Origin of the sequence: Streptomyces sp. NPDC058464, assembly GCF_042721035.1 — a bacterium.
Taxonomy (GTDB): domain Bacteria; phylum Actinomycetota; class Actinomycetes; order Streptomycetales; family Streptomycetaceae; genus Streptomyces.
This window is the reverse complement of record NZ_JBHXMA010000006.1, coordinates 56,018-110,851: the sequence shown is the minus strand read 5'-3', so window position 1 is coordinate 110,851 and position 54,834 is coordinate 56,018. Positions and strand designations below refer to the sequence as shown.

General features: G+C 71.0%; 51 protein-coding genes and 7 tRNA genes (2 of these 58 only partly in view). 18 read left to right on the top strand and 40 right to left on the bottom strand.

The window, feature by feature from the left end; genetic code table 11:
- Positions 1–1,413, top strand: partial view of a hypothetical protein gene (locus tag ACFWPQ_RS10875; protein ID WP_384032100.1) — the 3' portion only. The gene continues 231 nt to the left of window position 1, outside the view; 1,413 of the gene's 1,644 nt are visible here — the last part of the coding sequence; its start codon lies off the left edge, out of view; the stop codon is at positions 1,411–1,413.
- A 114-nt stretch (positions 1,414–1,527) separates the two neighbouring features.
- Here the strand turns inward: ACFWPQ_RS10875 and ACFWPQ_RS10870 are convergent, their stop codons facing one another.
- A complete protein-coding gene (locus ACFWPQ_RS10870; RefSeq protein WP_361291160.1) occupies positions 1,528–2,079 on the bottom strand; it encodes an HIT domain-containing protein in 552 nt (183 codons plus the stop codon).
- 79 nt (positions 2,080–2,158) lie between these two features.
- On the opposite strand from ACFWPQ_RS10870, the gene ACFWPQ_RS10865 reads away from it, so the two are divergent.
- The gene (locus tag ACFWPQ_RS10865) at positions 2,159–2,818 is read left to right on the top strand and encodes a potassium channel family protein (protein WP_384032098.1); all 660 of its coding nucleotides are present in this window, start codon (positions 2,159–2,161) and stop codon (positions 2,816–2,818) included.
- A gap of 26 nt (positions 2,819–2,844) precedes the next feature.
- Here the strand turns inward: ACFWPQ_RS10865 and thrS are convergent, their stop codons facing one another.
- From thrS to ACFWPQ_RS10850, 3 genes are all read right to left on the bottom strand, one after another.
- Positions 2,845–4,821 carry a threonine--tRNA ligase gene (gene thrS / locus ACFWPQ_RS10860; RefSeq protein WP_384032096.1) on the bottom strand — a complete coding sequence of 659 codons (1,977 nt, stop codon included), beginning with the start codon at positions 4,819–4,821 and terminating at the stop codon, positions 2,845–2,847.
- Between the two features lie 111 nt (positions 4,822–4,932).
- Positions 4,933–6,168: a hypothetical protein gene (locus ACFWPQ_RS10855; protein WP_384032095.1), complete on the bottom strand. Its 1,236-nt coding sequence runs from the start codon at positions 6,166–6,168 to the stop codon at positions 4,933–4,935.
- Positions 6,165–6,731: a DUF4365 domain-containing protein gene (locus tag ACFWPQ_RS10850; protein ID WP_093505297.1), complete on the bottom strand. Its 567-nt coding sequence runs from the start codon at positions 6,729–6,731 to the stop codon at positions 6,165–6,167. The genes ACFWPQ_RS10855 and ACFWPQ_RS10850 overlap by 4 nt, the downstream gene beginning before the upstream one ends.
- 169 nt (positions 6,732–6,900) lie before the next feature.
- On the opposite strand from ACFWPQ_RS10850, the gene ACFWPQ_RS10845 reads away from it, so the two are divergent.
- Positions 6,901–7,626: a 3'-5' exonuclease gene (locus ACFWPQ_RS10845; RefSeq protein ID WP_089103210.1), complete on the top strand. Its 726-nt coding sequence runs from the start codon at positions 6,901–6,903 to the stop codon at positions 7,624–7,626.
- A gap of 76 nt (positions 7,627–7,702) precedes the next feature.
- Here the strand turns inward: ACFWPQ_RS10845 and ACFWPQ_RS10840 are convergent.
- From ACFWPQ_RS10840 to ACFWPQ_RS10800, 9 genes are all read right to left on the bottom strand, one after another.
- Positions 7,703–7,777 (bottom strand) — tRNA-Val (locus ACFWPQ_RS10840).
- A gap of 39 nt (positions 7,778–7,816) precedes the next feature.
- Positions 7,817–8,263, bottom strand: coding sequence for an SRPBCC family protein (locus ACFWPQ_RS10835; RefSeq protein ID WP_384032092.1), 447 nt, complete (start codon positions 8,261–8,263; stop codon positions 7,817–7,819).
- Positions 8,264–8,383: 120 nt separating this feature from the next.
- Positions 8,384–11,122: a Tat pathway signal sequence domain protein gene (locus ACFWPQ_RS10830; RefSeq protein WP_384032090.1), complete on the bottom strand. Its 2,739-nt coding sequence runs from the start codon at positions 11,120–11,122 to the stop codon at positions 8,384–8,386.
- Positions 11,123–11,262: 140 nt separating this feature from the next.
- The gene (locus ACFWPQ_RS10825) at positions 11,263–11,850 is read right to left on the bottom strand and encodes a hypothetical protein (RefSeq protein ID WP_384032088.1); all 588 of its coding nucleotides are present in this window, start codon (positions 11,848–11,850) and stop codon (positions 11,263–11,265) included.
- A 7-nt stretch (positions 11,851–11,857) separates the two neighbouring features.
- Positions 11,858–12,730, bottom strand: coding sequence for a carbohydrate ABC transporter permease (locus ACFWPQ_RS10820; RefSeq protein WP_384032087.1), 873 nt, complete (start codon positions 12,728–12,730; stop codon positions 11,858–11,860).
- Positions 12,727–13,701: a carbohydrate ABC transporter permease gene (locus tag ACFWPQ_RS10815; RefSeq protein ID WP_384032085.1), complete on the bottom strand. Its 975-nt coding sequence runs from the start codon at positions 13,699–13,701 to the stop codon at positions 12,727–12,729. Before ACFWPQ_RS10815 ends, ACFWPQ_RS10820 begins: the two co-directional genes overlap by 4 nt.
- Entirely contained in the window at positions 13,701–14,987 is a 1,287-nt protein-coding gene (locus ACFWPQ_RS10810) for an extracellular solute-binding protein (RefSeq protein ID WP_384032083.1), read from the bottom strand. The genes ACFWPQ_RS10815 and ACFWPQ_RS10810 overlap by 1 nt, the downstream gene beginning before the upstream one ends.
- Positions 14,988–15,779: 792 nt before the next feature.
- Positions 15,780–15,851: transfer RNA gene (locus ACFWPQ_RS10805), tRNA-Val, on the bottom strand.
- 69 nt (positions 15,852–15,920) lie between these two features.
- Positions 15,921–16,385 carry a TIGR02611 family protein gene (locus ACFWPQ_RS10800; protein ID WP_384032081.1) on the bottom strand — a complete coding sequence of 155 codons (465 nt, stop codon included), beginning with the start codon at positions 16,383–16,385 and terminating at the stop codon, positions 15,921–15,923.
- 191 nt (positions 16,386–16,576) lie between these two features.
- Here ACFWPQ_RS10800 and ACFWPQ_RS10795 point away from each other — a divergent pair, with 191 nt between their 5' ends.
- Together ACFWPQ_RS10795 and ACFWPQ_RS10790 are read left to right on the top strand one after the other, a co-directional pair.
- Complete coding sequence (locus ACFWPQ_RS10795; protein ID WP_004002642.1) at positions 16,577–16,990, top strand: SsgA family sporulation/cell division regulator; 414 nt, start codon at positions 16,577–16,579, stop codon at positions 16,988–16,990.
- Between the two features lie 270 nt (positions 16,991–17,260).
- Complete coding sequence (locus ACFWPQ_RS10790) at positions 17,261–17,821, top strand: CGNR zinc finger domain-containing protein (protein WP_361291193.1); 561 nt, start codon at positions 17,261–17,263, stop codon at positions 17,819–17,821.
- A gap of 145 nt (positions 17,822–17,966) precedes the next feature.
- On the opposite strand, the gene ACFWPQ_RS10785 is transcribed toward ACFWPQ_RS10790, so the two are convergent.
- Together ACFWPQ_RS10785 and ACFWPQ_RS10780 are read right to left on the bottom strand one after the other, a co-directional pair.
- Positions 17,967–18,119 carry a hypothetical protein gene (locus ACFWPQ_RS10785; protein ID WP_234531635.1) on the bottom strand — a complete coding sequence of 51 codons (153 nt, stop codon included), beginning with the start codon at positions 18,117–18,119 and terminating at the stop codon, positions 17,967–17,969.
- 257 nt (positions 18,120–18,376) lie between these two features.
- A complete protein-coding gene (locus ACFWPQ_RS10780) occupies positions 18,377–18,832 on the bottom strand; it encodes a hypothetical protein (protein WP_384032079.1) in 456 nt (151 codons plus the stop codon).
- Between the two features lie 254 nt (positions 18,833–19,086).
- Here ACFWPQ_RS10780 and ACFWPQ_RS10775 point away from each other — a divergent pair, with 254 nt between their 5' ends.
- Positions 19,087–19,605 carry a DsbA family protein gene (locus tag ACFWPQ_RS10775; protein ID WP_384032078.1) on the top strand — a complete coding sequence of 173 codons (519 nt, stop codon included), beginning with the start codon at positions 19,087–19,089 and terminating at the stop codon, positions 19,603–19,605.
- 35 nt (positions 19,606–19,640) lie between these two features.
- Here the strand turns inward: ACFWPQ_RS10775 and ACFWPQ_RS10770 are convergent, their stop codons facing one another.
- The 3 genes from ACFWPQ_RS10770 to ACFWPQ_RS10760 all read right to left on the bottom strand — a co-directional run bounded on the left by ACFWPQ_RS10770 (position 19,641) and on the right by ACFWPQ_RS10760 (position 22,481).
- Positions 19,641–20,465 carry a GNAT family N-acetyltransferase gene (locus tag ACFWPQ_RS10770; protein ID WP_384032077.1) on the bottom strand — a complete coding sequence of 275 codons (825 nt, stop codon included), beginning with the start codon at positions 20,463–20,465 and terminating at the stop codon, positions 19,641–19,643.
- A gap of 116 nt (positions 20,466–20,581) precedes the next feature.
- Complete coding sequence (locus ACFWPQ_RS10765; protein ID WP_384032076.1) at positions 20,582–21,403, bottom strand: aminotransferase class IV; 822 nt, start codon at positions 21,401–21,403, stop codon at positions 20,582–20,584.
- Positions 21,404–21,413: 10 nt separating this feature from the next.
- Entirely contained in the window at positions 21,414–22,481 is a 1,068-nt protein-coding gene (locus ACFWPQ_RS10760) for a chorismate-binding protein (RefSeq protein ID WP_384032075.1), read from the bottom strand.
- A gap of 178 nt (positions 22,482–22,659) precedes the next feature.
- On the opposite strand from ACFWPQ_RS10760, the gene ACFWPQ_RS10755 reads away from it, so the two are divergent.
- The 5 genes from ACFWPQ_RS10755 (at position 22,660) to ACFWPQ_RS10735 (ending at position 23,129) form a co-directional block, all read left to right on the top strand.
- Positions 22,660–22,732, top strand: a tRNA-Gly gene (locus tag ACFWPQ_RS10755).
- A 38-nt stretch (positions 22,733–22,770) separates the two neighbouring features.
- Positions 22,771–22,844 (top strand) — tRNA-Cys (locus tag ACFWPQ_RS10750).
- A gap of 1 nt (position 22,845) precedes the next feature.
- Positions 22,846–22,917, top strand: a tRNA-Val gene (locus ACFWPQ_RS10745).
- 34 nt (positions 22,918–22,951) lie between these two features.
- Positions 22,952–23,023, top strand: a tRNA-Val gene (locus ACFWPQ_RS10740).
- A gap of 34 nt (positions 23,024–23,057) precedes the next feature.
- Positions 23,058–23,129, top strand: a tRNA-Val gene (locus tag ACFWPQ_RS10735).
- A 50-nt stretch (positions 23,130–23,179) separates the two neighbouring features.
- On the opposite strand, the gene ACFWPQ_RS10730 is transcribed toward ACFWPQ_RS10735, so the two are convergent.
- From ACFWPQ_RS10730 to ACFWPQ_RS10715, 4 genes are all read right to left on the bottom strand, one after another.
- Positions 23,180–23,488: a zf-TFIIB domain-containing protein gene (locus ACFWPQ_RS10730; RefSeq protein WP_361291212.1), complete on the bottom strand. Its 309-nt coding sequence runs from the start codon at positions 23,486–23,488 to the stop codon at positions 23,180–23,182.
- 155 nt (positions 23,489–23,643) lie between these two features.
- Positions 23,644–24,567, bottom strand: coding sequence for a phosphotransferase family protein (locus ACFWPQ_RS10725; RefSeq protein WP_384032074.1), 924 nt, complete (start codon positions 24,565–24,567; stop codon positions 23,644–23,646).
- A gap of 361 nt (positions 24,568–24,928) precedes the next feature.
- Positions 24,929–25,105 (bottom strand): hypothetical protein, encoded by a 177-nt coding sequence (locus tag ACFWPQ_RS10720; protein ID WP_123978469.1) that lies wholly within the window; start codon positions 25,103–25,105, stop codon positions 24,929–24,931.
- A gap of 209 nt (positions 25,106–25,314) precedes the next feature.
- Positions 25,315–25,590 (bottom strand): hypothetical protein, encoded by a 276-nt coding sequence (locus ACFWPQ_RS10715; protein ID WP_189264682.1) that lies wholly within the window; start codon positions 25,588–25,590, stop codon positions 25,315–25,317.
- Between the two features lie 196 nt (positions 25,591–25,786).
- On the opposite strand from ACFWPQ_RS10715, the gene ACFWPQ_RS10710 reads away from it, so the two are divergent.
- Positions 25,787–27,115, top strand: coding sequence for a protein kinase (locus tag ACFWPQ_RS10710; protein ID WP_384032071.1), 1,329 nt, complete (start codon positions 25,787–25,789; stop codon positions 27,113–27,115).
- A 26-nt stretch (positions 27,116–27,141) separates the two neighbouring features.
- Here ACFWPQ_RS10710 and ACFWPQ_RS10705 read toward each other — a convergent pair whose 3' ends face one another.
- From ACFWPQ_RS10705 to ACFWPQ_RS10665, 9 genes are all read right to left on the bottom strand, one after another.
- Positions 27,142–27,960, bottom strand: a complete 819-nt coding sequence (locus tag ACFWPQ_RS10705) for an RNA methyltransferase (RefSeq protein ID WP_093505269.1) — start codon at positions 27,958–27,960, stop codon at positions 27,142–27,144.
- A 92-nt stretch (positions 27,961–28,052) separates the two neighbouring features.
- Complete coding sequence (gene cobA, locus ACFWPQ_RS10700; RefSeq protein ID WP_384032069.1) at positions 28,053–29,285, bottom strand: uroporphyrinogen-III C-methyltransferase; 1,233 nt, start codon at positions 29,283–29,285, stop codon at positions 28,053–28,055.
- Between the two features lie 449 nt (positions 29,286–29,734).
- Entirely contained in the window at positions 29,735–33,526 is a 3,792-nt protein-coding gene (gene cobT, locus ACFWPQ_RS10695; protein ID WP_384032067.1) for a nicotinate-nucleotide--dimethylbenzimidazole phosphoribosyltransferase, read from the bottom strand.
- 344 nt (positions 33,527–33,870) lie between these two features.
- Positions 33,871–35,097, bottom strand: a complete 1,227-nt coding sequence (gene cbiE / locus ACFWPQ_RS10690) for a precorrin-6y C5,15-methyltransferase (decarboxylating) subunit CbiE (protein ID WP_384032065.1) — start codon at positions 35,095–35,097, stop codon at positions 33,871–33,873.
- Between the two features lie 114 nt (positions 35,098–35,211).
- Positions 35,212–35,841: a GNAT family N-acetyltransferase gene (locus ACFWPQ_RS10685; RefSeq protein WP_384032063.1), complete on the bottom strand. Its 630-nt coding sequence runs from the start codon at positions 35,839–35,841 to the stop codon at positions 35,212–35,214.
- Positions 35,842–36,065: 224 nt separating this feature from the next.
- Positions 36,066–36,902, bottom strand: coding sequence for a MetQ/NlpA family ABC transporter substrate-binding protein (locus tag ACFWPQ_RS10680; protein ID WP_384032061.1), 837 nt, complete (start codon positions 36,900–36,902; stop codon positions 36,066–36,068).
- Positions 36,903–36,979: 77 nt separating this feature from the next.
- Entirely contained in the window at positions 36,980–37,705 is a 726-nt protein-coding gene (locus tag ACFWPQ_RS10675; protein ID WP_384032059.1) for a methionine ABC transporter permease, read from the bottom strand.
- Positions 37,702–38,736: a methionine ABC transporter ATP-binding protein gene (locus ACFWPQ_RS10670; protein ID WP_384032057.1), complete on the bottom strand. Its 1,035-nt coding sequence runs from the start codon at positions 38,734–38,736 to the stop codon at positions 37,702–37,704. Before ACFWPQ_RS10670 ends, ACFWPQ_RS10675 begins: the two co-directional genes overlap by 4 nt.
- 377 nt (positions 38,737–39,113) lie before the next feature.
- Positions 39,114–39,770 (bottom strand): HAD family hydrolase, encoded by a 657-nt coding sequence (locus tag ACFWPQ_RS10665; protein ID WP_384032055.1) that lies wholly within the window; start codon positions 39,768–39,770, stop codon positions 39,114–39,116.
- 69 nt (positions 39,771–39,839) lie between these two features.
- Here ACFWPQ_RS10665 and ACFWPQ_RS10660 point away from each other — a divergent pair, with 69 nt between their 5' ends.
- Together ACFWPQ_RS10660 and ACFWPQ_RS10655 are read left to right on the top strand one after the other, a co-directional pair.
- Positions 39,840–40,199 (top strand): hypothetical protein, encoded by a 360-nt coding sequence (locus tag ACFWPQ_RS10660; protein ID WP_189264692.1) that lies wholly within the window; start codon positions 39,840–39,842, stop codon positions 40,197–40,199.
- A gap of 1 nt (position 40,200) precedes the next feature.
- Complete coding sequence (locus ACFWPQ_RS10655; RefSeq protein WP_384032053.1) at positions 40,201–40,620, top strand: hypothetical protein; 420 nt, start codon at positions 40,201–40,203, stop codon at positions 40,618–40,620.
- Positions 40,621–40,709: 89 nt separating this feature from the next.
- Here the strand turns inward: ACFWPQ_RS10655 and ACFWPQ_RS10650 are convergent, their stop codons facing one another.
- The 3 genes from ACFWPQ_RS10650 to ACFWPQ_RS10640 all read right to left on the bottom strand — a co-directional run bounded on the left by ACFWPQ_RS10650 (position 40,710) and on the right by ACFWPQ_RS10640 (position 43,011).
- Positions 40,710–41,207 carry a GNAT family N-acetyltransferase gene (locus tag ACFWPQ_RS10650; RefSeq protein ID WP_361291245.1) on the bottom strand — a complete coding sequence of 166 codons (498 nt, stop codon included), beginning with the start codon at positions 41,205–41,207 and terminating at the stop codon, positions 40,710–40,712.
- Positions 41,208–41,251: 44 nt separating this feature from the next.
- Entirely contained in the window at positions 41,252–41,758 is a 507-nt protein-coding gene (locus tag ACFWPQ_RS10645; RefSeq protein ID WP_384032051.1) for a sigma-70 family RNA polymerase sigma factor, read from the bottom strand.
- Between the two features lie 74 nt (positions 41,759–41,832).
- Positions 41,833–43,011: a glycerophosphodiester phosphodiesterase gene (locus tag ACFWPQ_RS10640; protein WP_384032049.1), complete on the bottom strand. Its 1,179-nt coding sequence runs from the start codon at positions 43,009–43,011 to the stop codon at positions 41,833–41,835.
- 324 nt (positions 43,012–43,335) lie between these two features.
- On the opposite strand from ACFWPQ_RS10640, the gene ACFWPQ_RS10635 reads away from it, so the two are divergent.
- A complete protein-coding gene (locus ACFWPQ_RS10635) occupies positions 43,336–44,007 on the top strand; it encodes a lysophospholipid acyltransferase family protein (protein WP_384032047.1) in 672 nt (223 codons plus the stop codon).
- Between the two features lie 196 nt (positions 44,008–44,203).
- Entirely contained in the window at positions 44,204–45,874 is a 1,671-nt protein-coding gene (locus tag ACFWPQ_RS10630) for a multicopper oxidase family protein (protein ID WP_384032045.1), read from the top strand.
- A gap of 98 nt (positions 45,875–45,972) precedes the next feature.
- Here ACFWPQ_RS10630 and ACFWPQ_RS10625 read toward each other — a convergent pair whose 3' ends face one another.
- The 3 genes from ACFWPQ_RS10625 to ACFWPQ_RS10615 all read right to left on the bottom strand — a co-directional run bounded on the left by ACFWPQ_RS10625 (position 45,973) and on the right by ACFWPQ_RS10615 (position 49,100).
- Positions 45,973–47,499 (bottom strand): MFS transporter, encoded by a 1,527-nt coding sequence (locus ACFWPQ_RS10625; protein WP_384032043.1) that lies wholly within the window; start codon positions 47,497–47,499, stop codon positions 45,973–45,975.
- Positions 47,496–48,047 carry a TetR/AcrR family transcriptional regulator gene (locus ACFWPQ_RS10620; protein ID WP_384032041.1) on the bottom strand — a complete coding sequence of 184 codons (552 nt, stop codon included), beginning with the start codon at positions 48,045–48,047 and terminating at the stop codon, positions 47,496–47,498. The genes ACFWPQ_RS10625 and ACFWPQ_RS10620 overlap by 4 nt, the downstream gene beginning before the upstream one ends.
- Before the next feature lie 81 nt (positions 48,048–48,128).
- Positions 48,129–49,100, bottom strand: a complete 972-nt coding sequence (locus tag ACFWPQ_RS10615; RefSeq protein WP_384032039.1) for an aldo/keto reductase — start codon at positions 49,098–49,100, stop codon at positions 48,129–48,131.
- 180 nt (positions 49,101–49,280) lie between these two features.
- Here ACFWPQ_RS10615 and ACFWPQ_RS10610 point away from each other — a divergent pair, with 180 nt between their 5' ends.
- On the top strand, positions 49,281–50,036 hold the full coding sequence (locus ACFWPQ_RS10610) for an HAD family hydrolase (RefSeq protein WP_384032037.1): 756 nt from the start codon (positions 49,281–49,283) through the stop codon (positions 50,034–50,036).
- Positions 50,037–50,051: 15 nt separating this feature from the next.
- On the opposite strand, the gene ACFWPQ_RS10605 is transcribed toward ACFWPQ_RS10610, so the two are convergent.
- From ACFWPQ_RS10605 to ACFWPQ_RS10595, 3 genes are all read right to left on the bottom strand, one after another.
- Positions 50,052–51,488 (bottom strand): hypothetical protein, encoded by a 1,437-nt coding sequence (locus ACFWPQ_RS10605; RefSeq protein WP_384032035.1) that lies wholly within the window; start codon positions 51,486–51,488, stop codon positions 50,052–50,054.
- A gap of 389 nt (positions 51,489–51,877) precedes the next feature.
- Positions 51,878–53,308 (bottom strand): argininosuccinate lyase, encoded by a 1,431-nt coding sequence (argH, locus tag ACFWPQ_RS10600; protein ID WP_384032033.1) that lies wholly within the window; start codon positions 53,306–53,308, stop codon positions 51,878–51,880.
- A gap of 98 nt (positions 53,309–53,406) precedes the next feature.
- A complete protein-coding gene (locus ACFWPQ_RS10595) occupies positions 53,407–54,603 on the bottom strand; it encodes an argininosuccinate synthase (protein WP_384032031.1) in 1,197 nt (398 codons plus the stop codon).
- Positions 54,604–54,792: 189 nt separating this feature from the next.
- Here ACFWPQ_RS10595 and ACFWPQ_RS10590 point away from each other — a divergent pair, with 189 nt between their 5' ends.
- A protein-coding gene (locus ACFWPQ_RS10590; protein ID WP_384032029.1) for a hypothetical protein crosses the window boundary here: on the top strand, positions 54,793–54,834 show its 5' end (the start). Its footprint extends 828 nt past the window's final position; the window shows 42 of its 870 coding nt (coding positions 1–42); its start codon is at positions 54,793–54,795; its stop codon lies beyond the right edge, outside the window.

The following is a 54,834-nucleotide window of genomic DNA, read 5'->3' as shown; positions in this document are numbered from 1 at the left end:
GGCGTCGGCCGCAAGCCGCTCATCCAGTCCTTCGGCAGCGAACCGCAGATGGTCGTCGAGCACTGCCTCGCGGCCAACCGCATCCGCAAGGAACGCGACCAGCGGCTGACCGCCCTCATGTTCCTGTGCGGCGTGCTGTTCCTGCCGGGACTGCTGCTCTGGCTGCTGGTCTTCCAGCTCCGGGCGACCATGCTGAAGACCGACAACAAGCGGGTCTCCGGGCTCGGCAGCGCACTGCTGGCCGCCGTCGGCGTCGTCGCGGTGGTCTTCCTGATCCGGATGCCGCTCACCGGCTTCTGGGGCTGGTACGCGCGCGGCTGCATCGTGCTCCCCGTCGCCGGCTGGTACCTGGCCAAGCGGCTCTGCGAGCGCACCGCGAAGGACCTGCGCGAGGCCTGGGACGGCCTGCTGTCCGGCGGCAGCGTGGGCGCGAAGGTCCCCGAGGCGGTGCCGACCAGCCCCGACCAGGCCGCGGCCGAGCAGCTGCGCCAGTCCCTGGCCCGGCTCAGCGCCGAGCAGCAGTCCAACTCGGTCTTCTACGCCGGCCCCAAGGGCATACTCGGCATGGGCACCCGCTGGGGCTCCTGGCACCTCGCGGAGGAGCTGGTCCCGCTCGATCCGGTCAAGGGCGTCCACGAGTTCCGTGCGTGGACGGTCGTCCGGGAGATCGAGAAGGAGCTGAGCGTGCTGCACCGGCAGCACCTGAAGACCGGCGGCTTCCCGGAACCGCAGGTCAAGCACTGGATCGTCACCCATGTCGGAGAGGGCGCCAAGGCGGTGTCCAGGCCCGAGGGGACCGACTACAAGGTGGGGCCCGCCGACGTCGAGCGGATCTGCAACAGCAACCACTTCGACAAGGGCGAACGGCACTACCTGGGCGTCCAGTGGCCGTACCTGTGGGACGGCGGCCTGATCATCACGATGATGACCACCGTGACCGTGCTGAAGGAGACCCTGCGGATCGAGGTCACCGGACACGCCCTCGGCCCGGTCAACGGCTTCTTCAGCGGCAAGCCCGAGGCGCCCACCAAGACGGTCGCCAAGACCGTCCGGTTCTGGGAGACCCGGACCATCAAGCTGCCCCTGGTCACCCCGGACGAGGTGGTCCGGCTGTCCGCGCGGGCGCTGATCAGCTGGTATCCGCCGCTGCTGAAGTGGCTCGGCGGTTCCATAGGCCTGCCCGAGCCGTTCGGCCTCCGGCACGCGTGGGCCGACCAGCCCTGGAAGCACCGCTTCATGGCCGACGACGCGCTGCGCGCGGCGACACCGGTGCTCCGGGCGGTGCACCGGGCCGCGTTCACCGTGCTCAAGGAGCACGACGTCAACATGGACAAGTTCAACGCGCGGGCGGGAGCGCTGAGCGGGTCGGTCCAGGAGGCGTCACCGAAGAAGGCCGACACCTACGACGCGTGAGCCTCCGGCGGTTCGGCCGAAGCAGCGGGTGCGGGCACCGGCCCCCGGGGGCTGCCGCCCGCAGACCCCCGCTTCGGCCTGGACGGCCTCGTCCTCAAGCTCCGGACGGGCTGCTCAATGTGCCGTCGGCCAGGCCTCGGCCAGCATCTTGCGCGTGTCCGCCAGCAGCTGCGGGAGCACCCGGGTGTGGCCGACCACCGGCATGAAGTTCGTGTCGCCGCCCCAGCGCGGGACGATGTGCTGGTGCAGGTGGGCCGCGATGCCGGCGCCCGCCACCGAGCCCTGGTTCATGCCGATGTTGAAGCCGTGCGCGCCGGACGCCGTGCGCAGCGCGGTCATCGCCTGCTTGGTCAGCTCGGCCAGCTCGACCGTCTCCGGGCCGGTCAGGTCCGTGTAGTCGGCGACATGGCGGTACGGGACCGTCATCAGGTGGCCGCCGTTGTACGGGTAGAGGTTGAGCACCGCGTAGACGTGCTCGCCGCGCCGGACGATCAGCCCGTCCTCGTCGGACTTGGCCGGGATCGAGCAGAAGGGACAGCCGTCGTCGGCCCCCGGACCGGTCGGCTTGTTCTCACCCTGGATGTAGGCCATCCGGTGGGGCGTCCACAGGCGCTGGAACGCGTCCTGCGTCCCCACTCCGATCTGCTGCTCCGGCTCACTCGTCATGCTAGGCAGCATATGGCTTCGCCCGTTCGCGGCGTGTCGCCGGGGCCCGGGGAAACGGCCCGGCGGCGAAGCTGGGCGGATGGACGACGACAGCCGGCTGAACCGCTGGGACCGGAAGACCGACCTGGCGCTGGGCATCGCCTCGCTGGTCTTCCTCGGCTCGTACGCGGTGCACGTGCTGGAGCCCCGGCTGCCGAAGGCCGCGCACGTCTTCTTCCTGTCGCTGATGTACACGGCCTGGGCGATGTTCGCCGTCGACTACGCGGTGCGCTGGCGGCTCAGCGGCGAGGGACCGCGGTTCGTACGGCGGCACTGGCTGGACACGGTCGTCCTGGTGCTGCCACTGCTGCGGCCGGTGCGGGTGGTGCGGACGTACGAGTCGATCCAGCGCCGGCACGGGGAACCCCGGCTCCCGCTGCACGCGCGCGTGGCGGCCTACTCGGCGCTGTCGATCTCGCTGCTGGGCTTCTCCGGCGCCCTCGCCGTCTACCAGGTCGAACGCTCGGCCCCGAACGCCGACATCCGCACCTTCGGCGACTCCCTCTGGTGGACCTGCTCGACCCTCTCCACGGTCGGTTACGGCGACTACGTCCCGGTGACCACCCTGGGGCGGTTCATCGCCGTGGGGCTGATGGCCTGCGGTCTGGCACTGCTGGGCACGGTCACGGGGTCGTTCTCGTCCTGGATGCTGCAGCGGTTCTCACTGAACGAGGACGAGAGAAGGCCCCCGGAGAACTGATCTCCGGGGGCCCCTGAGGTGGCGGATCAGACCTGGGTCCGCTCCTCGACCACCTTCACGATCTTGGCGATGGCCTCGTCGAACGGGATGCCGTTCTCCTGCGAGCCGTCGCGGTAGCGGAAGGAGACCGAGCCGGCCGCCATGTCCTCGTCGCCCGCGATGACCATGAAGGGCACCTTCTGCTTCTGGGCGTTGCGGATCTTCTTCTGCATGCGGTCGGAGGACGCGTCGACCTCGACCCGCAGGCCCTGCTTCTTCGCCTCGGCGGCGAACTTCTGCAGGTACTCGACGTGCCCGTCACCGATCGGGATGCCCACCGCCTGGACCGGGGCCAGCCACGCCGGGAAGGCGCCCGCGTAGTGCTCCAGGAGCACCGCGAAGAACCGCTCGATGGAGCCGAACAGGGCGCGGTGGATCATCACCGGGCGCTGCTTGGAGCCGTCGGCGGAGGTGTACTCCAGGTCGAAGCGCTCGGGCAGGTTGAAGTCGAGCTGGACGGTCGACATCTGCCAGGTGCGGCCGATGGCGTCCTTGGTCTGCACGGAGATCTTCGGGCCGTAGAAGGCGGCGCCGCCCGGGTCGGGGACGAGCGGGAGGCCCTGCTTCTCGGCGACCGCGCGCAGCGTCTCCGTGGCCTCCTCCCAGACCTCGTCGGAGCCGACGAACTTCTCCGGGTCCTTGGTGGAGAGCTCCAGGTAGAAGTCGGTGAGGCCGTAGTCGCGCAGCAGGTTCAGGACGAAGGTGAGCGTCTTGTCGAGCTCCTCCGCCATCTGCTCCTTGGTGCAGTAGATGTGCGCGTCGTCCTGGGTGAAGCCGCGGGCCCGGGTCAGGCCGTGCACGACGCCCGACTTCTCGTAGCGGTACACGGTCCCGAACTCGAAGAGGCGCAGCGGCAGTTCGCGGTAGGACCGGCCGCGCGCGTCGAAGATCAGGTTGTGCATCGGGCAGTTCATGGGCTTGAGGTAGTAGTCCACGCCCTCGTCGAGCTGCATGGGCGGGTACATGCCGTCGGCGTACCAGTCCAGGTGCCCGGACGTCTCGAAGAGCTTCCCCTTCGTGGCGTGCGGGGTGTAGACGAATTCGTAGCCCTCCTCCTCGTGCCGGCGGCGCGAGTAGTCCTCCATCACCCGGCGGACGACGCCGCCCTTGGGGTGGAAGACGGCGAGGCCGGAGCCGATCTGCTCCGGGATGGAGAACAGGTCCAGCTCGCTGCCCAGCTTGCGGTGGTCGCGCTTCTCGGCCTCGACGAGGAAGTCCAGGTACTCCTTCAGCTCGTCCTTGGAGGGCCAGGCGGTGCCGTAGATGCGCTGGAGCATCGGGTTCTTCTCGCTGCCGCGCCAGTAGGCGGCCGCGTTGCGCATCAGCTTGAACGCCGGGATCAGACGGGTGGAGGGCAGGTGGGGACCGCGGCAGAGGTCCTTCCAGCACAGCTCGCCGGTCTTGGCGTCCAGGTTGTCGTAGATCGTCAGCTCGCCGGCGCCGACCTCGACGTCCGCGCCGTCGTCGTGCGACGCCGAACCCTTGAGGCCGATCAGCTCCAGCTTGTACGGCTCGTCGGCCAGCTCGGCGCGGGCCTCCTCGTCCGTGACGACCCGGCGCGCGAACCTCTGCCCGCGCTTCTGGATCTCCTGCATCTTCTTCTCGATGGCCTTGAGGTCATCGGGGTGGAACGGCTTCTCGACGTCGAAGTCGTAGTAGAAGCCGTCCTTGACCGGCGGGCCGATGCCCAGCTTGGCCTCGGGGAAGAGCTCCTGGACGGCCTGGGCCATGACGTGCGCGGTGGAGTGGCGCAGGATGTTGAGGCCGTCCTCGGAGGAGATCTCCACACCCTCGACGGTCTCGCCGTCCCGCACCTCGTACGCGAGGTCCTTGAGCTCACCGGCCACCCGGGCGGCGACGATCGAGCGCTCGCCGGCGAAGAGCTCGGCGGCCGTAGTGCCCGTCGTCACCACGCGCTCGTCCCGCTCGGAATCGCGTTGGATGATCACACGGACGTCTGACACCGGTCTCTCCTGACTGAAGACGAATGCGGGCGCCGTACCAGGAGCGCGCGCAATACCGGATCGTACCGACCCGGCACCGTCGATCGCTAAACGGTTACCCGCCGTCCCCGGTCAGTCGCAGTCGTCGCCGCTGCACGCCTCCTCGAAGAAGTCGAGGTTCTCCTGGAGCGACTTCATCAGGTGGTCCCGCTCGGCCTCGTCCACCTGGACCGGTGCGACCCCGAAGGCGCCGGACAGCCGCCGGAAGCCGCCCCGGCTCTCCAGCCGCCCGTGCACCCGCACCGGCAGTCCCACGAGGTGGGCCTGCCCGGCGATCCGGTAGTCCTCCTCGTCGAGGGTGACCCGGACGTACGGCACCTCGGCCCCGGCGATCACCCGCAGCCGTACGGCGCCCTCGCCGCGCGGCTCGGAGCGGCGCATGCGGACGACGGTGCCGGTGATCCGGACCGCGACGGAGGGTTCGTCGCGCAGGTAGCGGGCGCCGGCCTCGCGCAGCACGGGCAGGTCGCCGGGTGAGAACTCGATCGGCTCGGTGGTGGCCGCGCAGTCGTCGGGGACCCCGGCGCCCGGCGCCCACTCGACGGAGATGCGGGCGCCCTCCGTGCCGCGCACGAGCGTGACGAGGGCGTCGGTCAGCTCCCGGCTCACGCCGGCCTCGACGGCTCCGTCGAAGGCGTCCATGCCGCCGGTGGCCCGCTGGTAGTCGATGGCCTCACGGGCGGCGTACAGAGCCTGGTGGAGGCGCACGGCGAGGGGGCGGCCGGTGCCGACCGGCACGAAGGCGGTCAGGCCGCGTCCGCTCTCCGCCGAGCCGACGAGGACGGACTCCAGCAGGGTGGCGGCCGCGCGCTTGTGCCGGGCGCCGTAGTACCCGGCACGCGCGCGGGTGGCGAGCGCGCCGGCCAGCAGGGTCTGCCGGGCGGCGGTGCGCAGCTGCTCCTCGACCGTCCAGGACGTGGCGTCCGCCGGTCCGCTCGGCACGTCACGCCACCAGCGGATCTCGTCGCTGGGCACGGCGAGGCCGACCAGCACCTCGCGCGCGGCGGGCGTACCGCTGCGCACCAGAGCCGTGAGCGCCTCCCCGAGCAGGTCGTCACTGTCCGGGAAGGCGCGGCTCTCGGGTACCAGCAGGCTGGTGCCGGTGTTGCCCGGCCCTGGTGGGGTCCAGCGGCCGTAGCGCCCCGGGGCTCCCCCGCGCCGCTGCCAGCCGTGCCGGCGCAGCAGGGCGCCGAGCACGGCGGGGTCGACCTCGGCCGGCTCGGGGGGATGGTTCCAGTGGGGCCCGTGGAGATCGTCGGGATGCGGCCGGACCTCCCGCAGCTGCTCCTCGTACGGACGGTGCCTCATGGTCTGCCTCCCGTCCCGACCCGCGTCATGATCTCGCAGAGCGCCCGGTCGTCGAAGATGCGCGAGGTCGGAACCCGCACGGTGGTCCGGTGCCGGCCGGTGATCGGGTGCCCTGCCAGGTTGACCCAGTAGCAGCAGTGGCGCAGATCGAGCCGGTCGTGGCTGGCGCGCAACCAGTCGTCCTGGGAGCGCGGTACCAGCATCACCACCAGGATCTTGTGCACCGACACCGGTGTGCGGGCGAGCTTGCGCAGGTGGTCGTTGTCCAGCGTGAAGGAGAAGAAACGTCCCGGCGGGTTCGGTGCGATCTGGTAGGTGCACTTGAGCTGCACCTTTATCGTCACCTCGTCGTCGACGGTATGACCGGGCGAGCCGTGGCTGACGTGCCAGTCGATGCCGTTGTCCGGGAATGGCTGCGACAGCGAGCAGCCGGCCGCCGCCGCGACGGCATGCAGATAGCCCACCTGCAATGTCTCCATGCAGGCGGTCGTCGCGAGTGTGCCGCGATGGGGGCCCGTGCGTTCGGGCAGCAGCCCGCCCCGCTCGGGCTGCGCTATCGCCATGACCAACAGCCTTCCCAGCCAAAGAGTTTCCCCGTGGCGGGCCGCTGAACTGCAAAGACCCGCACTCCTGTTGTGTCCTTCCGGCGTACGTCGCAAACGGCCCGGGTATCAACAAACGGGCAGAAGACGGAACGTCATCTGCCGTGGGTGAACGAGGAGTTGTATTGGCATGACGTGCTGGTACGAGGGGCCCCTGGCGGCCTTCGACACGGAGACCACGGGCGTGGACGTGGAGACCGACCGCATCGTGTCCGCCGCGGTCGTCGTCCAGGACGCCCCGGGCACCCGCCCCCGGGTGACCCGATGGCTGGTCAACCCGGGCGTGCCGGTGCCGGAAGCGGCGACGGCGGTGCACGGGCTGACGGACGAACACCTGCAGCGCAACGGCCGCTGGCCGGCGCCGGTGGTGCATGAGATAGCCGAGGAACTGGCCGAGCACGCGGCGATGCACCGCCCACTGGTGGTGATGAACGCGCCGTTCGATCTGACCCTGCTGGACCGCGAGTTGCGCCGTCATCGGGCGTCCTCGCTGGACCGCTGGTTCGAGGCGAGCCCCCTGCTCGTCCTCGATCCCCGGGTCCTGGACAAGCATCTGGACCGCTACCGCAAGGGCCGCCGCACCCTGACCGACCTGTGCGCGCACTACGAGGTCACCCTCGAGGGCGCGCACGACGCGGGCGCGGACGCGCTCGCGTCCCTGGAGCTCGTACGGGCGCTGGGCCGCCGTTTCGCGACCCGCCTGGAGCGCCTGACCCCGGCCGAGCTGCACACGTTGCAGACGACCTGGCACGCGGCGCAGGCCCGTGGCCTGCAGGCGTGGTTCACCCGCAGCGGCACACCGGAGACGGTGAGCACGGACTGGCCGCTGCGCCCGGAACTGCCGACGGCGGCATGACGGAGGGGGCGCCACGACCGGATCGGGGAACCGGCAACCAAAAGGCCGGTCCGCTGCTGCGGACCGGCCTTCCCGGTGGTGGGCGATACTGGGTTCGAACCAGTGACCTCTTCGGTGTGAACGAAGCGCTCTCCCACTGAGCTAATCGCCCGGGAACGCAGTGAACGATACAGGTACCTGCGGGCTGCGTTCAAACCGCTTGGAGGTGCCCGAGCAGTCCGCGCCGTCCGGAGCGCATCATCAGCCGGTGGTTGAGCCGGAAGAACGGCCGCCCGAGCGGGGCGAGTCGTCGCAGCAGCGGCTTGTTGACGTCGACGACCTGGTCGTAGCGGGCGAGGGTGCCGGTGCCGTCCGGTGTGATCGTCCACCGCGCCCAGCCCTCGATGTCACCGGTCATCGAGATCTCCAGCACACCGGCCTCCGGATCGCGCCGCGCCTCGCGTGCGGTGAACGTGAGGTCGTACGGGATGAACGAGCGGATGGTGAGGACGGCGACGGTGTCGTCCAGCTGGTTCACCGCGCGCACCTGGGGCCACCAGCGGGGGTACTCGTCCACCGTCCGCAGCGCCTCGTACACGGTGGTGAGTGGTACCGGGAGGGGCCACAGGCTGCGGAAACGGTAGTGGTTCCAGTCCATGGCCGCAGTCTGTCGCAGACCGTGGATCTGAGTACGCGTACTCATGCCCGCGCGAAGTGACCTGGACCACACTCGGCGGTACGAGCGCCGCCGCCCGTGCGACGGCGCTCCCCCTCTCCTCTACGAGGGCATCCTGTCGCCGAGCAGGGCCAGGTTCTCGATGGCCGCGAGCCCGTACAGCGCGGTGTCGTTGGAGGACACCCAGCTCGCCTCGGCGCCCGCGACGAGCGCGACCGGGCCGGAGAGCGGCTCGGTCTTCCACGGCGAGGACTCGGTGTAGCCGTCCGAGCTGTAGAACTTCGTCCACGCGCGCTGGGCGAGCGTCGCGTCGCCGGTCTGCACGGCGGCGTACGCGTCGAGGCGCGAGTGCCCCTGGAAGAGCAGCAGGGTGCCGAAGTTGGAGCCGTAGCGTGCCGCCTGTTCGGCCTTGGTGGCGTTGAAGTAGCGGCAGTATTCGAAGTAGGCCTCGTCGAACTCCGGCATGTCGGTCAGGTGGATGAGTTCGGCGCAGAGTTCGTTGAGGCCGAAGACCGCCGAGAGGTGGGAGACCGAGACGACCGGGGTGGTGGCGGTCGCGAACCTGCCGGTGTCGAGGTCGTAGAGGCCGCTGCCCTGGACGAAACCGTTGGGCTGGGCGGCGATGCCCGCCATGGTCGACAGGACACGTGCCCTGGCCTTCTCCCACTTGGGGCCCTTGCGTTCCCACTCGGTCAGCCAGGCCGACACCAGCCCGCTCCAGTCCGTGCCGAAGCCGATCGAGAGGGCGTGGCGATCGGGGGTGTAGGGGTCGGTGCGGACCTTGCGCTGCGGGTCGAGGACGAGGAAGGTCTCGTCGGAGTCGACGTTGGCGGCCATGAGGTCGCCGACGCGTTCGTCGGCGGTGAGGAAGTAGTAGAAGCGCCGGTAGGTGGTGTTGGAGATGCGCTGCTGCTTGGCGCTGTCCGCGTAGTGCTGGATGCCGTGCCGGGTGCCGAGCCCGGCCCACTGGCCGATGTGGTAGACGTCGACCTCGCCGGTGTGCCGGGTGAGCGCCTCCGCGAACCGGAAGATGTCCGAGCGGCCGCTCCTGAGGTACGCGTACCAGAGCCAGAGGTCGGGCGAGAGTTCGGAGTTGTCCCAGGCGTAGCCGCCGACGTCGTACCGCCACTGGTGGCGCACGGTGTCGTAGGTGTGCATGAAGTCGCCGTAGTCCCAGAAGCCGTACCAACGGCGTTGCTCCACCTGGTCCTTGTAGTAGGTGAAGAGGAAGTCCAGGTGGTCCTCGATCCTCGCCTTGGCGGCGGTGGAGCGGTCCGGCTCGGCGTAGAGGCCGGGGCCGAAGACCTTGGCCTTGATCAACTGCTTCGGCGGGGCCGTGAGTTGCGGGAGCACCCGGACCGCGTCGGCCTGGCCGGCCAGCGCCTCCGGTGCCGGTGTCGTCTCGTTGGCCCAGAACAACAGCTCCGAGGTACGGGCGATGCCGTACGGGGTGCCGAACTCCGGTTCGTAGTCCTCGTAGGTGATGTTGAGGCCTTCGAGCTGTTCGGCGTACGTGTCCTGGCCCATGCCGTCGTGGTAGAAGCGCAGGTCCATCGGCTGGGCCTCGGGCGACCAGAGCCAGAGGGTGACCTCGGCCGCGTCGGTGTGGGCGTCGCGGATGTCGAGCTGGGCCGGGAACTTCTCCCAGAAGTCCCGCAGCCCGAAGGAGAGTCCGCCGCTCGCCCCGCCGACGTAGCCGAACCCGGAGGCCCGCCTGCCGCCGCCGGCCGCGATCCAGCCGTACCCCTTCTTCGTCCGCTTGCGCAGGGTGAAGCCGTCGGCGGAGAGCTGGGCGAGGGTGTAGTCGCCCCAGTGCGGGATGTACTGGAGCCGGGTCGTCACCCGCTGGTCCCAGGTGGCGGGGTCGGCCAGCTTCTGCCCCGCGTACTGGGCCGCCTGGACGGTGGCACCCGGGTCGCGGCGCAGGCCGGTGATGCCCTGGACGGCCTCCCGCAGCAGGCCGGTTCCCTCACCGCCGATCCGCACATGCCGGTCGTACGCCTCGTCGCGCATCGGCACGCTGAAGCGCACGCCGAGCCCTCGGATGAAGTCGCCACTGGCCTTGCCGGGCTCCTGGGTGCCGTCGTAGGTGATCGTGTGGACCATCCGGAAGGAGTCGGCGCCCGCGTAGAAGTAGAGCCGGATCGAGAACGGCAGCCAACTCCGGTTTCCCTTGCGGTGCTTGCCGTCGACGCGGACGACGGCCCGGACCGGTCCGTCCTGCTCGACGGTGACGGAGTCGATCGCGCCGTCGAAGCGTTCGGTTCTGACCGTTCCCTGATCCTCGTCCTCGATCTCGGGCTGGCGGAGGAGGACCAGCCGCCCGTTCCTGGCGATCTCCGTCGAACCCCGGGTGACGGACTTGACGATCGTCGAGCCGTTCTTGCCGATCTTCACGGCGATCACGCCGGTCGAGACGTCGATCGCGCCGCCGCTCCTGTCGACGGTGACCTTCCCGTCGGGGGCGGCCGGCCGGCCTGCCGCGAGGGTGAGCTTGCCGTTGCCCGAACTCACCGCGTGGGCGGTCCACTTGAGGGAGCCGTCCGGCCAGTAGGCGATCGGCCAGGACTGGACGGGCACGTCCTTGCCGTCCTCGTCGGTGAGCGCGAAGGTCTGGTCCTCCTGGAACGCGCCCATCGGCCAGGGCACGCCCACGGTCGAACCGGGTGCGGCGCCGAGGCCGCCGTCCTCCAGCCAGTCCAGGGTCACCGGGTCCGCGTCGGCGGCCTCGGCGCCGGGCGCGGCCTGCGCGTCCTTCGCGCCCAGCGCCCAGCTGAACTGGGCGGCGGCGCCGGCGACGGCAGCCGCCTTGAGGAGGGACCTGCGGGGGATGGGAGACATGGTCCGCCTTTCCTTTCCGTGCGGGTGCAGGGGCGGTCGTAGGGAGCAGGGGCAAGGGGCAAGGAGTAAAGGCAAGGGTGATCAGGGGCATGACAGGTGGAGCTGTGGCGCCGGGGCGCCCGCCCTGGTGCGAGGTCGGTCTAGTCGTGGCGGCGCCGGTGACGCTCCTCCACGGCGACGGCCGCCGCCGCGAGGGCACCCAGCACGGGCACCGCCAGCGGTGCGACGAGCAGGGCGGAACAGACCACGAGGACCGCTCCCCCGACGAGCAGGAAGGATCCGCCGGGGTCGAGGACGGTACGGCGGCCGGCCGCCGCGAGCAGGGTGCGCCAGCGGTCGCCGGGCGCCCAGACGGCCGCCGCGCGCAGCCCCGCGACCGCGAGGCCGATCACCGCGAACAGGCCCACGGCCCCGACGAGCGGGCCGCCGGGCAGCCCGGCCCGCACGGCCCGGACGTCCACCCAGGCGGCCGCGACGGCACCCCATCCGGCCAGCCCGACGAGCAGTCCGCCGGGCAGCGCGGCCCGGAAGTCGCCCACGAACTCCCGCAGGCCGCCGCTCGTCTGCCCGGTACGGCGGCGCAGATGCCGGGCACCGGCGGCGAAGGCGGCCGGGTAGGTGACCACTCCCAGGGACGCGACGGCGATCCACACCCCGGTGAGCAGAGACTCGGCGAAGACCCCGAACCGCTCCGCGAAGACGGACGGCTTTGCGCGCACGTCGGCCACGACGTCATCAGCCCTTCAGTCCGGAGGTCGCCATTCCGTCGATCAGATAGCGCTGGAAGGCGAGGAAGAACAGCAGCACGGGCAGCAGCGCGACGAGGGACATGGCGATCATTCCGCCGTAGTTGGCGGCCACGCCGTCGGAGTCGCGGAACATCATCAGGCCCAGCGAGACCGTGTACTTGCCGGGCTCGTTGAGATAGATCAGCGGGCCCATGAAGTCGTTCCAGGCGTTGATGAAGGTGAAGATCGCGCTGGTGATGAGGGCCGGCCGGCACAACGGCAGCACGATCGACCAGTAGATGCGGAAGTGCCCGCAGCCGTCGAGCCGGGCCGCCTCGTCGAGCTCCCTGGGCAGGTTCCGCATGAACTGCACCATCAGGAAGACGAAGAACGCCTCGGTGGCGAGGTACTTCCCGATCAGCAGCGGGACGTAGGTGTTGATCCAGCCCAGCTTCTGGAACATCACGTACTGCGGGATCAGCAGCACGTGGTACGGCAGCAGGAGCGTGCCGATCATCAGGGAGAAGAGCAGGTTGCGGCCGGCGAAGCGGATGCGGGCGAAGGCGTAGGCGGTGAGCGAGCAGGAGACCAGCACGCCGACGACTGCGCCGCCGGCGTAGAAGAGGGAGTTCTGGAAGAACGTCCAGATACCGATGTCCGCTATGCCGTCGGCGAGGCCCTTGAAGTTGGCCAGGATCGGGTGGGACGGGAACAGCTGGAGGCTGTTGATGATGTCCTTGCTCGGCTTGAAGGACGCCCCGATCACCCAGACCACCGGGTAGAGGATGACCGCGAGGATCAGCAGGGCGCCGAGGTGCCAGCCGAGGGAGCCGGCCCGGCGACGGCTCAGCAGCGGGGGTTTGGTGGTGGTCGCGCTCATCGGGCGTCCTCCTCGTAGTGCACCCACTTCTTCTGGGACCAGAAGAGGACGGCCGTCACCAGGGCCACGGCCAGCAGCAGCATCCAGGCCATCGCCGCGGCGAAGCCCATCCGGGCGTTCTGGAAGCCCTGCTGGTACAGGTAGCAGGTGTAGACGAGCGTGGCGTCGGCCGGTCCGCAGGTGCTGTTGGAGACGACGTAGGCCGAGCCGAAGATCTGGAAGGAGTGGATGGTCTCCAGGAGCACGTTGAAGAAGAGCACCGGGGAGATCATCGGCAGGGTGATGTTCCAGAACCTCCGCAGCGGCCCGGCGCCGTCCATCTCGGCCGCCTCGTAGAGCTCCCTCGGCACCTGCTTCAGCCCGGCCAGGAAGATGACCATCGGCGCGCCGAACTGCCACACGGTCAGGGCGACCAGGCAGTACAGCACCCAGTCGGCGTTGCCGACCCAGCCGCCGACGTGCCAGCCGAAGAAGGACTGGGAACGGTCGACGATCGCGCCGTCGGAGAACAGGGACCGCCACACGAAGCCGACGGAGACGCTCGCGCCGATGAGCGAGGGGGCGTAGAAGGCGGCCCGGTAGAAGGCCTGACCGCGCCGGCTCTGGGCCAGCAGCATCGCCACCCCGAGGGCGAGGAGCAGCTTCAGCGGGGTGCCGATGACCACGTACTTCGCGGTCACCTCCACCGACCTCTGCCAGCGGGGGTCGTCGAACATCTGGGTGAAGTTGTCGAACCCGACCCACTTCGGGGTGTTGAAGAGGTTGTAGTCGGTGAACGCGAAGTAGAGCGAGGCGACCATCGGGCCCGCGGTCAGCAGCAGGAAGCCCGCGATCCACGGAGACATGAAGAGGTAGCCGGCGAGGTTCTCGCGCCGGCGGCCGGGCCGCCGCCCCCTGGTGGCGGAGGCGGCCGGGCGCGTCTTGCGGGCGGTGGGCAGGGAGTCCTCGACGAGCGTCACGGCCGGTCCCATCAGGCCTGGAAGGCGGCCTCGGACTCGGTGAAGAACTGCTTCACCGCGTCCGCGACCTTGGTCTTGCCCTGGCCGAGGTCGCCGCCGATGCGCAGGAAGGCGGCCTCGATGGTGTCGGCACCGGAGGGGTGCGGGGTGATCGTGCCGAGGACTCCGGCCTTGGCGGTGTCGTCCTCGTACTGTGCGATCTCCTTGTTCACCGCGTCCGTGGGCTTGAACGCCGCGTACTGCTCGGTGCTCGCGAGAATGCCCCGGTCGTAGCCCATGATCGTGCCGACCTCGGGGTCGTGGACCATGAAGTCGATGAACTGCGCGACCTCCTTGGGGTGCGCGGTGCGGGCGGAGGCGCTCAGCATCAGGGAGGCGAGGTACTGCCCGGTGTGCTTGCCGTCCATGGTCGGGATCGGGGCCAGGCCGTACGTGCTGTCGCCTTCCGACGAGTAGCGGACGGTGAAGTTGTCCCAGGTGAACTCCGAGGCGCCGTGTCCTGCGGAGAGGGAGGACTTGGGGAAGTCCTGGGCGACCGTCTTCGGGTCGGTGACGATGCCGGCCTTGACGCGGCCGTAGCCGTCGGCCCACCACTCCGTCAGGTCGGGCTTGTCGAAACCGAGCCCGTCGTCGGTGTAGAAGGCCTTGCCGTTCTGGCGGAGGTAGAGGTCGTACAGGTACATGATGGTGAAGTAGCCGGTGTCCCCCGCGACCTTGGTCCTGTCGTGGATGGTCTTCAGCGCCTTGAAGTAGTCGTCCCAGGTCCAGCCCGTGTGCGGCTCCACACCGGCTTTCTCGAAGACCTTCTTGTCGATGACCAGCGCCATGGTGTTGGAGCCGACCGGGATTCCGAGCTGCTTTCCGTCGACCTCGCCGACCTTCGTCACTCCGGCCCGGAAGTGATCCAGGCTCAGATTTCCTGCCTGAACCTGTGACTTGAGATCGAGGAGAATTCCTCGCTTGTCGTACTTCCGGAGAAAGGTGACGGCATTTTGGAAAACGTCCGGGGGATTTCCGCCGGCGGCCTGCGTCTGGAACTTCTCCCAGAACGACGCATACGTCTGAAAGTCGGTCTTGACCTTGATCTTCGGGTACTTCTCCTCGAAGAGCGCGATGGTCTTGTTGATCTTCTGCGCGCGTTCCTCGGCACCCCACCACGAGTAACGGATCGTCACCGTTCCATCCCCGGAACCGCTTCCGCCTCCGCACCCGGCCGTCGCCGCGACCCCGAGCGCGGCGGCCGAGGCTCCGGCCGCCTTCAGGATGGTCCGCCTCTCCACATTCCTGCTGGTTCCCACAGTCGGGCCCCTCCCCGCAGCGTCGCCGACGCCTGCATGAATCGTTTCAAGTAAGCGCTTGCTGGCACAAGTTACGGAGGGGGCGGTGAGGCGTCAATGATTCGCACAGGAATTTCTTGTGGGCGGCGGTGGCGGGGCCGGGCGGTGGCGCGAGGGCGCGGGGGCTGCGAGGTGGGCGATCCCGCAGGTGACGGACGTGCAGTCGACAGGTCGAACGCGAAGTGGCTTGCAGGAGGCGGGAGTTACGGCTTGGCCTCGGCAAGCGGCTCGGGTGGGCGGGCAGGCGGACGGACGGGCAGGCGCCGAGAGCCGACGGGGTCGAGACGCGCCCGAGCCCACCCGAGCCCACCTGCCGGCACTCGGCACCCGGACGCACACCTCCGACCACTACGGCCGGATACGCCCCACCCGGCGGGTCCGGTCGGCAGGTCGGGTCGGCAGGTCCGGTCGCCAGGTCCTGTCGGCAGGTCCGGTCGGCAGGTCAGGCCGGCGGTCCGGTCAGGGAGATCCTCGACCGGCCGTGTTCGTCGCCGCCACCACACCTGGGCGACACCGCCGTACGGCGCCCCACGCCCCCTCCAGGGGCACTCACGCTCCCGCACGCCGACCGTGCACGGCCTTCGCCCTCCCCCGACCCCGGCCCCGTCCCGGTGCCACAGTCACGCCGCGCGAGGTGGCCACAGCCACCCCCGCCGTGAGCCCCGAGCCCGGAACCCGAGCCCCGAGGCAACGGCGGCGCTCGAAAATGACCACGGCCCACCTGCTCTCTGGCAGGTGGGCCGTGGTTCCGGGTGGGCGATACTGGGTTCGAACCAGTGACCTCTTCGGTGTGAACGAAGCGCTCTCCCACTGAGCTAATCGCCCGGGCGCAGGGAGAACATTACCCCATGTCAGGGGGTGCCCCCGACCGGTCGCCGGGGGCCTGCGGCCTGATCACTCCTCGATCTTCCAGGGCATCACGATCCCGAACCTGGAGAGGTAGATCCCCACCCCGGCGGCCACGACCACCAGCCCGATCGTCGTGAGCGTGATGTTGCGGCGGCGCACCTTGGGGTCGAGGGCCTTCTGGGCCGCCTCGGTGACCTTGCGTTTCGTCCAGCGCAGCACCAGCTGGGCCCAGACGAACTCGGTCGCCCAGATCGCCATGCCACCGAAGATGATCACCCAGCCCGGCCCCGGCAACGGCAGCAGGACGATGCCCACGCCCACCACCGCCAGGCCGACCGCGAAAACGCCGACCTGCCAGCTCAGGTGCAGTGCCCGGCGTGCCTTGATGAACTCGGGCGCCCGCGATCCGAGCCCCCGCTCGGCGCGCTCCCGGTCCGTCGACGTCCCGTCCACCTCACTCCCGTCCGAGGCCACGGCGACCTCGCCCGGTTCGTTACTCCCCGTATTCATACGACCAAACCCTACCTGAGCGAATCCAGTCACCGGAATGGTCGTAGATCGCGTCCGGCTTCTCGGCCGGAAGAGTTACGTAAAGGCACGCAAAACACTCAGAGGGGTTTACAACGGCACCGTAGGTGGCATGTCGATTTCGCCGACGTGCGAATCCCCGAGCGCACACTGAGCGAAAGGCCCTGGCGCTTATGAACACCACGGTCAGCTGCGAGCTGCACCTGCGCCTCGTTGTGTCGAGCGAGTCATCCCTGCCTGTCCCCGCAGGCCTGCGGTACGACACGGCCGACCCCTACGCCGTGCACGCCACCTTCCACACCGGAGCCGAGGAGACCGTCGAGTGGGTGTTCGCCCGCGACCTCCTCGCCGAGGGGCTGCACCGCCCCACCGGCACCGGCGACGTCCGCGTCTGGCCGTCCCGCAGCCACGGTCAGGGCGTCGTGTGCATCGCCCTGAGCTCCCCGGAGGGGGAAGCCCTGCTCGAAGCCCCGGCGCGGGCCCTGGAATCCTTCCTGAAGCGAACAGACGCCGCCGTGCCGCCAGGCACGGAGCACCGGCACTTCGATCTCGATCAGGAGCTCTCCCACATCCTGGCGGAGAGCTGAGGCACGGCCCCTGAAAGCCGCCCGGCGCCGTCCACTCGGGGAGACGGCTCGGGCCAAGACAACCGCATACGGCAGCACCGGCGCCGCCACCGTGTTTCGGTCACGGGGCGGCGCCGGTGTGTCCGCGCGCCCGTGGAACCTCCGGGAGGCGGTGAGCGTTCTACCGGGCAGCCGTGAGTGGGGCAGGGCACGGTGCGGGGCCGCCGTATGTCGCTACCATCGGCCACCATCGGCGGGCGCCCGCCCGACCCTCAGGCCAGGGAGCGAAACGTGCTGATCACCCACGACACCCGGTGTTCTCTCGACGCCGTGGTGGATCTGGTGAACACCGCACCGGAGGACGACACGGCGGCGGAGGGACTGCCCGATGTCGCAGCTCTCCAGGTTTTCGTACGAAACCACGACATCAGCGATGTCGGCGTGCTGTCGGAGTTCGATCTGTCGGCGGTGCGCAAGATCCGCGGCCGGTTCGCGGGGATCTTCGCCGCTCCGGACGCCCGGACCGCCGCCGGGATGATCAACGAACTGGTCGCGGCCGCGGGCACCACGCCCCGGCTCACGGACCACGACGGCTACGACTGGCATGTGCACTACTTCGCGCCCGGCGCCTCGGTGGCGGACCACCTCGCCGCCGACTGCGGGATGGCGCTCGCGTTCTTCGTGGTCGCCGGGGAGCAGGAGCGGCTGCGGCGCTGCGAGGCCCCGGACTGCCGGCGCGCCTTCGTCGACCTCTCCCGTAACCGTTCGCGTCGTTACTGTGACAGCCGGACCTGCGGAAACCGCCTGCATGTCGCCGCGTACCGGGCACGCCGCAAGGAAGCGGCGGGCTGATCCCGGGGACACCGGGGAGGCTGGAGACGCCGGGGACGGGTACTCGGTAGAGGGTGCCCGGTACGAGGCGCCCGGTCGGTCCCGGCCGGGTGTGTCGATGCCGACGCCTGTCCCGGCGGGTGGCGCCGGGACGGGCGGGTACGGCTCACAGCCACAGCAGGTCGTGCAGCGCAGCCATGAGGAGCAGACACCCGATCACCGCTAGGAAGATCATCAGCGGTGGCTGGGAAAGGGCGAAGAGGCACCCGCGGGGCTCGTCCTTCGACGGCGCGGCCTCGCTCTGTTTCGTGTCCAGCATCTCGCGGCGATGATGTCTCAGCGAGCACCTGCCGCGCGATCAACACGCCCGGAATGGGCGGGAGTTCGCCGAATTCCGTGATGTCCGTTTCACTTCCGCTCGCGCCATGATCACTTCCGCGCGCGTCACAGCCGCACTGTGTCGTTTCAATGCCTCATGTGACTGTCATATGCATGCGCCCGCAACCCGGCTGAACAGCACCACGCCGGCGCACCGCCGGGCACCGGCCGGCGCGCGCCGCCCGCCACCGCGGAGTGTCATATTCCGTGCTTCTTGAGGATGGCCTCGATGTCGCTGAAGTCCTCGCCCGCGGCGGTGCCGCGCGGCGCCGCCGCGGGCCTGGCCGCCGGCCGGGTGGCAGGGCTGATGGACGGTGCGGACGCGGCGGGGGCGACGGCGTCGCGCTGTGCGCTCCGGGCGGCCGCCTTGCGCTCGGCGCGGGTGCCACGGGTGCCGCCGCGCCTGCGCTCCACGGCGCGGGTGGTGGCGAACAGGGCCCAGGCCGCCCCGAGCACCACGAAGCCGGCCCAGGCCGTGGGGCTGAAGGCGGTGTCGGCGAGCCAGCCGACCACGCCCGTCATGACCAGGCCGACGGGTACGAGGGAGTAGGCGGCGATGCGGGCCGCCGCCAGGTACCGCTTGCGATAGGCGGTGACCACGGCGATGCCCAGACCGGCCGCGGACACGGCGGAACAGACTGTCTCGGCGATCATCCGGTCCTCCTGCGGGCTGGGTCGGGCGACGGGCGGGGCGAGGGGCTGCGTGCGCGCTGCTCCGCCCCTTCCATCGTGCACCGCCCGGCCCGTGCGATCCATGCCCGTGCCCGACAATCAGGGGCATCTCGGGGTCCTCTCCGGGTCGCCTCCACCCCAGGTACGAGCCGGGACCGCACCTGCTGCGGCCGTCGCCCGCCACCGCCCGCCGTCTCGATTGGGTCGACGGAGCGGGGCCTGGAAGACTGGCCGTCATGAACGACTCCCCCGCGCGCACCGACGCCCTGGTCCTCGACGTCTGGTGTGAACTCCAGTGCCCCGACTGTCGCAGCGCCCTGGACGACCTCCGCGCCCTGCGTGCCCGGTACGGCGACCGGCTGGAGCTGCGGCTGCGGCACTTCCCGCTGGAGAAGCACAAGCACGCCTTCGCCGCCGCGCAGGCCGCCGAGGAGGCCCTGGAGCAGGGGAAGGGCTGGGAGTACGTCGAGGCGGTCCTCGGCCGGGTGGAGGAGCTGGACCGCGAGGGTGAGCCGTTCCTGGTCGAGGTGGCCGGTGAACTGGGCCTGGATGCCGAGGAGTTCGACACCGCACTGATCGACGGCCGGCACATCCTGATCGTGGACGCCGACCAGGCCGAGGGCAAGGCCATCGGCGTGACCGGCACCCCGACCTACGTCATCGGCGGCGAACGCCTCGACGGCGGCAAGAGCCAGGAAGGCCTGCGCGACCGCGTGGCGGAGATCGCCGACCGGCTGCTTGCCGGGCAGGAGTGACCGGGCAGGAGTGATCCGGCAGCGGCGGCCGGCCCTCAGATCAGGTTCTTGTAGAGGACGTACGACACGGTGACGTACCCCAGCGACTCGTAGAGCCGTTCGGCCGGGGTGTTGCCGGCGAACACGTTGAGGCCGAGGACGCGTCTGCCCGCGGCGATCGTCTGGTTCTCCGCCAGCAGCATGAGGGTGCGGCCGTGTCCCCGGCCACGGTGAGCGGCATCGGTCTCGACGTCGTACACCCAGACCTGGTCCTTCCAGAGGGCCAGCCACAGGGTGCCGACCCGTGTCCCCTCGTGTTCGAGGATGCTGAACCGCATGTCCTCCGTGGCCACCCCTCGTGGCAGCAGCCGCTCGTGGTCGCGCCGCGACTTCTCGTGCGCCTCGGCCTCGGGCAGGCCCCGCTCGATCCACATGCGCGTGTAGACCTGGGACTCGTGGGCGAGCCACTCCTCGAACTCGGCCCCGGTCATGGCACGGCCGAGGCTGCCCGTCGGCAGGGCGGAGGGGGTGTCACCGAGCCGTTTCTCCATGCCCCGGTTGCGCGGGACGTAGCCCAGCGCCTCGACGAGCCGCAGCGCCGGTTCCTCGGCGGCCGGAACGCCCAGCTCGATCTGCCGGCAGCCCCAGCCGCGCGCCACCTCCTCCGCGGCGAGCGCGGCCACGGTGCCCCGGCCCCTGCGGCGGTCCGGTTCCTCGATGCGCAGGTCGTCGATCCGGGCCACCCGGGCGCCGAGATTCCGCGAGGTGCTCAGGTGGAGAGTGCCGACGGGCCTGCTGTTCACGCACACCTGGAAGCGGCGGGACAGCGCTCCGTCGGCGCCGTGCTGCAGCGGCTCGGTCGGCCGCAGGGTCGTGGTCATCAGGGGTGTTCTACCCGCCCGGCACGCCGGCGTCAGCCCAATAAGGCCCCCTCTTCCCCATGTTCCCGATGTTCCCCATGGGAAAGAGGGGGCATCAGGATGGGGCCTCAGAGGGCTCAGGGATCCAGGTCCTCGCCCGACCGCTCGTCGAAGATGCGCATGGCCTTGGCGGTCACCGGGCCGGGGGCGCCGGGGAGTTCGCGGTCGTCGACGCGGTGCACGGCCTGGACGTCGCGCAGGGTGGAGGTGAGGAAGATCTCGTCGGCCCGCTCCAGGACGTCCAGGGGCAGGTCGGTCTCCCGGGCCCCGGTCCACTCGACGGCCAGGGCACGGGTGATGCCGGCCAGGCAGCCGGAGGAGACCGGCGGGGTGTGGATCTCGCCGTCGAGGACGACGAAGACGTTGGACCCGGTGCCCTCGCAGAGCTGCCCGACGGTGTTGGCGAACAGGGCCTCGGAGGCGCCGTGTTGGGTGGCGCGGGCCAGGGCGACGACGTTCTCGGCGTACGAGGTGGTCTTGAGGCCGGTGAGCGCGCCGCGCTCGTTACGGGTCCAGGGGACCGTGATCACGGCGGTGGAGTCGGCGCGGCGGCCGGTCTCGCCGAGGGCGACCACGAGGGTCGGGCCGTGGTCGCCGCGGTCGGAGCCGAGGGGGCCGTGGCCGCCGGTGTAGGTGATGCGCAGCCGGCCCAGCGGCATCGGGTTGGCGGCCAGGACCGCCTCACAGGCCCGGCGGACCTCGTCGTGGTCGGGGTCGGGCAGGCCGAGGCCCCGAGCCGAGCGGGTCAGCCGGTCGAGGTGACGGGTGAGCGCGAAGAGCCGCCCGTCGGTCGCCTTCACCGTCTCGAAGATGCCGTCCCCCACGGTCAGCCCGTGGTCGAAGACGGAGACACGCGCGGACTCGACGTCCTGCAACCCGCCGTCCAGCCAGATCTTCACGCTCTCTACCTCACAAGTCAGCGCCGGACGCGTCGGCTGCGTCGGACCGGCCGTGCACGTCATACGTACCCGACGCTACCGCGAGCAGCCGGGCGGCCTTCAGCTCGGTCTCCCGCCATTCACCCTCCGGGTCGGAACCCCAGGTGATCCCGGCGCCGGTGCCGAACCGCAGCACACCCGCGCCCCGGTCGATCCAGAAGGTACGGATGCCCACGGCCAGCTCGCCGACGCCCCGGTCCGCGTCCACCCAGCCGATGCCGCCGCAGTACGGGCCGCGCGGCGCGGTCTCCAGGGCCTCGATGATCCGCAGGGCGCTCGACTTCGGCGCGCCGGTGACCGAGCCGGGCGGGAAGGCGGCGGCGAGCAGCTCGGGCCAGCCGGCGTCCGCGCCCAGCTCGCCCCGGACCGTGGAGACGAGGTGGACCAGCCCCGGGTGCTTCTCCACGGCGCACAGGTCGGGAACGGTCACCGTGCCGGTGGCGCAGACCCGCCCGATGTCGTTGCGGACGAGGTCCACGATCATCACGTTCTCGGCGTAGTCCTTCTCCAGAAGGTCCGCCTCGGTGCGGCCGGTGCCCTTGATCGGTCCGCTCTCGACGGTCCGGCCCGTCCGGCGCAGGAAGAGTTCGGGCGAGGCGGTGGCTATCTCCACCCCGTGCTCCGGGAGGCGAATCGTTCCGGCGTACGGCGCCGGGTTGCCGCGGGCCAGCAGCGCGGTCAGGGCGTCCACGTCGGCGTCCGGGGCGACCGGCGCGGACAGCACGCGGCAGAGGTTGGCCTGGTAGACCTCGCCGGCCGCGATGTGCGTGCGGATCCGCCGCACCGCCGCCGTGTACGCGGCGCGGTCGAGGGACGACTTCCAGTCACCCAACGCCGGGCCGTGCCACGCCCCCGGCACCGGCGCGGGCACCGGTTCCTCCCGTACGTCGCCGAACCGGGCGCAGGTCAGCCGGCCCTCGAAATCCGCGCAGACGGCCCAGAAACCGGACGACTCAAGGGCCGCCGGATCGGCCGTGACGTCGATCAGACCGGTGGCGACTCGGTCGCCGAACCGGGCGAGAGGAGGGAGATGGAGCACGTCGTCGAGTCTATGGCGGGTGTCATGGGGGTGACCCGGGCATGTCGTCAAGGGGGCCCTGACCACCTCATCCGTCGGGTGAGGCGCAGCACGCTGCGCAAACGCGTTTTTGTGCTGGCCCGGGAATCCGCTAGAGTTCAACACGTCGCCGGGACGCGAGAGCGGACCGAAACGACAGGCGGACGTAGCTCAGTTGGTAGAGCGCAACCTTGCCAAGGTTGAGGTCGCGAGTTCGAGCCTCGTCGTCCGCTCGAAGGAATGAGGGGTCTTCCCGATCCCCTACACTCCTGGTGGAGTGGCCGAGAGGCGAGGCAACGGCCTGCAAAGCCGTCTACACGGGTTCAAATCCCGTCTCCACCTCCAAGGACGATTAGCTCAGCGGGAGAGCGCTTCCCTGACACGGAAGAGGTCACTGGTTCAATCCCAGTATCGTCCACTGGATCTTGGTCGGAAGGCCGTGGATCTACCCCGCGCGATTAGCTCAGCGGGAGAGCGCTTCCCTGACACGGAAGAGGTCACTGGTTCAATCCCAGTATCGCGCACGCGGTACACGTGATCTTCGGATCACGATCCCGAGGACGATTAGCTCAGCGGGAGAGCGCTTCCCTGACACGGAAGAGGTCACTGGTTCAATCCCAGTATCGTCCACACAGCAAAGAGCCCCGGCCGTCTCGTACGGCCGGGGCTTCTTCGTGCGGTCAGCTGGAGAAGAGCATGTGAGCCCAGCTCTTGTGGCCGTGGTGCCCGTGGCCACCGTAGGGCTGCCCGTGGTGGCCGCCACCGTGGTGACCGCCGCCGTGCGGGGCGCCCCAGGCAGGCGCGGGCGGGGCCGGGTACGCCTGCGGAGCCGGCGGCGGGACCGGCTTGGACCACTGTGCCTCCAGCTGGGTCAGCGCCTCCAGCTCGCCGTAGTCGAGGAAGATGCCCCGGCAGCCGCTGCACTGCTCGATCTGGACGCCGTTGCGGTTGTAGGTGTGCATCGGCGCATGACACTTCGGACACTGCATGGTCGGCTCAACTCCTCGCCGGTAAAAACTGCTTCACGTTCTTCCAGGACAGACTCCGTCCGACCCTGGTCGGTTGCAGCCTACTTCGGGAAATCGTGCGTCAACCGGGCGGGGACCAAGGTCGTTCCGGAGTCACGCGGGGGATCATTCCGGGACTATTCCGGAGCCATCCGGGCACACGCGTCGATCAGCGCCTGCTCCACCTCGTCAAGCGGCCGGTCCGCCAGGATCGCCTTGGCGAGGTAGCGCGCACCCGTCTGGACGGTGAGGGCGCGGGCCGGGACGTCCAGGGCGGGCCAGGGGTCGCCGTCCTCCGGCACGGCCGGACCGCCGGCCGCGCGGTAGGCGGCGAGGAAGCGGGTCCACTCGTCGGGCGGGAGGAGACCGCAGGCGTACCAGGACGCGGGGCGGGCGAGGTCCCAGGCGGGGACGCCGACGCCGAGATCGTCGACGTCGATGAGCCGCCACGGGCCGTCCGGCGCCGGGTGCCGGACCAGCTGGCCGAGGTGCAGGTCGCCGTGGCAGAGGGCGCGGGGGCCGGGCATCGGGGCCTCGGCGCGGGCCCAGGCGGGCAGCGCGGCCCAGGCACGGAGGACGGGCGGGGCGGCGGGGTGGGCGCCCGCGCCGGCGAGCGCCGCGTGCAGCCGGGTCATCGCCTGGGCCGCCTTGGCGGGGCCGCGCATCGGGGGTGCGGCGGGGGTGGGCGGGGTGCGGTGCAGCAGGGCGAGGAGGGTGGCGGCGGCCTCCCAGGGGGCGGCGTCCGGGGCGTCGGGGTCCACGGGGGCGCCGTACGGCCAGAGGGTGACCGGGCGGTCGTCGACGAAGGCGGCGGGGGCCGGGGTGAGCGGCGGGAGGAAGACGCCGGGGAGACGGGCGGCGGTGGCCAGCCGGAGGGTGAGGTCGATGGGGTCCGTGTCCGGGGCGTGGGCCTTGGCGACGGTTTCCGCGTGGCGGAGGACCGTGGTGTCGGGGCGGTGGGCGAGGGTGGTGGTACCGCAGGCGCAGTGACAGGGGGCCGCGTCGGGGTGGGCGACGGCTCTGATCTCGGCGGTCAGCTGGGGCAGTACGTCTGCGGTCATGGGGTCCCCCGGGAAGTGCGGCTGTGCTGCGGTGAGGGTACGGGGGTGAGGTGGGCCGGGGTGAGGGGCGCCGTACCGGGGTTTCACTCACCCGCGCTTGCGGGGTGCCGCCGCGCCCACCCGTGCCGCCCCAGCGGCACGACTGCCCGCAGCTGAGTAAGCCCCGTAAGGGGCGCGGGGAACTGCGCGACAAGCCCCCACCGACCCGCAGACGAAAATCGACCGCCGCCCGGAAAAAAGCAATGCCGGCGCAGCTCCCCAGCTGCGCCGGCATTTTGCCGTCCGCCGCACCCCCGTCCCCACGGGGTTTCATGGGTGGATGTCCCCGCCCGGACCGCTCTTCCGGGCCTGGGGTCGCCGCTCAGCGCCCCAGCATCACTCCCACGGACGACGCCTGTGTGGCCACTGTCTCCCAGCCGTCGAAGACGACGAGGAGCAGGACCGCCAGGGGAAGGGCCATCAGCGTCGCCACCAGCGGGTGGCGGCGGCCCTGCCGGCGGGGGCGGGTGGTGTGTGTCCGCTGTGCCGTAAGGGCCATGGTCCCTCTCCTGACCGTGCTCAGTTGTCGTTGGCAGCGGCGGGTGTCTGACCTCGGGGGACGAGTGCTGCACCCGCCGCTTGACCTCAAATCTAGGCGCGTGCCAGCTCGCGGACGTCATGCCCTCGTATCGAATCCCGGGCCTCCGAGAGGATGAGCCACGACCGGTGGTCTACTCCCCTGGGTGGAGACGGGTCCTAGGTCTCGTCCTACCCCTCGGGGTCTTCCCGGAGGGGGTGCCCGGTCCTTCCCGGTTTTTCCGAGCTGTCCTCGCGGGGCACCGGCTGCTCGACGAGAGCCAGGACCCGGGTCGCCATGAAGCGGGCGGTACGGACGACGGAGCCGTTTCGCGTGACTTCGCTCACTTCCACCACCCCTCGTCGTACCGCTGTCTCCACCCGGCGGCCCGCCCTGCTCGCCACCACCTCGTAGGTGCGGGTCGTGTCGCCGGCGTCGACGACTATCTCCACGCGGTCACCCTTCACAGCATCAATCCCCCTTCTGTGACGGCTTGTTGGAGCAGACGGGTGCTCAAAGGAGCCGATAACGGCGCCTTCCTGACCACTCCTCAAGTCTCGCACCCGGCACTGACAATCCATCGGGCCGAGAGGGCGCGGCCTCTGCGCACGGGCGGCCCGGTAAACGTAAGCTGTGCCACGTCAAACGGACCGGGCAGCGGGGATGAACATGGCGATGATGCGCCTGAGGCGCGAGGACCCGCGCGTCGTCGGCTCGTTCAGGCTTCACAGAAGGCTCGGCGCCGGTGGAATGGGCGTGGTCTACCTCGGCTCCGACAAGAAGGGGCAGCGGGTCGCGCTGAAGGTGATCCGGCCCGATCTGGCGGAGGACCAGGAGTTCCGGTCGCGGTTCGCCCGTGAGGTCTCGGCGGCCCGCCGGATCAGGGGCGGTTGCACGGCACGGCTGGTCGCGGCGGATCTGGACGCCGAGCGGCCGTGGTTCGCCACCCAGTACGTGCCCGGGCCCTCGCTGCACGACAAGGTCGCCGACGACGGCCCGCTGGGCGCGGCGGACGCGGCGGCGGTCGGCGCGGCGCTGTCCGAGGGCCTGGTCGCCGTGCACGAGGCCGGGGTCGTGCACCGGGATCTCAAGCCGTCCAACATCCTGCTGTCCCCGAAGGGGCCGCGGATCATCGACTTCGGCATCGCCTGGGCCACCGGAGCCTCCACCCTCACCCACGTCGGTACCGCGGTCGGCTCCCCCGGGTTCCTCGCCCCGGAACAGGTGCGCGGGGTGGCCGTCACGCCGGCCACGGACGTCTTCTCGCTCGGTGCCACCCTCGCCTACGCCTCGACCGGTGACTCGCCCTTCGGGCACGGCAGTTCCGAGGTGATGCTCTACCGGGTCGTCCACGAGGAGCCGGCGCTGCACGGGGTGCCGGACGCGCTCGCTCCGCTGGTGCGGGCCTGCCTGGCCAAGGACCCCGAGGAACGGCCGAGCACGCTGCAGTTGTCGCTCCGGCTGAAGGAGATCGCGGCGCGCGAGGCGCACGGACTGGCCGACGTACGGCCGCCCGCGCCGCGTGCCGCGGAGGCGGACCGGCCGACCGGGCGGCTCACCGAGACCTACCCGGAGCCGCAGCGCACCCAGCGCCGCCCGCAGTCCTCGTCGGGCACGCCGGTGCGGGGCAACTCCCCCTCGCGCGGCGGCAGCGGCCCGCGCCCGACCGGCGGTGTGCCGTCGCGGCCGAACGGCGCGCGCCCCACGCCCGCCCCGCGGGGCAACGGCACCCGGCCCGGAAACGGGACCGGGACCGGGAACCGGCCCGTGTCGCGCGGTGGCGCCGGGCGGCCGGGGCCGCGTCCCACGGGTACCGGACGACGGCCGGCCAATCCGCGGCTGCTGAGGCAGCGGCTGTTCGTGTTCGTCGTGGTGACCCTGCTGGTGGCGCTCGGGATCGCGCTGGCGCAGGGCTGTTCCGGCCCGGCGCACGGGATGAGTGTGCCGGGCGGCGGTGTCGTACCCGCGAAGGCCGCGGCCCTCAGGGAGTAGCCGGACCGACCTACGGGTGGCCGGACCTACGCCTCGGGGCGGCCCGCGGTCACCGCGTAGAAGGCGACCGCGGCCGCCGCGCCCACGTTGAGGGAGTCGACGCCGTGGGACATCGGGATGCGCACCCATTCGTCGGCGGCGACCAGCGCCTGGGTGGAGAGGCCGTCGCCCTCCGCGCCGAGCATGAGCGCGACCCTGTCCATCCGGTGCGGGGCGGCCTCGTCCAGGCTGCGGGCCTTCTCGTCCGGGGTGAGGGCGAGCAGCGTGAACCCGGCCTCGCGGACCGAGTCCAGCCCCTTGGGCCAGGTGTCGAGCCGGGCGTACGGCACGGAGAAGACCGCGCCCATGGAGACCTTCACGCTGCGGCGGTAGAGCGGGTCGGCGCAGTCCGGGGAGAGCAGCACCGCGTCCATGCCGAGGGCGGCCGCCGAGCGGAAGATCGCGCCGATGTTGGTGTGGTCGTTGACGGACTCCATGACGACGACCCGGCGGGTGGTGCGCAGCAGTTCGGTCGCCGTCGGCAGCGGTTTGCGCTGCATGGAGGCGAGCGCGCCGCGGTGCACGTGGTAGCCGGTGACCTTCTCGGCGAGCTCCGGGCTGACCGCGTAGACGGGGGCCGGGAGTTCGTCTATGACATCGCGCATGACGTCGACCCACTTGGCGGACAGCAGCATCGAACGCATCTCGTAGCCCGCGTCCTTCGCCCTGCGGATGACCTTCTCGCCCTCGGCGATGAACAGGCCCTCGGCCGGTTCGCGCTTGCGGCGCAACTCGACGTCGGTCAGGCCCGTGTAGTCACGGAGGCGCGGGTCGTCGGGATCCTCAACGGTGATGAGATCGGCCACAGGGTGATACTGCCTTGTCCTGGGTGGGGTGCCAATGGTCTGGGACGGGTTGTGTTACCGGGGGTTACGTCAGTGCCCGCGCGGGTGCCCTTTCAGGCCGCCGGGTGCGGTCCTACGTTCACGACCTCGCCGATCACGATGACCGCCGGGGGTTTCACTTCCTCCGCGCGGACGACCTCCGCGACCGTGGCGAGGGTCGCGTCGACCCGGCGTTGAGCGGCCGTCGTGCCTTCCTGGACCAGAGCCACAGGAGTTTCCGGGGACTTGCCGTGCGCGACCAGGGTCTCGGCGATCTTCCCGATCTTGTCGACGCCCATGAGGACGACGAGGGTCCCGGTCAGCTTCGCGAGGGACGGCCAGTCGGCCAGCGAGCGCTCGTCGTCCGGCGCGACGTGGCCGCTGACCACCGTGAACTCGTGTGCGACGCCCCGGTGGGTGACCGGGATGCCCGCGGCGGACGGTACGGAGATCGAGCTGGAGATGCCGGGGACGACCGTGCAGGGGATGCCGGCCTCGGCGAGCGCCTGGACCTCCTCCATGCCGCGGCCGAAGACGTAGGGGTCGCCGCCCTTGAGCCGGACGACCGACTTGCCCTGCTTGGCGTGTTCGATCAGGGCGTTGTTGATGGCCTCCTGGGCCATGTAGCGGCCGTACGGGATCTTCGCCGCGTCGATCACCTCTACGTGCGGCGGGAGTTCGGCAAGGAGGTCGCGAGGGCCGAGGCGGTCGGCGATGACGACGTCGGCGGCTGCCAGCAGGCGGCGGCCGCGGACGGTGATGAGGTCGGGGTCGCCGGGGCCGCCGCCGACCAGGGCGACGCCGGGGGTCCGGGTGCGGTGGTGGGGGGCGACGAGGGTGCCGTCGCGCAGGCCCTCGACGACCGCGTCCCGGATGGCGGCGGTGTGGCGGGGGTCGCGGCCGCGCGCGTCGGTGGTGAGGACGGCGACCGTGACGCCCTCGCTGTGACCGGTGGCCGGGGTCCAGGCGGTGGCCTGGTCGGCGTCGTCGGACCGCACGCACCAGACGCGGTGGCGTTCGGCTTCCGCTGAGGCGGCGGAGTTGGCGGCGGCGTCACTGGTGGCGATCAGGGCGTACCAGGCGTCGGCGAGGTCGCCGTCCTGGTAGGGGCGCCTGGTCCAGGTGAGCTCGCCGGCGTCGGCCATCGCCTCGACGGAGGGGGTGGCTTCGGGCGATACGAGGGTGATGTCGGCGCCGGCCGCGATGAGGGCGGGGAGGCGGCGCTGGGCCACCTGGCCGCCACCGAGGACGACCACGCGGCGGCCGGAGAGGCGGAGGCCTACGGGGTAGGCGGGGTGTTCGGCCATGAGGGGGCGGCTCCCTTGAGTGGCGGCGGTGTTCGGTGCCCTGACGTGGGCATTTTAAGCGGGGCGGGGTTTGGGCGGGTCAGGTGTCCGGTGGCTGGGCGTTGCGTGCCGGGTGCAGGGCTGTGGGTGGTTGTGCCCACCCGTCCCGCTATGCGGAACGCCTGCCCACAACCACCGGTCGGTCGGGGAGGAACCCGGTGCTGCCGTCCCGCAGCCATCGGCCATGAGGGGCGCTCGGCGCCCCTTCAGGGGCTCGGGGAACTGCGCGCTCGGCCCCCACGCACCCGCACCCGCACCCGACCCACAGCCACAGCCACAGCCACAGCCACAGCCACAGCCACAGCCACAGCCACAGCCACAGCCACAGCCACAGCCACAGCCACAGCCACAGCCACCAACGACCGGCCAGCTGTTAGAGGAACGCGGGACCGCAGTCCCCCTCTACTTCACTACTTCTCCGTCACGCCCGCCGAGTCGAACGTCGCCACCTCGTGCATGGCCCTTGCCGTGCTCTGGACCAGCGGGAGGGCCAGCAGGGCACCCGTGCCCTCGCCCAGGCGCAGATCCAGGTCGACCAGGGGGCGCAGGCCCAGCTTGTTCAGGGCTGCGACGTGGCCCGGTTCCGCGCTGCGGTGGCCCGCGATGCATGCGGCGAGGACCTCGGGGGCGATCGCGCGGGCCACCAGAGCGGCGGCGCCGGCGCTGACGCCGTCCAGGATCACCGGCGTGCGCAGGGACGCGCCGCCCAGCAACAGGCCCACCATCGCGGCGTGTTCGAAGCCACCGATCGCGGCCAGGACGCCGATCGGGTCGGCCGGGTCCGGCTGGTGGAGTTCCAGGGCGCGGCGGACCACCTCGGTCTTGCGGGCGAGGGTCTCGTCGTTGATGCCGGTGCCGCGGCCGGTGACCTCGGCGGGGTCGGCGCCCGTGAAGACGGAGATCAGGGCCGCGGACGCGGTCGTGTTCGCGATGCCCATCTCGCCGGTGAGGAGCGCCTTGTTGCCCGCGGCCACCAGGTCTCTGGCCGTCTCGATGCCCACCTCGATGGCCTGCTTGGCCTCCTCGCGGGTCATCGCGGGGCCGGTCGTCATGTCGGACGTGCCGGCCCGGACCTTGCGCGGGAGGAGACCCGGCGTGGCGGGCAGCTCGGTCGCGACGCCGACGTCGACCACGCACACCTCTGCGCCCACCTGGCCGGCGAACGCGTTGCAGACCGCTCCCCCGCCGAGGAAGTTGGCCACCATCTGGGCGGTGACCTCCTGCGGCCACGGCGTGACGCCCTGGGCGTGCACTCCGTGGTCGCCGGCGAAGATCGCGACCGCCGCGGGCTCCGGGATCGGCGGCGGGCACTGCCGGGACAGCCCGGACAGCTGGGCGGAGATGATCTCCAGCATGCCGAGCGCACCGGCCGGCTTGGTCATCCGCTTCTGCCGCTCCCAGGCCTCGCCGAGCGCCTTCGCGTCCAGCGGGCGGACGCTGGCGACGGTCTCGGCAAGCAGGTCGTGCGGGTCCTCGCCGGGCAGCGCGCGGCGGCCGTACGTCTCCTCGTGGACCACCCAGGACAGCGGGCGGCGCTTGGACCAGCCGGCCTGCATCAGCTCGGGCTCGTCCGGGAACTCGTCGACGTAGCCGACGCACAGGTAGGCGATGACCTCCAGGTGCTCGGGCAGGCCGAGGGCCCGGACCATCTCGCGCTCGTCGAAGAAGCTGACCCAGCCGACGCCGAGGCCCTCGGCGCGGGCGGCGAGCCAGAGGTTCTCGACGGCGAGGGCGGCGGAGTAGGGCGCCATCTGCGGCTGGGTGTGCCGACCGAGGGTGTGGCGGCCGCCGCGGGTCGGGTCGGCGGTGACGACGATGTTCACCGGGGTGTCGAGGATGGCCTCGATCTTCAGTTCCTTGAACTGCTTCGCGCGGCCCTTGGGGAGGGACTTGGCGTAGGCGTCGCGCTGGCGCATGGCCAGTTCGTGCATCGAGCGGCGGGTGTCGGCCGAGCGGATGACGACGAAATCCCAGGGCTGGGAGTGGCCGACGGAGGGCGCGGTGTGGGCGGCCTCCAGGACGCGCAGCAGCACCTCGTGCGGGATGGGGTCGCTGCGGAAGCCGTTGCGGATGTCACGGCGCTCGCGCATGACCTTGAGGACGGCCTCGCGCTCGGCGTCGTCGTAGGCGGGCGCGGCCGGGCCGGTGGACTGACGTGCTTCTGCCACGGGGGCCGTGCTCTCTTCCTGGTCGGCGACCCTGGTGTCCAGGTCCTCCGCTTGCTGTACGACATCGGGGTGCTCCGGCAGCGGAGCGGGTTCGGCCTCGCGGGGCGCGGGGACCGTCGCGGTCTGCTCGGGCGGCGACTCGCCGCCCTGGTCCTGCGTGGGGAGGACCAGCGGGTGGGGCGGGGTGGGGGCGAGGTGCGGGGTGGTCGGCACCTGGCCGTCGACGGGGACGAACTCGCCCAGCGTCTGCTCCGGTGCCGGTTCCGCCGGGACGGCGGCGGCCAGGGGGGCCAGGGGCTCCGGGGCCGCCGGGGTCTCCTCGGGGGCGGGCGCGGGGCCCTGGGTCTGCGGGCCGGCGAGGGGGATCCCGACCGGCTGGGCGGGCTGTGCCTCGGGGGTCTCGGCCGACGGTACGACGGCTGCCGCGGGGACCTCGACCGGGGCCGGCGGGGCGACCTGCCCGGCCTCCGGAGCGGCCGGCGCGAGGGGCTCCGGCGTCCTGAGCGGCTGCGGGGCCTCGGCGGCGACGGCGGCGACGGATGCGGGGACTACCGGGGCGGGCTCCTCGACGGCAGCCTCCTCCGGCTCCACCGGCACGGACGGCGCGGCGGCCACCGGCTGGGCGGGCTCGGCCACGACCGCCTCCGGGGCCGGGGCGGACTCGGGCACGACGGCTTCCAGCACGACGGCTTCGGGCATGCCAGCCTCCGGCGCGACGGCTTCCGGCGCCGGCCCGGGCTCGGGGGCCACGGTCTCCGTGACCTGCTCGGCCACGGCCGGTGCCACGGGCTGCTGCTCCGGCACCTCCGCCTGCACGGCCTGCTCCGGCTCGGTCACCACGGCCTCGGCGGCCGTCTCCGTGACCGCCACCGGCTCCGCGAGCTGCAGACCGGCCGCCTCCGGCGCAGGTGCGGTCTCGGGCCCGGCAGGCCCACCAGGTGCCGTGCCGGTGCGGGGAGCCGGTACCGCCTCCGGAATCACCACGGCCGCCGGAGCCGCCTGCATCGGCACCGCGTCCGGCCCCTGGGGAGCCTGCGGAGTCTGTGACGCCTCCGGGAACTGCGGAGCCTGCGGTGCCGCAGCGGCTTCCGGCATCTGCGCGACGTGCGGCGCCACCGGCTCGGATCCCAGGTCGCCCGCCGGTTCGGCCGTCGGCACCGGAACGCCTCCGGCCGCCGGCTGGGCCGCGCCCTGCGGTCCGTACGCGTTCTCGGGCTGCACGCCGAGACCCATGGCCGTCGGCTGCGGCTCGGTCGCGAGGCCCGTGGCCACCGCCGCCGTGGCGAGCCGGGCGACGGCCGCCTGGGCGGCCCCGGACGGGTCGGGAGCGTAAAGCTCGTGGGCGACCGCGGGCTGCTGCTCCGACACAGCGGCAGCGGCAGCGACGGCGGGAGCCGCAACGGCAACCGTCTCCGAAGCCGGAACAACCGTTTCGGCAGCCGGGTCCTGTGCGGCGACCTGGGCCACCGGAGACGCCTGCGGCACGGTCTGCTGCACCGTCTGCGGCGTACCCCAGGGCGCGGCGGACTGCGGTACGGCCTCGCGCAGCGGCTGGCCGTCGAGGTACTCGGGAGCGGCCGACGGCAGGCCCGGCTGCCGTACCGGCGCGCCGGCCGGGCCGCGGTCGGCGAGGGAGCGGACCGGGCTGGTGGAGGCGTCGGGGATCGGCGGGCCGAGGTGCAGCGGGCGGCGCGGGGCCGGGGCGGCCGCCGGGTCGTGCGGCACGGAGAGGATCGGGGACGCCGGAACCGAGCTGGGCAGCCGGACGGCGGTGAGGTCGACCGAGCCGCTGTCCCGGCCGCCCGTCTCGTGCGGGCCGGGCTCGTGGACGGTCTCGACGACCGGCTCCGGGGCCGGCGGCGGCACCTCGTTGCCCCAGGCCCCCTGGGCGCCGGGGAGCAGCAGGTCTTCTTCGTCCTCGGCAGGCGACTCGGAGAGGTAGGTGTACGCGCCGTGCGCGGGAACGCCCGGCTGTTCCACCATGCCTGCGCTCTCCGGCAGTCCCTCGCCCGGGACCTGGCCGGTGTCCGTCATGCGTACCCCTCGCCCATCGGTTAGTGCCTTCTACGACCAGCTCACCCGGGACGGCGCACCGACCGTCCCGCAGTGAAGAACGAGCGTGCGTGCCCAGCGGCACGAACGACCCGCCGGAAAAGGCGACAAAGCCATTCAGTGGCATTGTCCCGGCCGTTCGACCGTCGCGACAGCGTGATCCGCGACAGCCCGCTGTGGACTGCGCCACGTTGCGCGTCCCCGGTTCTGCCGTACCACACCCGCCCCAAAAGGGGCGCGTTTTCCGGACATTGACGAACGAACTTCCGGGCCACCGGTGCAGTGCAGCGATCGGCCAGCCTACCGCGCGCAGTATGACAACAGGATCACGGGGCGCGCTCGGGCAGAACACCGCTGAGCAGGAAAGCGACGTTCCGTTCGGTCTCCGTCCAGGCCCTGGTGTCGAGTTCGACGGACTGCAGCAGGGCGCACTCGACCTGGTATCCGTGCTCGGTCAGGTCGCGGCCGACGAGTTCGGCGGCGTCCCGGGTGGCGGCGTGCGTGACGATGCGCTGCGGCCGGCGGTCGGCGACCGCGTTGACCACCGCCGCTCCGCCGCCTCCGACCCGGACCACGTCGGGCTCCGGCAGGTTCTCCAGCACGTGCGGGGCGCTGCCGTGCACGATCTGGAGCTGGACCCCGAACCGGCGGGCGGCCGCCTCGCTGCGGACGCAGGACGCGAGGTCCCGGTCGACGGCGATGACGGCGGCGCCGGCGCGCGCGGCCTCGGTGGCGAACGCGCCGCTGCCGCAGCCGATGTCCCAGACCAGGTCGCCCACCCGGGGCCCCAGCCGGGCGAGTTGGGCGGCCCGCAGCAGCTCCGTCTCCCCTTCGCCGAGCGTGGCTCCCTCGCCGTACTCCGCGTCGGGCCGCACCCAGCCGCGCGGGCCGGCCGCCGGGTCCCGGCCGGCGATCCAGCCGCCGCCCTCCCCCGCCGGCACCGGTCCGGCCGGTCCGCCGATGACGATGACGACGTTGGGGTCGCGCCAGGTGTGGTCGGCGGCCTTGTCGGAGGTGACGACGGAGACCTGCTCGCGTTCGGTGCCGAGCTCCTCGCAGATGACGAAGGTGCGGTGCACGCCCTCCATGAGCAGGCCGAGTTCGGCCGGTCCGGCGCCGGGTGAGGTGAGGACGGCCACCTTGGTGTGGGCGCGGCACACATTCACCGCGCGTCGCAGGGTGCGCCGGTGTGCCACGACCACCTGCGCGTCGTCCCAGGGCATGCCGGCACGGGCGAAGGCGGCGGCCACCGAGGAGACGGCGGGGACGACCTCGACCTCCAGGCCGAACTCGGGTGCGCGCAGGGTCCGTACGACGCCGAAGAAGCCGGGGTCGCCGTCGGCGAGCACCACGGCGGTGCCGCGGTGGCCGGTGATGCGGCGGGCGGCGAGGGCGACGCTGCCGAGGCGGATGCGTTCGGCGCCGGGTGGCACCTCGGGGATGGCCAGATGGTGGGCCGCGCCCGCGACGAGCGTGGCGGCGCCGAGCGCGCCGCGTGCCGCGGCGGTCAGGGGCGAGCCGTCCCAGCCGATCACCGTGACCCGGTCGGCCATCGTCGTCAGTCTCCAGAGTCTTCGCAGGTCGTCAGGGTCCGGGCCCAGCGGGCGGGCTCCGTGAGAGTACCTGGTGGAGCTGTCCGGCGGGTGCCGGGGCGAGTCCCGTCGCCGTCAGTTCCAGGAGGTGAAGCCGTCGCTGCCGGCGAGTTCCTCGCCCGCGCCCTCCAGGTCCTCCGGGAGGAGGCTCCACACGATGTAGTCGGTGCGCAGGTCCGCCCAGGTGCCGTCCTCGGTGCGGACGTGGACTATGCAGGCGTTGCGCAGCACGCCCTCGCTGATACAGCCGATCTTCTGGGCGACCTGCTGGGCGGCGGTGTTGTCGGCGGCGGTGCGCAGCTCGATGCGCTCGAACTTCTGGTCGCCGAACAGCCACTGGGCGGTGGCGAGCGCGGCCTCGGAGGCGTAGCCCTCGCCGCGCGCCCAGGGGGCGATGATGTACGACAACTCGGCGGACCGGATGCGCCAGTCGGCCTTGGTGAGCCGGATGACGCCGACGAGGCGCTGGGTGAGGAACTCGGTGACCGCGAGGTCGAGGCCCCGGCCGGCGAGCCGCGCGGCCGGCGCGTACTCGGTGATCCAGCGCCGGGCGCTGTCCTCGCCGTACGGCTGGGGGACGCCGGTCCAGGCCCCCACCTGCTCGTCGTTCATCATCTCGGCCAGTGCGGGCACGTCGTCCTCGTCGAGGGCACGCAGCACCAACCGCTCCGTGCTGATGGAGATGTTGGGGAAGGTGCTAGTCATGCGCCGCTCCGTAACCTTCGGAAATCCTTCAGGCCCAAACCCGCCGGGCCTGCGAACTGCCCAGCATGCAGCATGAAACCACTGAACCGCACGACGGGGTCCACCCGTGGTGAGCGAGTGGACCCCGTGCGTGGCGATACGCCGTATACGTGCCGCCGGAAGGACGGGACGGCCCAGAAGGCGGCACGGCCCAGAAGGCGGCACGGCCCAGAAGGCGGGACGGCTCAGAAGGACGGAATGACCGAGCCCTGGTACTTGTCCTCGATGAACTTCTTGACCTCGGGCGAGGTGAGGAGCTTGGCGAGCTTCTTCACCCGCGGGTCCTTCTCGTTGCCCTTCTTCACCGCGAGGAAGTTGCCGTACGGGCTGTTCTTCGCGGACTCCAGGACGAGGGCGTCCTTGGCGGGCTTGATGCCTGCCGAGATGGCGTAGTTGCCGTTGATCACCGCGGCGTCGACGTCGTCCAGGGAGCGCGCGGTCTGGGCCGCCTCGACCTCCTTGAACTGGAGGTTCTTCGGGTTCTTCGCGATGTCCTGCGGGGTCGCCTCGCTGCCGGCGCCGTCCTTGAGGGTGATGAGCCCGTTGGCGGCGAGCAGCTTGAGGGCGCGCGCCTCGTTCACGGAGTCGTTGGGGACGGCGACGGTCGCACCGCTCTTCAGCGCGTCGACGCTCTTGACCTTGTGGGAGTAGAGGCCGAGCGGCTCCAGGTGCACCGTGACGACGGGCACGATGTGGGTGCCGCGCTTCTTGTTGAAGTCGTCGAGGTACGGCTGGTTCTGGAAGTAGTTGGCGTCCACCGAGCCGTCCTCGGTCGCCGTGTTCGGCGTGATGTAGTCGGTGAACTCCTTGACCTCGAGGTCGAGTCCGGCCTTCTTCGCCAGGTTGTCCTTGATGTAGTCGAGGATCTCGGCGTGCGGGGTCGGGCTCGCGGCGACGACCAGCGGTCCGCTGTAGTCGGAGGAGCCGGAGGCGGAGTCCTTGTCCGAGCCGCAGGCGGTGAGCCCGATGGTGAGGGCTCCTGCGGTGAGGACGGCGGCGGTGAGCTTTGCGGTGTTACGCACGAAAAGTGCCTTTCCTTAAGGGTGGAGCGTCCCCGCGGTTGGTGGTGCGGGGAAATTCGGGGGATGGGTGCCAGGGCTCAGACGGTCTCGCCGGCGGCCGCCGAGGCCTTCAGCAGGCGCAGCCTCGGCGCCGCGCCTGACCGGCCGCCGCGGCGGTGCAGCGAGCGGGCCGCGTAGTCGCCGGCGAACTGGATGACCGAGATGACGACGGCGAGGATCGCGACCGTGATCCACATCAGCTCGGTCTCGAACCGCTGGTAGCCGTAGCGGATGGCGATGTCGCCGAGGCCGCCGGCGCCGACCGTGCCGGCCATGGCGGAGTAGCCGATGAGCGCGACGACCGTGGTCGTGGTGGAGGAGATGAGCGAGGGCAGCGACTCCGGTACGAGGACCTTGCGTACGACGGTCCAGGTGTTGCCGCCCATCGACTGCACGGCCTCCACGAGCCCGCCGTCCACTTCGCGGACAGCCGTCTCGACGAGGCGGGCGAAGAAGGGGATGGCACCGATCGCGAGCGGCACGATCGCGGCCTCGCGGCCGATGGTCGTGCCGGTGATCCAGCGGGTGAAGTTCATCAGCGCGACCATCAGGATGATGAACGGCATCGAGCGGGCGACGTTCACGACCTGCCCGATGACCTTGTTGGCCAGCACGTTCTGGAGCAGGCCGCCCCGGTCGGTGAGGACGAGCAGGACGCCGAGCGGAAGGCCGCCGACGACGGCGATCAGCGTGGACCAGCCGACCATGTAGAGCGTGTCCCAACACGCCTGCGACAGCAACGGCTGCATCTCGGACCAGGTCACCGGGCACCGTCCTTCACCAGCAGGGCCTCCTGGCCCACTACGTCGATCTGCAGGCCCTGTTCGCGCAGGAAGCCGATGGGCACCACGTTGTCCTCGTAGCGGCCGGGCAGTTCGATGCGCATCCGGCCGACCTGGAGGCCGCCGACGGTGTCGATGGCGGCACCGAGGATCGAGATGTCGATGTTGTAGGTGCGCGACAGCTGGGAGATGACCGGCTGGGTCGCGGCCTCGCCGTGGAAGGTGACGTCGAGGACGGTGCGGTCGTCGCCGGAGGCCTCGCCGCCGACCGGGAAGAGCGCGGCGGCCAGTTCGGAGCCCGGGGTCGCGAGCAGCTCGCTGACGGTGCCGGACTCGACGATGCGGCCGTTCTCCATCAGGGCGGCCGAGTCGCAGATCGTCTTCACGACGTCCATCTCGTGCGTGATGAGCAGGACGGTCAGGCCCAACTGGCGGTTCAGGTCGCGCAGCAGCTGGAGGATGGAGCGGGTGGTCTCCGGGTCGAGAGCGCTGGTGGCCTCGTCGGAGAGCAGCACCTTGGGGTCGCCGGCGAGGGCGCGGGCGATGCCGACGCGCTGCTTCTGACCGCCGGAGAGCTGGGCCGGGTAGGCCTTCGCCTTGTCGGCGAGCCCGACGAGGTCGAGCAGCCCCAGCGCCTTGCGGGAACGTTCCTTCCCCGACGTCCCGAGGATTTCCAGCGGCAGCTCGACGTTGTCCTGGACGGTCCGGGTGGACAGCAGGTTGAAGTGCTGGAAGACCATGCCGATACGGCTGCGCGCCTGCCGCAGCTCCTTGCCGGCCCGCGGTCCGCGCCCGGCGAGGGCGGTGAGGTCCCGGCCGTCGACCGTCACGGTGCCGGCGGTGGGGCGCTCCAGGAGGTTGACGCAGCGGATGAGCGAGGACTTGCCGGCGCCGGACTGGCCGATGACGCCGTACACCTCGCCTTCGCGGACGTGCAGATCGACGCCGTCGAGGGCGGTGACCTCGCGGCCGCGCGAGCGGTAGACCTTGGTGAGGCCCGTTGTGGTGATCACGTGGGTTTCCGTCACTGTCGAGTGCGCGGGCGTGGGTGTGCCCGGGCGCACGGGTGCGTTCGTTCAGGGACGCGGCACGGTTCTCGCAGGGGCGCTGAACCGGGGAGAACATGTGCGCGGGGGGGGCGGCTTGCGTCACGTACGGGCGTCGTGGCGTCGTACGGACATGCCACCGGTCTCGCTTCGGGGCGCGAGCTCTGGGGTGGTGCGGGGGCCCTCTAGAAGGCGCACATTCGACACATACAACGAGCACCGGGCGTCATGGTCGCCTCGGTCGCAGGGGTGCGGTCGCTCGTCGTGGTCATGCGATCAGTAAACCAGACCTACGGTCCTGACAGACCGCCGCTGTCCGCATGCTGGACAGCGGCGGACACCTTTCAGCCGCGGGGCGCTATCTCGATGCCGTGGTCCGTGACCAGTGCGGACAAGGCCGAGAGGTCCTTCACCACGAGGTCCGCGTCCAGCTCGTGGGCCTGGTGGGTTGTGGCCAACGCCACGGTGGTCATGCCGGCCGCGCGGCCCGCCTGGAGTCCGGCGGGGGCGTCCTCGAAGACCACGCAGTGCGCCGGGTCGACGCCGAGCTGGCGGGCGGCGAGGAGGTAGGGCTCGGGGTCGGGCTTGCCGCGCGTGATGTCGTCGGCGCAGACCAGCGTCTTCGGCCGGATCCCGACCGCTTCCAGGCGGGCCTCGGCGAGGCGGCGGGTGGCGGAGGTGACGACGGCCCAGCGGTCGGCGGGGAGCGAGTCCAGGAAGGCGGCGGTGCCGGGGAGCAGGTGGACGCCGTCGTCGGGGACGTCCTCCACCTCCAGCTGCTCGACCCGGGCGACCGCCTCCGGCACCAGAGCCGCCGGGAGCAGGTCGGCGACGATGTCCGCGGCGGGCCGTCCGTGCAGTTCGACCCGGGCGAACTCCTCGGTGACGCCGTACTCCGCCGCCCAGCGGGTCCAGCAGCGGTCGACGGATGCGAGGGAGGAGACCAGGGTGCCGTCGTTGTCGAACAGGAGGGCTTGTGCGTGGATCGTCTGGAGCGTCATGGTCTAGACCCTACGGTGTACGGCAGGGGCGACGGCATCGGGCCGTTTCGGCCGTAATAAGGTCGCCGCATGCTCAATGCCCTGCTGCTGGTGACCGGAGTCGCCGCGCTGCTGCTCGCCGCGTGGTGCGGCTGGGCCGCGTACCGGGACCAGCCGACGAAGGACTGGCACTTCATCGGGATGGCCGTGGTGTCGGTGCTGGCGTTGATCCAGCTGATCGCCGGGATCGTGCTGCTGGCGCGGGGCGAGAAGCCGGACCAGGGGACGACGATCTTCGTCGCCTATCTGCTGGGCGCGTTCGCGTGCGTCCCGGCCGCGGGGTTCATGTCGCTCGCCGAGCGGACGCGGTGGGGTTCCGTGACGGTCGCCGCGGGCGGTGTGGTGCTGGCCGTGCTGGAGGTGCGGCTCTATGACATCTGGGGAGGGTGAGATGACGGCCGTCGAAGAGAGGCCGAAGCGGCTGACCAGTGGGCCGGGGACGCTGCTGGTGTGGTTCTACGGCGTGATGGTCGTCGGGGCCGTGTCGCGATCTGCTTACCAGATCGCGACCGAGTTCGACCGGGCGCCGCTCGCGTACTCGTTGTCCGCCGTTGCCGGGGTGGTGTACGCGTTCATCACGTACACGCTGGTGCGGGGCGGCGAGACCGCGCGCAGGGTGGCGCAGGTGTGCTGCGCCGCCGAGCTCGCGGGGGTGTTGATCGTCGGTACGTGGACGCTCGTGGACTCTTCCGCGTTCCCGGATGCGACCGTGTGGTCGGACTACGGGATGGGGTACGTGTTCATCCCCGTGCTGCTGCCGCTTTCCGCGTTGTACTGGTTGCGGAAGGGCGCCAAGAGGGCGGGGGCCTGAGGAGCCTGCGCGACTGACGGTGCGTTGTGGCTGGTCGCGCAGTTCCCCGCGCCCCTGAAGGGGCGCTTCGCCCAAGGGGGGCTAGAAAGTCACGCCGTTGTCGCGTACGTGCTCGCCGGCTTCTCGAGGACGATCATCGGGACGCCGTCTGCGCCCTTCGAGGTACCTACCGTTTCGTAGCCGACCCTGCGGTACAGGCGGAGGTTGCCCTCGCTGCGGTGGCCCGTGAAGAGGCGGAACTTCTTGGCGCCGCGCTCCTCGGCCAGGGCCCCTTCCGCCGCGCGGAGCAGGCGGGCTCCGATGCCGTGGCCCTGGAGGCGGGGGTGGACGCAGAGCTTGCCGATGGCGGCGGCGCCGTCCTCGGTGACCGAGCCGCGGACCGAGCCGACGACCTCCTCGCCGAGGCGGGCGACGAAGACGCAGTCGGTGGCGAGTTCCTGGCGGACCGAGTCGAGGCTCTGGACGAGCGGGTCGATGCGGTAGTTGCCGTACAACGCCGCCTCGCTCTGGAAGCACAGGTACTGGAGCCTGAAGATCTGCTCTGCATCCTGCTCGGTCGCCACCGAGATGGTCACGCTCATGCCCATGTGCGCACGCCTCCCGCTCACCTGATCGCCTGTCGTTCTCACTCCTATCCCCGCGCTTCGCGAGGCGCAACCTCCGGCGTCAACAATCGGCGCAGACATCCCAGACATCTGGAACGTTCCGGGCCGAGACTACCCTGTGAGATACCCAACTCCCCCGCGATCTCCCGGTATGTGAGGTCCTTCGGGGAGAGCAGGGCCTGGAGGAGGCTGGGGCAGCGGCCGGGGAGACGGGCCACCGCCTCGCGCAGGGCGCGGTGGCGGGCGGTGGTGAGGACGCGTTGTTCGGGGGTGGGGATGGAGGGGTCGGCGGGGTCGGTCGCGTAGGGGCGTTCCCGGCGGGCGGTACGGCGGGTGCGGCGGGACTCGGCGCGGACGGCCCGGCGCAGCCAGTCCTCCGGGGCCCGGGGCGGGCCGTGGGTCTCCAGGCGCTCCAGGAGGCGGAGCCAGACGGTCTGCTCCAGGTCGCGGGGGTCGCCTCCGGAGGCACATGCCTCTGCGGCGGCCTCGGCGGTGAGCAGCGGGTGCAGGGCGGCGACCAGGTCGTGCGTCATGTGCGGAACGACGCGGCCGCCCCGGGGCAGGTTGCCGGGGCGGCCGGGAGACACCCCGAACGGGGTGCGTGGGCTCAGCCGTTGACGAAGTCGGCGCGGGCCAGCAGGGCGGTGTCGGCGTTGTCGGTGAAGACGCCGTCGATGCCGGTCTCGAAGTACTTCTGGAAGACGGGGAAGACGTTGCCGTAGGCGTCGGCGGCCGTGCCGTTGCGGTAGGCCGGCGGCAGGAAGGGGTTCTCGTTGCGCATGGTGTAGGGGTGCAGGATCAGGCCCACCTTGTGCGCGTCCGCGACCAGCGTGCTCGGCGTGGTGAAGTTGCCGTTGGCGTCCTTCGGGATGATCAGGTCGACGGTCGGGCCGATGCCCTGGGCGTAACCGGCGATCTCCCGCAGACCCTTCGGCGTGATCAGGTCGGCGACCGTGCGCGGGTCACCCGTCGCGACGAAGTCGTAGGGCTGCGTGCTCGCGGCGGAGAGCAGCACCACCAGCGGGTTGTCGATCAGCTTGTTGAGGCGCTGGATGCTGGTCGGCTCGAAGGACTGGACGATGACCGGCGAGTTCCGCTTGTCCTTGCCGTACTTGCGCAGCAGCTTGGCGATCCGCTCCTCGACGCCGAGGCCGAGCTTGCGGAAGTAGGTGGGGTGCTTGGCCTCCGGGTAGATCCAGACCTGCTTGCCGCGCTTGCGGGTCTGCTCGTCCTGCCACTTGAGGACTTCCTCGAAGGTGGGGATCTCCCAGCGGCCGTTGTAGATCGTGTTGTGCGGGCGGTTGGCCGGGATGCGCTCGATCGCGCGCAGCGTCTTCAGCTCGGCGAGCGTGAAGTCCTCGGTGAACCAGCCGGTGGTGGGCACGCCGTCCAGCGTCTTGGTGGTCTTGCGGTCGGCGAACTCGGGGTGGTCGGCGACGTTCGTGGTGCCGCCTATCTCCGGCTCGTGACGGCAGACCAGGTGACCGTCCTTGGTGGGGACGAGGTCGCCGGCCTCGACGATGTCGGCGCCGAGGTCGAGGGCCAGGTTGTAGGAGCCGAAGGTGTGCTCGGGGCGGTAGCCGCTGGTGCCGCGGTGGCCGATGATCGCCGGCTTCGGCAGGCTGCTCAGGCCGCCGTGGCCGGACTGCCTGGCCTCGGCCGCTCTGGCCGCGCCGGGCAGTCCGAGGACCGCGCCGCCCGCGCCGAGCACCGCGGCGCCGAGCAGCGCCCGCCGTCCGGTCGTGCCGTTCGTCTGCGTTCGCTCGTTCGAGTCGTGGGTGTTCATGAGCGCTCTCCTGCCTGACCTTCGCCCTTTGATGCCGGCTGATCGTAGGGCTGCGGACGTGACCGAAGGGAGACCGTCGACCCAACGGCCGGGTGACGTCGTATGGCTGCTGGACGGCGAGTCATGACGGTCCGTCGGCGACTTCCGTCACATCGTCGCGAGCTCGTTACGGCCCGCCCCCGGAGTGTCACCGCAGGTAAACCAGCGTCAACAGTACGTAAGACCTCGGTGAACCGGACGTACCCGATGTGCGCTTCCCCCGGAGCCGCGAGTAATCTCCTCACCTGCACAGACTCACGCCGCCCCTCGACATCGGAGGACCCGTTGTCCCGCTTCGCGCTCATCAAGGCAGTGCTCGGACCGATCATGCGCCTGATGTTCCGCCTCCAGGTGGAGGGCGTGGAGCACATCCCGGGGGACGGCCCGGTCATCCTCGCCGGCAACCACCTCACCTTCATCGACTCGATGATCCTGCCGCTCGTGAGCAAGCGGCAGGTGTTCTTCATCGGCAAGGACGAGTACGTCACCGGGAAGGGCTTCAAGGGCCGGCTGATGGCCTGGTTCTTCACCGGCACCGGCATGATCCCGGTGGACCGGGACGGCGCGAGCGGCGGCGTGGCCGCGCTGATGACCGGCAAGCGGGTCCTGGACGAGGGCCGGATCTTCGGGATCTACCCGGAGGGCACCCGCTCTCCCGACGGCCGGCTCTACCGGGGCCGTACCGGCATCGCGCGGCTGACGCTGATGACCGGCGCGCCGGTGGTGCCGTTCGCGATGATCGGCACGGACAAGCTGCAGCCGGGCGGCGCGGGCGTCCCGCGGCCCGGCAAGGTCACCGTCCGGTTCGGCGAGGCCATGGAGTTCTCCCGGTACGAGGGCATGGACCGGGACCGCTACGTGCTGCGGGCCGTGACCGACTCGGTGATGGCCGAGGTGATGCGGCTGTCCGGGCAGGAGTACGTGGACATGTACGCCACGAAGGCGAAGGCCGCCTGACGACGAGCGCCGGCTCACGGTGAGGGCCGGCTGACACTCTTTCGGAGGAAGGGCACGGACCGTGGTCCGTGCCCTTCTGTCTGCCATCTGCCTGACATCCGTCCGGCGTCCGCCTGCCGGTGGAATCTGCTCCGACACTTCGGTCATTCGTCCGCATTTACCGCCCATATGAGCACACAGCATGTCTTATTCAGACATGCAGAAACCTTCTCGGCGTACCCTGCTCCGTGCTCCGTTCGCCGCCGCCGGGGCGGGGCTCCTTGCGGCATGTTCCGGCTCCGGCTCCGAACCCACTTCCGGCCCGCAGTACACGGCCGGCACCGCGGCGTTCGTCCCGCAGGGGCCCAGGGGGTATGTGAACCCGTCGGACCCAGAGGTGCTCGCGGCCGAGCGGAAGCGCGGGTCCGGCCCCGTCCGCATGATCAAGTTCACGGCTGCCAAGAGCATGCTGGACCTGGGTGGGCGGTCGGTCCACAGCTGGGCGTACAACGAGTCGGTGCCGGGGCCGCTGGTGCGCGTCACCGCCGGTGACGTCCTCAGCCTGACCCTCTCCAACCAGCTGCCCGAGAAGACCACACTGCACGCCCACGGGGTGCGGCTGCGCTGCGACATGGACGGTGTTCCGGATCTTACCCAGCCTCCCATCGCGCCGGGGACGGACTTCATCTACCGGTTCGTCGCCTCCCACCCGGGCACGTATCTGCTCCACTCGCACGTCGGCATGCAGCCCGACCGGGCCCTCTACGCGCCGTTCGTCGTCGACGACCCGAAAGAGCCGCTCGCCTACGACCAGGAGTGGGTCGTCGTCCTGGACGACTGGGTCGACGACATCAGCGGTTCCAACCCCGAGCAGGTGCTCGACCAGCTCAAGCCCGGCGGGTCCATGGGGATGGACATGGGCATGGGCATGGGCCCCGGCCGCGGCAGCCCGAGCCCGCACGGATCGGCGCACGCACATGCGTCCGCGTCACCGGCCGCGTCACCGTCCAAGTCCAAGTCCAAGTCCAAGTCCAAGAAGCCGATGGGCCCCGACCGGGTGCTGCGCAACTCGCACAGCCAGTTGCTGCACGGCGAGGGCGGCAACGTCGCCTACCCGCACTACCTGGCCAACGGGCGGCTGCGCACCGACCCCTCCGTCTTCCGCTGCCGCCCCGGCGACCGGGTCCGGATCCGCCTCATCAACGCGGGCTCCGAGACGGCCTTCCGGGTCGCGCTCGGCGGCCACGCCATGACCGTCACCCACACTGACGGCTATCCCGTGCAGCACAAGAAGACCGACGCGCTGCTCGTCGGCATGGCCGAGCGGTACGACGTCCTCGTCACCGCCAAGGACGGCGTCTTCCCGCTCGTCGCGCTCGCCGAGGGCAAGAAGGGCAAGGCGCTCGCGATCCTCCGCACCGACAAGGGCAGAAACCTTCCCGCGCCGGATGTCCGTCCTGCCGAACTGGACCGCGAGATCGTGCCCGCGCGGCGCCTGCTGCCGGCCGAGTCCGTCGCCATGGACGACCGGGTTCCCGACCGCGACCTGCGGATCAGGATCACGGGGACGATGCAGAAGTACGACTGGGGGTTCGACCACAAGACGTACGACGTGCGGGAACGGCATGCGGTGCGAGCCGGTGAGCGGGTGCGGCTGACGCTGATCAACGCGACCGACATGTGGCACCCGATGCACCTGCACGGGCACACGTTCTCGGTCGGCGGGATCAGCTCGGAGGGGGCGCGCAAGGACACGACGATCGTGCTGCCGCATCGCAAGCTGGTGCTCGACTTCGATGCCGACAATCCGGGGTTGTGGATGCTGCACTGTCACAACCAGTACCACTCGGAGAGCGGGATGATGACGGTGCTCGGTTACAAGAGGTGAAGAGTGGGGGGGCTTCGGCAGTACTTCGGGTGCGGGTGCGTTGTGGTTGCTCACGCCCACGCGGCGGCAGCCGCAGATCGAACACAGCCCCGCGCCCCTTACGGGGCGCTCTCCAGCCGTTGGTTTCGCAGGAGGAACCACGCCGCCACCGCCGTCGCCAGGAGGACCGCGGCGCCTGCTCCCGAGGCCAGGTGGAGGCCGTGGGTGAAGGAGTCGCGGGCCGCTGTCAGCATCGCGGTCGCCGTGGGGGCCGGCATGGTGGTCGATGCCTCGACCGCCGCGCCCAGCGATTCGCGGGCGGCGGCCGGGGTGCCCGGCGGGGCCGCGAAGCCCCGGTAGACGCCCGTCACGATCGAGCCGAGCAGGGCGATGCCGAGCGCCGCGCCCAGTTCGTACGCCGTCTCGGAGACCGCCGAGGCGGCGCCCGCCTGGTCCTTGGGGACGCTGGAGAGGATGACGTCCGCCGTGACCGTGAAGGAGAAGCCCGCCCCGATGCCGACCACCAGGAGGGCGGCGCCGAGGATCGGGTAGCCGGTGGACTGCGAGAGGGTGGTCAGGGCCGCGAGGGCGACGCCGACCGCCGCGAGGCCGCCGGAGACCACCGCCCGTACCGAGTGGCGGCGGGCCGCCCGGCCGGCCACCAGGCCCGCCGCCACCGCGCCGACCGCGGCCGGGAGTTCGGCGAGGCCGGCCTCGAACGGGTGCCTGCCCTGGACGAGTTGCAGGTACTGGGAGAGGAAGAACACCAGGCCCGACATGCCGAGCACGGTCAGCAGGTCGGCGAGGACCGCGCCGCTGAAGCCGCGGTTGCGGAACAGCCGCATGTCCAGCAGGGGCTTGGGCATGGTGAGCTGACGGTGGACGAAGCCGTAGAGGGCCGCGGTGCCGAGCAGGGCGGTGGTCGCGGTCACGCCGGTGAGACCGTGGGTGGCGGCCTCCTTCACCGCGTACACGACGGCGATCATGCCGACCAGTGACAGGACGACGCTGATCAGGTCCCACGGGCCGGGGGCGGGGTTGCGGGACTCGGGGAGCGTCCGGCTGCCGACGAGGACCAGGACCACCATCACCGGCAGGTTGATCAGGAAGACCGAGCCCCACCAGAAGTGCTCCAGCAGGAAGCCGCCCACGATCGGGCCGACGGCCGTGCCGGCCGAGGCCGCCGCGCCCCAGATGCCGACGGCGAGGCTGCGCTCGCGCGGGTCGTGGAACAGGTTGCGGATCAGGGCGAGGGTCGCGGGCATCAGGGTCGCGCCCGCGACGCCCAGCAGGGCGCGGGCCGCGATCAGCGTCCCGGGGGTCGTCGCGTACGCGTTCAGGACGGATATCGCGCCGAACGCCGTCGCGCCGACGAGCAGGATCCGCTTGCGGCCGATGCGGTCGCCGAGGCTGCCCATGGAGACCAGCAGACCGGCGATGACGAAGGAGTAGACGTCGCCGATCCAGAGCAGTTGGGTGCCGGAGGGGTTGAGGTCTTCGCTGATGTAGGGGGTCGCCAGGCCGAGGACGGTCGCGTCGACGGCCACCAACAGCACGGCGAGCACGAGGGCGGAGAGCGCGAGCCAACGGCCCGGACGCCTCTCCTCCGCCTCCGCGACGCGCGCCGGCTGCAGGGTGCTGGTCATGATTCCTCTCTTCGTCGTGCGCCGCCGAGCAACAGCTCGACGATCATGTGGGTGAAGTCCTTGCGGGCGACGCGGCCTTCCGAGACCGCCCAGGCGGCGGAGGCCAGCAGGCCGTACAGCGCCTCGGTGAGCCAGGCGGGCGCGAGATCGATACGGAACTCGCCGGTCTGCTGACCGCGCCGGAAGAGGGCCGCGATGCGGTCGTCGATCCGGGTCCAGCCCTGGTTCTGGCCCTCGCCCTCGAACAGCTGGTTCTCGGTGTAGAGGAAGGCGAGCAGGCCTGCGGCCGGTTCGATCTCGCGGACCAGGCGGTGTACGGCGTCGGCCGCGGGGCCCTCGCCCAGGCGGGCCGCGTCCAGGGCCGCCTCGCACTCCTCGATGCCGAGCGCCTCCAGCGCACGGACCAGCGCGTCCCGCCCGGCGAAGTGCCGGTGCAGAGTGGCCCGGCTGATCCCGGCAGCCTTGGCGACCTCGTCCATGGTCGCGGTGGATTTGCGGGTCAGCAGGGCGGCTGCGCTGCGCAGGACGTGGTCGCGATCGAGGGCCATGAGACAAGAGTAGCCCATGTGAGACATTGGTGTCTCATTATTGGCATGCGTGTATCGCAGTGGGGCGACTCAGGGGCCGTGTCAGTGCCAGGGCAGGCTGCCGCGCCGCTCCCAGTAGGTGCGCGGGTCCTCGGTCACGGCGGCGAGCCGGGTCAGCTGGTCCGCGTCGAGGTCGACCACGGCCGCGTGGAGGTTGGAGGCGAGCTGGGCGAGCGTCGCCGCCCCGGAGAGGACGACGCCGGCCCAGGGCTGCCGGAGTACGACCGCGAGGGCGACGGCGTCGCAGCCCATGCCGGTCTCCTCGGCCACGGCCCGCACGGCGTCGGGCGCGTGCGGGGCGGCCAGGCGGCCGTTGGCCATGCCCTCCTTCACGATCACCGTCAGCCCGGCGTCGTGGGCCTCGGCGAGAGCCGGTCCCGCCGAGGTCTCCAGAACGTTGTACGTCGACTGGACGGTACGGAAGAGGGGCTCACCGTCGACCGTGACGGCGAGGGCGGCGCGGACGGCGTCGGCCTGGGCGGGGCCGCTGGTGGAGAAGCCGATGGTGAGGCCGGTGGCCGCGGCCTCGGCGAGGCGGGCGTGGAGTTCCTTGTCGGTGAGGGCGGGGCTGTCCGGGGTCACCGAGTGGATCTGGTAGAGGTCGAGGCGGTCGCCGAGGAGTTCGGCGGTCTCGGCGCGCTGACGGTCGTAGGTCTGCACGCTGTGGTCCTTGACCTCGTGCGTCTCGGCGTCCGCCGACCAGCCGGCCGTGTACGTGTAGCCCCACTTGCTGCCGACGACGACGTCGGTGACGTCGGGGCGGGCGGTCAGCCAGTCGGCGAGGAACTCCTCGGAACGGCCGTAGGAGCGGGCCACGTCGAAGTAGCGGACGCCCTGGGCGTAGGCGGCGTCGAGGAGTTCGTGCGTGCGGGTGCGGAGGGCGTCGACGCTGCGGCCCTCGCCGAGGTCGGCCTCGCGGCCGAGGTTGATGTAGCCGGGGCGGCCGACCGCGGCGAGGCCGAGACCGATGTGCGCGGTGGGCGTGGTCACGGTGGCCAGGCGACTGAACGGCATGGGGGCTCCCGGCACGGGTCGGCGAAGGGGATCCCACCCCAGGAGAGGGATCTCGCACCAATCTACCCAGCCCCGCGGGGTTCGGCCCCGCGCCGGGAGCCGCCGTCGCACGTCACGCCCGCACCGTTTTCACTCCGGCGGTCCCGACTCGAAAGCGTTCACCATGGGGAGGCACTCACCATGTCTGTGATCTTCTTCGACATCGGAGAGACCCTTGCGGATCCCCATGTGGACCCCGACGGCTCGCTGAGACTGCAACCCCTGCCCCGTGTCATCGCCGTGCTCGACGCCCTCGGCGAGGTACGCAAGGGCATCATCTCCAACCCCGGTTCGGGCGACGGTGCCGTGGCGCGGGCAGCGGACGCGTTGGCGCAGGCGTTCCCCGGCCGTTTCACGGACGAGGCCCTGGTGCACTGGGGCGTCAAGGACAGCCGGGAGATCTTCGACCGGGCGGTCGCGAGCACGGGGGGTGCGACAGCCGACGACTGTGTCTTCGTGGGCGAGAACGCCCGGGAGCGCGCGTTCGCCCGGGAGGCGGGGATGCGTACCGCGACGCACCCGGTGTTCGCCGTGGCCGCGATGGAGAACCGCCCGGTGTTCCGGGTGCGGATCGAGTTGCCGGACGGCACGGACCAGTCGGCGCTGACCGCGGCCATGAGCAGCGCCGAGGCCGTTCCCGTGCGGGTCGTCTCGCAGCGGCTCGTGGTGGCCACGGCGACCACGCGGGGCACCGAAGCGCTCGAGCGCGCCGGTTTCACGGTGGACGTGCAGGGAGGGGTGGAGGAGCTGGCGGAGACCGAGAAGTTCGTCAGCGACCTGCTGGCCCGCGGCGAGGCGGTCTTCGAGGGCGAGGAGCCGACACCCGGGACGACGCACGTGGTCACACGCGAGGACGACGGACGGCTCACCGTCCGTCGCCTGCGTTTTGTCCGGTGAACGCGGTCCGAGGACTCAGTCGAAGCACCGCCGGACCAGGGTCAGGCCCTCGCCGGTCGTGCTCCGCGTGATCTCGTGCGTCTTGAGCCGGGAGGGGCTGTCGTCGGCGAACGACGTGGCGGAACGGTGCTCTGCGGGCACCTGGACCCGACCGCGACGGAAGAGGTCCTCGAGGTACGACGTCGCGACGCGCTCGGGGTCGGAGGGCCGCACCGAGCCGCCGGCGGGGTCGGAGCCCGCGACGCCGAAGCGTCGCTCCTGCGCCGGGGCGGCGAGGGTGAGCGGCTGGGTGACGCCGTACGTCGTCCCCTGGACCGTGACGGGCGTCAGTCCCTCGTCGTCTCCACCGCCCGGCATCGACTCGGCGATTCCGGGGCCTCGGCGTGCCACCTCCGGCTCGGTGACGGATGCGGCGGCCTCCAGGGAGAGGATGCCGTGCCGGATGAACGCCGAGCGCAGGGACTGGCCGTACAGGCCGCCGTTGCGGCGATGGTCCGCGGCGATCATGTGAGCCGCGACCTGCGCGTAGTAGGCGGACACCACGGGTGCGGCGACGACCGCGTCCACCAGCAGCTGTCCCGCGATCTCGGCCGCCCTGCCCAGACCGGCCTGGTCCTGCAGGTCCTGCTGCCGGAAGATTCCCGCAACGATCTTCAGGAACGCGCCGCTGAACACCCGGGAGAACGAGTGCGGCTCGCTGGAGAGCCTGCTGGCGGGCTCGTTCGGCGACAGCAGCACCGGGTCGCGGTAGAAGAAGCTGTTCGCCATGTTGCGCAGGCAGTCCGGGTCCACGGCGTTCGGGTGGCCCTGGCGGATCGCCCAGCCCAACTGCTCGGCCGTCCTGGACACCCGGGAGGACAGTTCGAGGTCGCTCTGCGTCTCGGCCAGTACCGCGATCCGCAGCGATTCCAGCTGGAGCGAGCCCAGCAGGGCGCTGATGTCACCGAACGCTTCGTGGAGGGCGGCCGTCTCCGCGCTCGCCATGTTGAACAACTGGGGGCGCAGGGCGTCGAGGACCGCGTGCCCCGCCTCGTGCTGGACGACCTCGTTGCTCTCGCACGCGGCGACACTGACGCCTGCCACGGTGCGGCGGAAGAACCACAGGCCTTTACGGTCGTAGAAGGCGTTCAGGTCGTCCCCTGCGTTGAGGTGGGCCGTGAGAGCGCGCCCGACCTGCGGATGCCACTTCGTTCCGGTCGGCACCAGCGGACCCCAGGTCTGGCTGGCCCGGCTGAGCGAGTCGGCCGCCACCCAGTAGCGAAACGCCTCGGTGCCGGGCCCCGCGCTGTCCGGCTGCGGCGCGGTCTCCGCGATGGCCATCGGGAAGGGCTGCGCGTCCAGATGCGGGACGGGATGCGGTACGGGCATGTTGATGTGCAGAGGATCTCCACCGGGGTCGTCCTCGAACACCAAGACCATCGGCATGGTCGCTTGCTGTGGCTGCACCGTCATGGCGGCTCCATGTGAGGGGTGGGATTGGGGGGTACCAGAGGACACCAAATGGGAACTTTTGCCCAGAAATGTCTCCTGCCTCAGTACGAGGCCCCGGTAGCCCGGTGTCAATTCGAACAGGAGCAGGCGGACGCGCCTCCGAGGGGCAGCGGCTGCGCCGGCCGTCCCTCCTGGCCCGCGCCCGGTGCGCACGGGCCGCCGATCCCGGCGAGGCCGGCGGCCAGTCGGGGGACGGGGGCCAGTCGGGGGACGGGGGCCCGGCATCCGGGTCCCACCGGATTCTCCGGGTCCCTCCTCCGGGTTCACCGGGCGGAGCGGAGACTTCTGTCACCGGACAGCGTGAAGGGCCCGGACAGACGACCTGTCCGGGCCCTTCAGGATGCGCTGGGCTACGCCGTCCTGGCCACCGCCCAGGCGTGCTGTGCCGCCACGTCCGCCTTGACCTCCGCCAGCTGGACCGCCACCGCGCTCGGTGCCGTACCGCCACGGCCGTTGCGGGAGGCGAGGGCGCCGGGGACGTTGAGGACCGAGCGGACCTCCGGCGTCAGGTGGGCGCTGATCTTCGCGAACTGGTCGTCGGTCAGTTCGTCCAGCTCCTTGCCCTCGGCCTCCGCCGCCTTCACGCACTCGCCGGCCACCTCGTGGGCGACGCGGAACGGTACGCCCTGCTTGACCAGCCACTCGGCGATGTCGGTGGCGAGGGAGAAGCCGGCCGGGGCCAGTTCCTCCATGCGCTCGCGGTTGACGGTGAGGGTGGCCATCATGCCGGTGAAGGCGGGGAGCAGGACCTCCAGCTGGTCGCAGGAGTCGAAGACCGGCTCCTTGTCCTCCTGGAGGTCGCGGTTGTAGGCGAGCGGGAGGGCCTTGAGGGTGGCCATCAGGCCCGTCAGGTTGCCGATCAGCCGGCCGGACTTGCCGCGGGCCAGCTCCGCGATGTCGGGGTTCTTCTTCTGGGGCATGATCGACGAGCCCGTGGAGAACGCGTCGTGCAGGGTCACGAAGGAGAACTCCTTCGTGTTCCAGATGATGACCTCCTCCGCGATCCGGGAGAGGTTGACGCCGATCATCGCGGTGATGAAGGCGAACTCCGCCACGAAGTCGCGGGAGGCCGTGCCGTCGATGGAGTTGGCGACGCTGCCGTGCTCGAAGCCGAGGTCGGCGGCGACCGCCTCCGGGTCCAGGCCGAGGGAGGAGCCGGCGAGGGCGCCGGAGCCGTACGGGGAGACGGCCGTGCGGTCGTCCCACTGGCGCAGCCGCTCGGCGTCCCGGGACAGGGACTGGACGTGGGCCAGCACGTGGTGGGCGAAGAGGACCGGCTGGGCGTGCTGGAGGTGGGTGCGGCCGGGCATCGCCACGTCCGGGTGGGCCTCCGCGAGGCCGATGAGGGCGTCCTGGAGGTCGGCGATCAGGCCGCCGATGGTGCGGGCGTGGTCCCGGAGGTACATCCGGAAGAGAGTCGCCACCTGGTCGTTGCGGGAGCGGCCGGCGCGGAGCTTGCCGCCGAGGTCGGGGCCGAGGCGTTCGAGGAGGCCGCGCTCCAGGGCGGTGTGGACGTCCTCGTCGGCGATCGTGCCGACGAAGGTGCCCGCGGCGACGTCGGCTTCGAGCTGGTCGAGGCCCTCGATCATGCGGGTCAGTTCGTCCTCGGTGAGCAGGCCCGCCTTGTGCAGCACGCGCGCGTGGGCACGCGAACCGGCGATGTCGTAGGGCGCGAGCCGCCAGTCGAAGTGGACGGACGCGGACAGCTTCGCCAGGGCCTCGGCGGGACCGTCGGCGAAACGGCCGCCCCAGAGCCGGACGTCACCGCTGTTGCTGCTCACTTGCGTTGCTCCTAGAGAGATACGGATGTGGCGCCGCCTCCCCGGCCATGAACGGGGAGGCGGTTGTCACGCTACTCGCCAAGCCAGGTCCCGTCGGGCTACGCCCGCAGTTGACGCTGCGCCGCGATCTTCGACGACAGGCTGTAGATGTCGATGAAGCCCTTGGCCGCGGCCTGGTCGAACGAGTCGCCGGTGTCGTAGGTGGCGAGGTTGAAGTCGTAGAGGGAGGAGTCTGAGCGGCGGCCGGTGACGACCGCCCGGCCGCCGTGGAGCGTCATGCGGATGTCTCCGGTGACGTGCCGGTTGGCCTCGTCGACGAAGCCGTCCAGGGCGCGCTTGAGCGGGGAGAACCACTGGCCGTCGTAGACGAGTTCGCCCCAGCGCTGCTCCACCTGCCGCTTGTAGCGGGCGAGTTCGCGTTCGACGGTGACGTTCTCCAGCTCCTGGTGGGCCGTGATGAGCGCGATCGCGCCCGGGGCCTCGTACACCTCGCGGGACTTGATGCCGACGAGGCGGTCCTCGACCATGTCGATGCGGCCGACGCCCTGGGCGCCCGCGCGCTCGTTGAGCTCCTGGATGGCCTGGAGGACGGAGACGGGCCTGCCGTCGATCGCGACCGGGGCGCCCGCCTCGAAGGTGACGACCACCTCGTCGGCCTCGCGCGGGGTGGCCGGGTTCTGCGTGTACTCGTAGATGTCCTCGATCGGGCCGTTCCAGATGTCTTCCAGGAAGCCGGTCTCGACGGCGCGGCCGAAGACGTTCTGGTCGATGGAGTACGGGGACTTCTTGGTGGTCGCGATCGGGAGCTTCTTCGCCTCGCAGAAGGCGATGGCCCTGTCGCGGGTCATCGCGTAGTCGCGGACCGGTGCGATGCAGGTCAGGTCGGGGGCGAGGGCGACGATGCCGGCCTCGAAGCGGACCTGGTCGTTGCCCTTGCCGGTGCAGCCGTGGGCGACCGTCGTGGCGCCGTGCTTGCGGGCGGCGGCCACCAGGTGCTTGACGATCGCCGGGCGGGAGAGGGCGGAGACCAGCGGGTAGCGGTCCATGTAGAGGGCGTTGGCCCTGATCGCCGGGAGGCAGTACTCGTCGGCGAACTCGTCCCTGGCGTCGGCGACCTCCGCCTCGACCGCACCGCAGGCCAGGGCGCGCTTGCGGATGACGTCCAGGTCCTCGCCGCCCTGGCCGACGTCCACCGCGACGGCGATGACCTCGGCGCCCGTCTCCTCGGCGATCCAGCCGATGGCGACGGAGGTGTCCAGCCCGCCGGAGTAGGCGAGTACGACGCGCTCGGTCATGGGTCCCTCCTCCCGTACATCCACTCACTATGCATGAGTATGCAGAGCTCTGCATGATTCGTCAATCCGACGGGATTCGTCGAACAGATGTGAAAAAGGTTTGAACAAACGAAACCGCTTTCTCGTACCCATCCCTGAACGCCGGCGCCGCGTTTGTAAACCCACCTCTGACCCAAGTGAGGCATCCGCATGTCCAGGGCTCTTCCGAAGTACAACAAGCGTCGCGTCGCG

Coding starts and splice junctions, on each gene's coding strand:
- ACFWPQ_RS10870 (WP_361291160.1), bottom strand. CDS start 2,079: ATGACGAGTGAGCCGGAGCAGCAGATCGGAGTGGGGACGCAGGACGCG.
- ACFWPQ_RS10865 (WP_384032098.1), top strand. CDS start 2,159: ATGGACGACGACAGCCGGCTGAACCGCTGGGACCGGAAGACCGACCTG.
- ACFWPQ_RS10855 (WP_384032095.1), bottom strand. CDS start 6,168: ATGAGGCACCGTCCGTACGAGGAGCAGCTGCGGGAGGTCCGGCCGCAT.
- ACFWPQ_RS10850 (WP_093505297.1), bottom strand. CDS start 6,731: ATGGCGATAGCGCAGCCCGAGCGGGGCGGGCTGCTGCCCGAACGCACG.
- ACFWPQ_RS10845 (WP_089103210.1), top strand. CDS start 6,901: ATGACGTGCTGGTACGAGGGGCCCCTGGCGGCCTTCGACACGGAGACC.
- ACFWPQ_RS10835 (WP_384032092.1), bottom strand. CDS start 8,263: ATGGACTGGAACCACTACCGTTTCCGCAGCCTGTGGCCCCTCCCGGTA.
- ACFWPQ_RS10830 (WP_384032090.1), bottom strand. CDS start 11,122: ATGTCTCCCATCCCCCGCAGGTCCCTCCTCAAGGCGGCTGCCGTCGCC.
- ACFWPQ_RS10820 (WP_384032087.1), bottom strand. CDS start 12,730: ATGAGCGCGACCACCACCAAACCCCCGCTGCTGAGCCGTCGCCGGGCC.
- ACFWPQ_RS10815 (WP_384032085.1), bottom strand. CDS start 13,701: ATGGGACCGGCCGTGACGCTCGTCGAGGACTCCCTGCCCACCGCCCGC.
- ACFWPQ_RS10800 (WP_384032081.1), bottom strand. CDS start 16,385: ATGAATACGGGGAGTAACGAACCGGGCGAGGTCGCCGTGGCCTCGGAC.
- ACFWPQ_RS10795 (WP_004002642.1), top strand. CDS start 16,577: ATGAACACCACGGTCAGCTGCGAGCTGCACCTGCGCCTCGTTGTGTCG.
- ACFWPQ_RS10785 (WP_234531635.1), bottom strand. CDS start 18,119: ATGCTGGACACGAAACAGAGCGAGGCCGCGCCGTCGAAGGACGAGCCC.
- ACFWPQ_RS10780 (WP_384032079.1), bottom strand. CDS start 18,832: ATGATCGCCGAGACAGTCTGTTCCGCCGTGTCCGCGGCCGGTCTGGGC.
- ACFWPQ_RS10775 (WP_384032078.1), top strand. CDS start 19,087: ATGAACGACTCCCCCGCGCGCACCGACGCCCTGGTCCTCGACGTCTGG.
- ACFWPQ_RS10770 (WP_384032077.1), bottom strand. CDS start 20,465: ATGACCACGACCCTGCGGCCGACCGAGCCGCTGCAGCACGGCGCCGAC.
- ACFWPQ_RS10730 (WP_361291212.1), bottom strand. CDS start 23,488: ATGCAGTGTCCGAAGTGTCATGCGCCGATGCACACCTACAACCGCAAC.
- ACFWPQ_RS10725 (WP_384032074.1), bottom strand. CDS start 24,567: ATGACCGCAGACGTACTGCCCCAGCTGACCGCCGAGATCAGAGCCGTC.
- ACFWPQ_RS10720 (WP_123978469.1), bottom strand. CDS start 25,105: ATGGCCCTTACGGCACAGCGGACACACACCACCCGCCCCCGCCGGCAG.
- ACFWPQ_RS10710 (WP_384032071.1), top strand. CDS start 25,787: ATGAACATGGCGATGATGCGCCTGAGGCGCGAGGACCCGCGCGTCGTC.
- cobA (WP_384032069.1), bottom strand. CDS start 29,285: ATGGCCGAACACCCCGCCTACCCCGTAGGCCTCCGCCTCTCCGGCCGC.
- cobT (WP_384032067.1), bottom strand. CDS start 33,526: ATGACGGACACCGGCCAGGTCCCGGGCGAGGGACTGCCGGAGAGCGCA.
- cbiE (WP_384032065.1), bottom strand. CDS start 35,097: ATGGCCGACCGGGTCACGGTGATCGGCTGGGACGGCTCGCCCCTGACC.
- ACFWPQ_RS10685 (WP_384032063.1), bottom strand. CDS start 35,841: ATGACTAGCACCTTCCCCAACATCTCCATCAGCACGGAGCGGTTGGTG.
- ACFWPQ_RS10665 (WP_384032055.1), bottom strand. CDS start 39,770: ATGACGCTCCAGACGATCCACGCACAAGCCCTCCTGTTCGACAACGAC.
- ACFWPQ_RS10660 (WP_189264692.1), top strand. CDS start 39,840: ATGCTCAATGCCCTGCTGCTGGTGACCGGAGTCGCCGCGCTGCTGCTC.
- ACFWPQ_RS10655 (WP_384032053.1), top strand. CDS start 40,201: ATGACGGCCGTCGAAGAGAGGCCGAAGCGGCTGACCAGTGGGCCGGGG.
- ACFWPQ_RS10650 (WP_361291245.1), bottom strand. CDS start 41,207: ATGGGCATGAGCGTGACCATCTCGGTGGCGACCGAGCAGGATGCAGAG.
- ACFWPQ_RS10645 (WP_384032051.1), bottom strand. CDS start 41,758: ATGACGCACGACCTGGTCGCCGCCCTGCACCCGCTGCTCACCGCCGAG.
- ACFWPQ_RS10640 (WP_384032049.1), bottom strand. CDS start 43,011: ATGAACACCCACGACTCGAACGAGCGAACGCAGACGAACGGCACGACC.
- ACFWPQ_RS10630 (WP_384032045.1), top strand. CDS start 44,204: ATGCAGAAACCTTCTCGGCGTACCCTGCTCCGTGCTCCGTTCGCCGCC.
- ACFWPQ_RS10625 (WP_384032043.1), bottom strand. CDS start 47,499: ATGACCAGCACCCTGCAGCCGGCGCGCGTCGCGGAGGCGGAGGAGAGG.
- ACFWPQ_RS10620 (WP_384032041.1), bottom strand. CDS start 48,047: ATGGCCCTCGATCGCGACCACGTCCTGCGCAGCGCAGCCGCCCTGCTG.
- ACFWPQ_RS10615 (WP_384032039.1), bottom strand. CDS start 49,100: ATGCCGTTCAGTCGCCTGGCCACCGTGACCACGCCCACCGCGCACATC.
- ACFWPQ_RS10610 (WP_384032037.1), top strand. CDS start 49,281: ATGTCTGTGATCTTCTTCGACATCGGAGAGACCCTTGCGGATCCCCAT.
- ACFWPQ_RS10605 (WP_384032035.1), bottom strand. CDS start 51,488: ATGACGGTGCAGCCACAGCAAGCGACCATGCCGATGGTCTTGGTGTTC.
- ACFWPQ_RS10595 (WP_384032031.1), bottom strand. CDS start 54,603: ATGACCGAGCGCGTCGTACTCGCCTACTCCGGCGGGCTGGACACCTCC.